Annotated in this window: 52 protein-coding genes and 1 pseudogene (2 of these 53 running past the window's edge); 24 read left to right on the top strand and 29 right to left on the bottom strand. The window is 60.9% G+C overall.

All coding sequences use genetic code 11. The features are described 5' to 3' along the window. From CWC48_RS11835 to CWC48_RS11820, 4 genes are all read left to right on the top strand, one after another. Positions 1-64: the 3' end of an EVE domain-containing protein gene (locus CWC48_RS11835; protein WP_100491908.1), read on the top strand. The gene continues 386 nt to the left of window position 1, outside the view; the window shows 64 of its 450 coding nt (coding positions 387-450); its start codon lies beyond the left edge, outside the window; it ends in the stop codon at positions 62-64. A 69-nt stretch (positions 65-133) separates the two neighbouring features. Next, positions 134-1,099 carry an HlyD family secretion protein gene (locus CWC48_RS11830; protein WP_078050649.1) on the top strand — a complete coding sequence of 322 codons (966 nt, stop codon included), beginning with the start codon at positions 134-136 and terminating at the stop codon, positions 1,097-1,099. After that, entirely contained in the window at positions 1,096-3,813 is a 2,718-nt protein-coding gene (gene rbbA, locus CWC48_RS11825) for a ribosome-associated ATPase/putative transporter RbbA (protein ID WP_100491907.1), read from the top strand. Before CWC48_RS11830 ends, rbbA begins: the two co-directional genes overlap by 4 nt. Next, positions 3,813-4,931, top strand: a complete 1,119-nt coding sequence (locus CWC48_RS11820; protein WP_078050651.1) for an ABC transporter permease — start codon at positions 3,813-3,815, stop codon at positions 4,929-4,931. The genes rbbA and CWC48_RS11820 overlap by 1 nt, the downstream gene beginning before the upstream one ends. 97 nt (positions 4,932-5,028) lie before the next feature. Here the strand turns inward: CWC48_RS11820 and CWC48_RS11815 are convergent, their stop codons facing one another. Next, positions 5,029-5,436: a flagellar basal body-associated protein FliL gene (locus tag CWC48_RS11815; RefSeq protein ID WP_015886451.1), complete on the bottom strand. Its 408-nt coding sequence runs from the start codon at positions 5,434-5,436 to the stop codon at positions 5,029-5,031. A 150-nt stretch (positions 5,437-5,586) separates the two neighbouring features. Here CWC48_RS11815 and CWC48_RS11810 point away from each other — a divergent pair, with 150 nt between their 5' ends. Both CWC48_RS11810 and glpT read left to right on the top strand, forming a co-directional pair. After that, positions 5,587-6,564 carry an NADPH:quinone oxidoreductase family protein gene (locus tag CWC48_RS11810; RefSeq protein WP_099493182.1) on the top strand — a complete coding sequence of 326 codons (978 nt, stop codon included), beginning with the start codon at positions 5,587-5,589 and terminating at the stop codon, positions 6,562-6,564. Between the two features lie 269 nt (positions 6,565-6,833). Next, entirely contained in the window at positions 6,834-8,171 is a 1,338-nt protein-coding gene (gene glpT, locus CWC48_RS11805) for a glycerol-3-phosphate transporter (protein WP_025857408.1), read from the top strand. Here glpT and CWC48_RS11800 read toward each other — a convergent pair. Further along, positions 8,168-8,821: a gamma-glutamylcyclotransferase gene (locus tag CWC48_RS11800; RefSeq protein ID WP_099493183.1), complete on the bottom strand. Its 654-nt coding sequence runs from the start codon at positions 8,819-8,821 to the stop codon at positions 8,168-8,170. The two genes, glpT and CWC48_RS11800, sit on opposite strands and share 4 nt — an antisense overlap. A gap of 26 nt (positions 8,822-8,847) precedes the next feature. Continuing rightward, on the bottom strand, positions 8,848-11,235 hold the full coding sequence (locus CWC48_RS11795; protein WP_100492517.1) for a TonB-dependent siderophore receptor: 2,388 nt from the start codon (positions 11,233-11,235) through the stop codon (positions 8,848-8,850). A 328-nt stretch (positions 11,236-11,563) separates the two neighbouring features. On the opposite strand from CWC48_RS11795, the gene CWC48_RS11790 reads away from it, so the two are divergent. Continuing rightward, a complete protein-coding gene (locus CWC48_RS11790; RefSeq protein ID WP_078050654.1) occupies positions 11,564-12,046 on the top strand; it encodes a sn-glycerol-3-phosphate transporter in 483 nt (160 codons plus the stop codon). 98 nt (positions 12,047-12,144) lie between these two features. Here the strand turns inward: CWC48_RS11790 and CWC48_RS11785 are convergent, their stop codons facing one another. The 5 genes from CWC48_RS11785 to CWC48_RS11765 form a co-directional block, all read right to left on the bottom strand. Continuing rightward, positions 12,145-13,113, bottom strand: coding sequence for a CDP-6-deoxy-delta-3,4-glucoseen reductase (locus CWC48_RS11785; protein ID WP_078050655.1), 969 nt, complete (start codon positions 13,111-13,113; stop codon positions 12,145-12,147). Further along, positions 13,113-14,579: a 4-hydroxy-3-polyprenylbenzoate decarboxylase gene (gene ubiD, locus CWC48_RS11780; RefSeq protein WP_003176824.1), complete on the bottom strand. Its 1,467-nt coding sequence runs from the start codon at positions 14,577-14,579 to the stop codon at positions 13,113-13,115. The genes CWC48_RS11785 and ubiD overlap by 1 nt, the downstream gene beginning before the upstream one ends. 156 nt (positions 14,580-14,735) lie before the next feature. After that, complete coding sequence (gene rho / locus CWC48_RS11775) at positions 14,736-15,995, bottom strand: transcription termination factor Rho (protein WP_016973082.1); 1,260 nt, start codon at positions 15,993-15,995, stop codon at positions 14,736-14,738. Between the two features lie 234 nt (positions 15,996-16,229). Continuing rightward, positions 16,230-16,559, bottom strand: coding sequence for a thioredoxin TrxA (gene trxA, locus CWC48_RS11770; protein ID WP_015886460.1), 330 nt, complete (start codon positions 16,557-16,559; stop codon positions 16,230-16,232). 121 nt (positions 16,560-16,680) lie between these two features. Then, positions 16,681-17,376, bottom strand: coding sequence for a FadR/GntR family transcriptional regulator (locus CWC48_RS11765; protein WP_100491906.1), 696 nt, complete (start codon positions 17,374-17,376; stop codon positions 16,681-16,683). A gap of 255 nt (positions 17,377-17,631) precedes the next feature. Between CWC48_RS11765 and CWC48_RS11760 the strand changes: the two genes are divergently transcribed. The 4 genes from CWC48_RS11760 to CWC48_RS11745 are packed head-to-tail and all read left to right on the top strand — an operon-like array spanning position 17,632 to position 20,474. Then, on the top strand, positions 17,632-18,417 hold the full coding sequence (locus CWC48_RS11760; protein ID WP_100491905.1) for a transporter substrate-binding domain-containing protein: 786 nt from the start codon (positions 17,632-17,634) through the stop codon (positions 18,415-18,417). Between the two features lie 17 nt (positions 18,418-18,434). Next, positions 18,435-19,103, top strand: a complete 669-nt coding sequence (locus tag CWC48_RS11755) for an amino acid ABC transporter permease (RefSeq protein ID WP_017736949.1) — start codon at positions 18,435-18,437, stop codon at positions 19,101-19,103. Continuing rightward, complete coding sequence (locus CWC48_RS11750; RefSeq protein ID WP_078050660.1) at positions 19,100-19,750, top strand: amino acid ABC transporter permease; 651 nt, start codon at positions 19,100-19,102, stop codon at positions 19,748-19,750. The genes CWC48_RS11755 and CWC48_RS11750 overlap by 4 nt, the downstream gene beginning before the upstream one ends. Continuing rightward, positions 19,737-20,474, top strand: a complete 738-nt coding sequence (locus tag CWC48_RS11745) for an amino acid ABC transporter ATP-binding protein (RefSeq protein WP_065938032.1) — start codon at positions 19,737-19,739, stop codon at positions 20,472-20,474. The genes CWC48_RS11750 and CWC48_RS11745 overlap by 14 nt, the downstream gene beginning before the upstream one ends. Here CWC48_RS11745 and CWC48_RS11740 read toward each other — a convergent pair. From CWC48_RS11740 to CWC48_RS11725, 4 genes are all read right to left on the bottom strand, one after another. After that, complete coding sequence (locus tag CWC48_RS11740) at positions 20,446-20,979, bottom strand: hypothetical protein (protein ID WP_078050661.1); 534 nt, start codon at positions 20,977-20,979, stop codon at positions 20,446-20,448. The genes CWC48_RS11745 and CWC48_RS11740 overlap by 29 nt on opposite strands. Then, complete coding sequence (locus CWC48_RS11735; protein WP_256581638.1) at positions 20,969-23,407, bottom strand: fimbria/pilus outer membrane usher protein; 2,439 nt, start codon at positions 23,405-23,407, stop codon at positions 20,969-20,971. The genes CWC48_RS11740 and CWC48_RS11735 overlap by 11 nt, the downstream gene beginning before the upstream one ends. A 70-nt stretch (positions 23,408-23,477) precedes the next feature. Further along, entirely contained in the window at positions 23,478-24,167 is a 690-nt protein-coding gene (locus CWC48_RS11730) for a fimbria/pilus chaperone family protein (RefSeq protein ID WP_078050663.1), read from the bottom strand. A gap of 132 nt (positions 24,168-24,299) precedes the next feature. Beyond that, the gene (locus CWC48_RS11725; RefSeq protein WP_100492516.1) at positions 24,300-24,959 is read right to left on the bottom strand and encodes a DUF1120 domain-containing protein; all 660 of its coding nucleotides are present in this window, start codon (positions 24,957-24,959) and stop codon (positions 24,300-24,302) included. A gap of 447 nt (positions 24,960-25,406) precedes the next feature. Between CWC48_RS11725 and ppx the strand changes: the two genes are divergently transcribed. Then, positions 25,407-26,909: an exopolyphosphatase gene (ppx, locus tag CWC48_RS11720; RefSeq protein WP_033897523.1), complete on the top strand. Its 1,503-nt coding sequence runs from the start codon at positions 25,407-25,409 to the stop codon at positions 26,907-26,909. Positions 26,910-27,045: 136 nt separating this feature from the next. Here the strand turns inward: ppx and ppk1 are convergent, their stop codons facing one another. After that, positions 27,046-29,268: a polyphosphate kinase 1 gene (ppk1, locus tag CWC48_RS11715; RefSeq protein WP_078050664.1), complete on the bottom strand. Its 2,223-nt coding sequence runs from the start codon at positions 29,266-29,268 to the stop codon at positions 27,046-27,048. Positions 29,269-29,286: 18 nt separating this feature from the next. After that, positions 29,287-30,300, bottom strand: coding sequence for a porphobilinogen synthase (hemB, locus tag CWC48_RS11710; RefSeq protein ID WP_078050665.1), 1,014 nt, complete (start codon positions 30,298-30,300; stop codon positions 29,287-29,289). A 207-nt stretch (positions 30,301-30,507) separates the two neighbouring features. Here hemB and CWC48_RS11705 point away from each other — a divergent pair, with 207 nt between their 5' ends. After that, positions 30,508-31,158: a DedA family protein gene (locus CWC48_RS11705; protein WP_078050666.1), complete on the top strand. Its 651-nt coding sequence runs from the start codon at positions 30,508-30,510 to the stop codon at positions 31,156-31,158. Here the strand turns inward: CWC48_RS11705 and CWC48_RS11700 are convergent. Further along, complete coding sequence (locus CWC48_RS11700) at positions 31,139-32,374, bottom strand: sterol desaturase family protein (RefSeq protein WP_100491903.1); 1,236 nt, start codon at positions 32,372-32,374, stop codon at positions 31,139-31,141. The two genes, CWC48_RS11705 and CWC48_RS11700, sit on opposite strands and share 20 nt — an antisense overlap. A gap of 117 nt (positions 32,375-32,491) precedes the next feature. On the opposite strand from CWC48_RS11700, the gene elbB reads away from it, so the two are divergent. After that, positions 32,492-33,157, top strand: coding sequence for an isoprenoid biosynthesis glyoxalase ElbB (gene elbB, locus CWC48_RS11695; protein ID WP_099493190.1), 666 nt, complete (start codon positions 32,492-32,494; stop codon positions 33,155-33,157). Positions 33,158-33,389: 232 nt separating this feature from the next. Here elbB and CWC48_RS11690 read toward each other — a convergent pair whose 3' ends face one another. Continuing rightward, positions 33,390-33,845 carry a YaiI/YqxD family protein gene (locus CWC48_RS11690; RefSeq protein ID WP_025857431.1) on the bottom strand — a complete coding sequence of 152 codons (456 nt, stop codon included), beginning with the start codon at positions 33,843-33,845 and terminating at the stop codon, positions 33,390-33,392. A gap of 2 nt (positions 33,846-33,847) precedes the next feature. After that, the gene (locus CWC48_RS11685) at positions 33,848-35,743 is read right to left on the bottom strand and encodes an FTR1 family protein (RefSeq protein ID WP_100491902.1); all 1,896 of its coding nucleotides are present in this window, start codon (positions 35,741-35,743) and stop codon (positions 33,848-33,850) included. A 265-nt stretch (positions 35,744-36,008) separates the two neighbouring features. Between CWC48_RS11685 and CWC48_RS11680 the strand changes: the two genes are divergently transcribed. From CWC48_RS11680 to CWC48_RS11665, 4 genes are read left to right on the top strand one after another with little or no spacing between them, the layout of a single operon-like run. Then, a complete protein-coding gene (locus tag CWC48_RS11680; RefSeq protein WP_100491901.1) occupies positions 36,009-37,403 on the top strand; it encodes a COG3014 family protein in 1,395 nt (464 codons plus the stop codon). Between the two features lie 10 nt (positions 37,404-37,413). Beyond that, on the top strand, positions 37,414-37,785 hold the full coding sequence (locus CWC48_RS11675) for a YcfL family protein (protein WP_078050672.1): 372 nt from the start codon (positions 37,414-37,416) through the stop codon (positions 37,783-37,785). A gap of 35 nt (positions 37,786-37,820) precedes the next feature. Further along, positions 37,821-38,408: a penicillin-binding protein activator LpoB gene (lpoB, locus tag CWC48_RS11670; protein ID WP_015886479.1), complete on the top strand. Its 588-nt coding sequence runs from the start codon at positions 37,821-37,823 to the stop codon at positions 38,406-38,408. Positions 38,409-38,411: 3 nt separating this feature from the next. After that, on the top strand, positions 38,412-39,152 hold the full coding sequence (locus CWC48_RS11665; protein WP_078050673.1) for a penicillin-binding protein activator LpoB: 741 nt from the start codon (positions 38,412-38,414) through the stop codon (positions 39,150-39,152). Positions 39,153-39,289: 137 nt separating this feature from the next. Here the strand turns inward: CWC48_RS11665 and CWC48_RS11660 are convergent, their stop codons facing one another. From CWC48_RS11660 to CWC48_RS11650, 3 genes are all read right to left on the bottom strand, one after another. Beyond that, positions 39,290-39,922: a LysE family transporter gene (locus CWC48_RS11660; RefSeq protein ID WP_100491900.1), complete on the bottom strand. Its 633-nt coding sequence runs from the start codon at positions 39,920-39,922 to the stop codon at positions 39,290-39,292. An 88-nt stretch (positions 39,923-40,010) separates the two neighbouring features. After that, on the bottom strand, positions 40,011-40,583 hold the full coding sequence (locus CWC48_RS11655) for a mechanosensitive ion channel family protein (RefSeq protein ID WP_025857438.1): 573 nt from the start codon (positions 40,581-40,583) through the stop codon (positions 40,011-40,013). After that, positions 40,583-42,493, bottom strand: coding sequence for an ATP-binding cassette domain-containing protein (locus tag CWC48_RS11650; protein WP_100491899.1), 1,911 nt, complete (start codon positions 42,491-42,493; stop codon positions 40,583-40,585). Before CWC48_RS11650 ends, CWC48_RS11655 begins: the two co-directional genes overlap by 1 nt. A 50-nt stretch (positions 42,494-42,543) precedes the next feature. On the opposite strand from CWC48_RS11650, the gene CWC48_RS11645 reads away from it, so the two are divergent. After that, positions 42,544-43,011 carry a TIGR02444 family protein gene (locus tag CWC48_RS11645; protein WP_100491898.1) on the top strand — a complete coding sequence of 156 codons (468 nt, stop codon included), beginning with the start codon at positions 42,544-42,546 and terminating at the stop codon, positions 43,009-43,011. Here the strand turns inward: CWC48_RS11645 and CWC48_RS11640 are convergent. After that, positions 43,008-44,245, bottom strand: a pseudogene (locus tag CWC48_RS11640) (AlgP family protein). The gene CWC48_RS11645 and the pseudogene CWC48_RS11640 overlap by 4 nt on opposite strands. Before the next feature lie 192 nt (positions 44,246-44,437). On the opposite strand from CWC48_RS11640, the gene CWC48_RS11635 reads away from it, so the two are divergent. Continuing rightward, a complete protein-coding gene (locus tag CWC48_RS11635) occupies positions 44,438-45,115 on the top strand; it encodes an FKBP-type peptidyl-prolyl cis-trans isomerase (protein WP_078050677.1) in 678 nt (225 codons plus the stop codon). A gap of 54 nt (positions 45,116-45,169) precedes the next feature. Here the strand turns inward: CWC48_RS11635 and CWC48_RS11630 are convergent, their stop codons facing one another. From CWC48_RS11630 to CWC48_RS11600, 7 genes are all read right to left on the bottom strand, one after another. Then, positions 45,170-45,628, bottom strand: coding sequence for an Rsd/AlgQ family anti-sigma factor (locus CWC48_RS11630; RefSeq protein ID WP_078050678.1), 459 nt, complete (start codon positions 45,626-45,628; stop codon positions 45,170-45,172). 209 nt (positions 45,629-45,837) lie between these two features. Continuing rightward, on the bottom strand, positions 45,838-46,359 hold the full coding sequence (locus CWC48_RS11625) for a disulfide bond formation protein B (protein WP_099493195.1): 522 nt from the start codon (positions 46,357-46,359) through the stop codon (positions 45,838-45,840). A gap of 236 nt (positions 46,360-46,595) precedes the next feature. After that, entirely contained in the window at positions 46,596-47,837 is a 1,242-nt protein-coding gene (locus CWC48_RS11620; protein ID WP_100491896.1) for a heme biosynthesis protein HemY, read from the bottom strand. A gap of 5 nt (positions 47,838-47,842) precedes the next feature. Further along, positions 47,843-48,955: a uroporphyrinogen-III C-methyltransferase gene (locus tag CWC48_RS11615; protein WP_100491895.1), complete on the bottom strand. Its 1,113-nt coding sequence runs from the start codon at positions 48,953-48,955 to the stop codon at positions 47,843-47,845. Positions 48,956-48,973: 18 nt separating this feature from the next. Beyond that, positions 48,974-49,732: a uroporphyrinogen-III synthase gene (locus tag CWC48_RS11610; RefSeq protein WP_100491894.1), complete on the bottom strand. Its 759-nt coding sequence runs from the start codon at positions 49,730-49,732 to the stop codon at positions 48,974-48,976. Next, entirely contained in the window at positions 49,729-50,670 is a 942-nt protein-coding gene (gene hemC, locus CWC48_RS11605) for a hydroxymethylbilane synthase (RefSeq protein ID WP_078050681.1), read from the bottom strand. Before hemC ends, CWC48_RS11610 begins: the two co-directional genes overlap by 4 nt. Before the next feature lie 137 nt (positions 50,671-50,807). Then, positions 50,808-51,554, bottom strand: coding sequence for a LytTR family DNA-binding domain-containing protein (locus CWC48_RS11600; RefSeq protein ID WP_078050682.1), 747 nt, complete (start codon positions 51,552-51,554; stop codon positions 50,808-50,810). Positions 51,555-52,059: 505 nt separating this feature from the next. Here CWC48_RS11600 and argH point away from each other — a divergent pair. After that, positions 52,060-53,454, top strand: a complete 1,395-nt coding sequence (gene argH, locus CWC48_RS11595; protein ID WP_078050683.1) for an argininosuccinate lyase — start codon at positions 52,060-52,062, stop codon at positions 53,452-53,454. Between the two features lie 93 nt (positions 53,455-53,547). On the opposite strand, the gene CWC48_RS11590 is transcribed toward argH, so the two are convergent. Beyond that, entirely contained in the window at positions 53,548-54,207 is a 660-nt protein-coding gene (locus CWC48_RS11590) for a glutathione S-transferase family protein (protein ID WP_099493198.1), read from the bottom strand. A gap of 125 nt (positions 54,208-54,332) precedes the next feature. Between CWC48_RS11590 and CWC48_RS11585 the strand changes: the two genes are divergently transcribed. The 3 genes from CWC48_RS11585 to CWC48_RS11575 form a co-directional block, all read left to right on the top strand. Next, a complete protein-coding gene (locus tag CWC48_RS11585; RefSeq protein WP_010207441.1) occupies positions 54,333-54,617 on the top strand; it encodes a hypothetical protein in 285 nt (94 codons plus the stop codon). A 96-nt stretch (positions 54,618-54,713) separates the two neighbouring features. Then, on the top strand, positions 54,714-54,968 hold the full coding sequence (locus CWC48_RS11580; RefSeq protein ID WP_010207442.1) for a TIGR02647 family protein: 255 nt from the start codon (positions 54,714-54,716) through the stop codon (positions 54,966-54,968). Positions 54,969-55,135: 167 nt separating this feature from the next. After that, positions 55,136-56,000 carry the beginning of a class I adenylate cyclase gene (locus tag CWC48_RS11575; RefSeq protein WP_100491893.1) on the top strand. It continues 1,976 nt past the right edge of the window, so 865 of the gene's 2,841 nt are visible here — the first part of the coding sequence; it begins with the start codon at positions 55,136-55,138; its stop codon lies off the right edge, out of view.

Genomic DNA, 56,000 nt, shown 5'->3' with positions numbered 1-56,000 from the left:
CAGCCGGCTATCGGTGATGGCCGTCACGCCAGAGCAATGGGCTGCCGTGCTCAATTTGCTTTAACTGACCGGTATCAAGGCCCCGCCGGGGCAAACCGTTCAAACTAGGACGCTAATGCCGCAGGAAGCAGCCATGTCAACGAATCACCACACCTCCCGCCTTTTCGCCATCGCACTCATTGCCCTGTTGCTGGGTGCCGGTGGCTTCGGTTACTGGCGTTCCACTCAGGACCGCCTGCCCGAAGGCCTGAGCATGGGTAATGGCCGCCTGGAATCCACCGAAGTGCAGATCGCCGCCAAGATCCCCGGGCGCCTGGCCGACGTGCGCGTGGACGAAGGCGACAAGGTGCTCAAGGGCCAACTGCTCGCACGCATGGACACCCGCACCCTCGAAGCCCAGCGCGCCCAGGCCGAAGCCGAAGTGCTGCGCGCCAAGGAAAACTTCGCCGCCGCCGAAGCCAACGTGCAACTGCGCCAGAGCGAACAACTGTTGGCCAACCAGGAACTCAAGCGCACCCAGGAGCTGTACAAGCGTGGCTTTGCCAGCAGCCAACTGATTGATCAGCAGCAGGCACGGCAAAATACCGGCAATGCCGCTGTGATTGCCGCGCAAGCCCAGGTCAACTCCGTGAAGGCCGCCATCGGCGCCGCCGAGGCCCAAGTGGCCCAGCTCACCAGCGAGATCGATGACAGCAGCCTGCGCGCGCCCATCGACGGCATTATCCAGCTACGCCTGGCCGAGCCGGGTGAAGTGCTGGGCGCGGGCGGCCGTGTACTGCTGTTGATCGATCCCAATGATCAATACATGAACCTCTACCTGCCGGCCTCCGTCACCGGCCGCCTGACCGTCGGCAGCGATGCGCGCATCCTGCTCGACGCCCTGCCCGACCAGCCACTGCCGGCCAAGATCAGCTTTGTCGCGGCCAAATCCCAGTTCACGCCCAAGGAAGTGGAAACCCGCGACGAACGCCAGAAACTGGTGTTCCGCGTCAAACTGCGCCTGACCCAACCCAGCGCCGTGCCCCAGGCCAAGCCCGGCATGCCCGGCGCGGGCTATGTGCGCACGGCTGACATTGACTGGCCGGCCAACCTGCAATGACCGCCCTGGCGCTGCAGGCCACGGGGATCAACCACCGCTACGGTAAGCAGCAGGCCCTGGTCGACATCGCCTTCAGCTTGCCGGCCGGTACACGCTGCGGCTTGATTGGCCCGGATGGCGCGGGCAAGTCGAGCCTGTTGGGTTTGATCGCCGGGGTCAAAAAGCTCCAGGACGGCCAGTTGCAGGTGCTCGGCGGCGCCATCGATGACCGCCGCCACCGCAACAGCCTGTACCCGCGCATTGCCTTTATGCCCCAGGGGTTGGGCGGCAACCTGTACCCCGAGCTGTCCATCAGCGAAAACATCCGTTTCTTTGCCACCCTGTTCGGCCTGTCAAAAGCCGATTGCGACCAGCGCATGCACAACCTGTTGCTGGCCACCGACCTCGCACGTTTTGCCGATCGCCCGGCCGGCAAGCTGTCCGGGGGGATGAAGCAGAAGCTTGGCCTGTGCTGTGCGCTGATCCACGACCCGGACCTGTTGATCCTCGACGAACCCACCACCGGCGTTGACCCGCTGTCACGCCGGCGTTTCTGGGAACTGGTCGACAGCGTACGCAGCGAGCGCCCGCAACTGACGCTGCTGGTGGCCACGGCCTACATGGAAGAAGCCGAGCAGTTCGAACACTGCCTGATGCTCGATCGCGGCAAGCTGATCGCGGACGGCTTGAGCAGTGACCTGGCGGGCGCGACCTCCAGCGGCAAATTAGACGAGGCGTTTACCCACTTCCAGGGCGACAGCGCCCACGACAACCAACCGCTGGTGATCCCGCCCCGAGAAAGCGCCACCACTGATATCGCCATCGAAGCCCATGACCTGACCCTGCGGTTTGGCGATTTCACGGCGGTGAACAAGGTCAGCTTCGCCATTGGCCGAGGCGAGATCTTCGGCTTCCTCGGCTCCAACGGCTGCGGCAAGACCACCACCATGAAGGTGCTCACCGGGCTGATGCCGGCCACGGAAGGCAGTGCGAAGCTGTTGGGCAACCCGGTGAATGCCAAGGACCTGGCCACCCGTAAGCGCGTGGGCTTCATGTCGCAAAGCTTCTCGTTGTATGGCGAACTCAGCGTGCGCCAGAACCTGGTGCTGCATGCGCAATTGTTCGACTTACCCAAGGCCGACAGCGGTCCGCGCATTGATGAGCTGATCCAGCGTTTCGACCTCGGTGACGTGGCCGAACAACCGTCCGGCGAGCTGCCGCTCGGCTTGCGTCAGCGTTTGTCATTGGCGGTGGCGGTGCTGCATCGCCCGGAAGTGCTGATCCTCGACGAACCTACGTCGGGCGTCGACCCGGCCGCGCGGGATGACTTCTGGCGATTGCTGATCGAGCTGTCCCGCGAACAAGGTGTGACAATTTTCCTGTCCACGCACTTTATGAACGAGGCCCAGCGCTGCGACCGCATTTCCCTGATGCACGCGGGCAAGGTGCTCGCCTGCGATACGCCGGACGCGCTGCAGCGGCAGTTCCACGGCGACACCCTGGAAGCGGCGTTCGTCACTTGCCTGGAGCAGGCCCAGGGCGAAGCCGAACCCACCGCACCCGCCAACACCGTCAGCGAAGCCAGCGCGGCGCCTGTGAGCAAACGCGGTTTCAGCCCCGCTCGCCTGTTGGCCGTGGCCAGCCGTGAAAGCAAGGAGTTGCTGCGCGACAAAGTCCGCATGGCCTTCGCGCTGCTGGGTGCGATGTTCATGATGGTGATTTTCGGCTACGGCATTTCCCTGGATGTGGAAAACCTCGCCTTCGCGGTCTACGACCAAGACCAGACACCCCAAAGCCGCGCCTACCTGGAGGCCTTTCGCAGCTCCCGCTATTTCGCCGAGCAGTCGCCCATCCAGGACTCGAATGAACTGCACCGGCGCCTGCAACGTTCGGAAATCAAATTGGCCCTGGAGATCCCGCCCGGTTTTGGCCGTGATCTGTACGCCGGGCGCCAACCCACAGTGGCTGCGTGGCTCGATGGCGGCATGCCATTTCGTGCGGAAACCAGCCGCAACTATGTCGAGGCCGTGCATCAGGGCAACCTGGCACAACTGGCCGAGCTGAGCAGCCTACCCCGCGGCAACCCGGCGGCCGCCAGACTGGAAACACGCTTTCGCTACAACCAAGACGTAGTCAGCGTGAACGCCATCGGCCCCGGGGTGATGGCGCTGATCCTGGCGTTTATCCCGGCGATGCTCACCGCCCTGGGCATCGTGCGCGAGAAGGAACTGGGCTCGATCACCAATTTCTACGCCACACCGCTGACCCGCCTGGAGTTCTTGCTCGGCAAACAGGCGCCCTACCTGGCCGTGAGCCTGGTCAACCTGGCAGTACTGGTGGCGATGAACCGCTGGCTATTCGGTGTGCCCTTCAAGGGCAGCATTCTCACGCTGGCGTTCGGCGGCCTGCTGTATGTGCTGGCGACCACCAGCATGGGCCTGCTGATTTCGGCGTTCACCCGTACGCAGATCGCGGCGATCCTCGGCACCATGATCATCACCAGCCTGCCGACCATTCAGTTCTCCGGACTGATCGTGCCGCGCTCGTCCCTTGAAGGCGCAGCGGCGTTGATGGGCATGCTGTTTCCGGCCGGTCACTTCCTGGATATTGCCGTGGGCACCTTCACCAAGGCCCTGGACCTGCGCCAGTTGTGGCCGCAATGCCTGGCGCTGTTCGGCTTCTTTGTCGGGTTTACCGGGCTGAGCCTGATCATGCTCAAGAAGCAGGAGGCCTGATGCATAAGTTCGCGCATATCCTGCGCCTGGGGATCAAGGAACTGACCAGTCTGCGCCATGACAGCGTGTTGCTGCTGTTTCTGTTCTACGCCTTCACCGTCGCCATCTATATGCCCGCCGCCGGCTCGGTGATCGGCGTGCACAACGCCAGCGTTGCGTTTGTCGATGAAGACCACAGTTCGCTGTCGCGCCAGATGGCAGAGGCGCTGCAGCCGCCGGAGTTCCAGCCCCCGGCACCGCTGGCGTACGACCAATTGGACAAGGTCATGGACAGCGGCAAATACACCTTCGTAATCAATGTGCCGGCGAATTTCCAGGCCGACCTGCTGGCAGGGCGCCAGCCGGGCGTGCAGGTGAATGTGGATGCCACGGCGATGAGCCAGGCGTTCATGGGCGCGGGCTACATCGGGCGGATTTTCCAGCGCGAACTGCTGACCTACAGCGGACAAGCCGATGTCGCCAGCCAGGCGCCCGCACTGCTCACCACTCGGGCGCTGTTCAACACCAACCTGGAAGGCGGCTGGTTTCTGGCGGTGATCCAGATCGTCAACAACATCACGATCCTCGCCATTATCCTCACCGGCACCGCACTGCTGCGTGAACGCGAGCACGGCACCCTCGACCACTTGCTGGTGCTGCCGCTGACTGCGCTGGAGATCATGCTGGCGAAAATCTGGAGCAACATGCTGGTGGTGGTGCTGTGCACTTGGCTGTCGCTGGAAGTGGTGGTCAAGGGTTTGCTCGGCGTGCCACTGGCCGGGTCGCTGAGTTTGTTTCTGTTGGTGACGGCGCTGTACCTGTTTGCCAGCACCGCGCTGGGCATCTTCCTCGCCACCCTCGCCCGCTCAACGCCGCAGTTCGGCCTGCTGGCGATCCCGGTGATCATCCCGATGCTGCTGCTCTCGGGCGGCAGTACGCCACTGGACAGCATGCCCGAGTGGTTGCAGTGGGTGATGCAGGGCTCGCCGTCGACGCACTTTGTGAGTTTGAGCGCGGCGATTCTGTTCCGCGATGCGGGCGTGAGCGTGGTGTGGCCGGACTTGCTGGCGCTGGCGGGGATTGGGTTGGTGTTCTTTGCAGTGGCACTGGCGCGGTTCAGGAAGAGCCTGGCGTCCTGAGGCGCCTGTACCGCCGTCATCGGGGGCAAGCCCCCTCCCACATTTGATCGCATTCCAACTGTGGGAGGGGGCTTGCCCCCGATAGTCGCGTAGCGACTTATTGGATGATCAGGTTATTGAACAACAGGTCTTCCACCACCGGCTTGCCGGTCTCATCGTTCATCACTTGCTGGGTTTGCTTCAACGCTTCCTGGCGCAGTTTTTCCTTGCCTTCAACGGTGCTCATGGCCTCGTTGGTCTGCTGGGTGAACAGTGCCACCAGCTGGTTGCGGATCAATGGATCGTTGGCTTTGACCAGTGCTGCCGCCTCGGTGCCGGTCACGCGCAGGGCGATGTCGGCCTTGAACACCTTGAGTTTCGCGGTGCCGTCCAGACCATAGTTGCCCACGAACGGCGGGCTCAGGCTGATGTAGCTGACCTTCGGCGCCTCGCCTTCTTTGGCTTCTTCGGCCTGGGCTGCCATCGGCAACGTCAGGGCCAGCATCAACAGGATCCACGCTTTCACAGTTCATTCCTCACATTCGGTTGCCGGGTAGCATAACGCTAGCAAGGCAGAGCACAAGCTTATGGCGGCTTATCAGGCCCGGGCATGCTCGTTGACCCACGGGCGTACCCTCCTACACTTATCGGCCACGACGCCAAAAGGAATAGTCCGATGAAAGCTGTGCTGTGCAAAGCCTTCGGCCCCGCCGAAACCCTGGTGCTGGAAGAGATCGCCAGCCCGGCGATCAAGAAGAACGAAATCCTGCTGGACGTGCATGCTGCCGGGGTCAACTTTCCGGACACGCTGATCATCGAGGGCAAGTACCAGTTCAAGCCGCCCTTCCCGTTCTCGCCGGGTGGCGAGGCGGCGGGCGTGGTCAGTGAAGTCGGGGAAAAGGTCAGCCATTTGAAAGTCGGTGACCGGGTCATGGCACTGACCGGCTGGGGCAGCTTTGCCGAGCAGGTCGCGGTGCCGGGCTATAACGTGCTGCCAATCCCACCGAGCATGGACTTCAACACCGCTGCCGCCTTCAGCATGACCTACGGCACCTCCATGCACGCGCTGAAACAACGCGCCCACCTGCAACCCGGCGAAACCCTGCTGGTCCTCGGCGCTTCCGGTGGCGTGGGCCTGGCCGCCGTGGAAATCGGCAAGGCCATGGGTGCGCGGGTGATCGCCGCCGCCAGCAGCGCCGACAAACTCGCGGTGGCCAAGGCCGCCGGCGCCGATGAGCTGATCAACTACAGCGAAGCCAGCCTGAAAGACGAGATCAAGCGCCTCACCGACGGCAACGGCGCCGATGTGATCTACGACCCGGTGGGTGGCGACCTGTTTGACCAGGCCATTCGCGCCATCGCCTGGAACGGCCGCCTGCTGGTGGTGGGGTTTGCCAGCGGGCGCATTCCTGAGCTGCCGGTAAACCTGGCGTTGCTCAAGGGCGCGGCAGTGGTCGGCGTGTTCTGGGGCTCGTTCGCCCAGCGCCAGCCGCAGGACAATGCGGCGAACTTCCAGCAATTGTTCACGTGGTACGGTGAAGGCAAGCTCAAGCCACTGGTGTCGCAGGTGTATCCGCTGGAACAAGCCGCCCAAGCGATCAACGACCTGGGGCAGCGTAAGGCGGTCGGTAAAGTGGTTGTCCAAACCCGATAACACACCTGAAATGCAATCCTTGTGGGAGCTGGCTTGCCTGCGATAGCGGTGGGCCAGCTGCTACAAATGAACCTGAGGACCGCCATCGCCTGCAAGCCGGCGCTTACAGGTTTATTCACGACCACCACTTATCTATTCGCGACATGTTCATAAGAGAACATGCAATAGCGCTCATTTCCTGTGTTTGCAGATAAGAGGCGATGCTATTTTCGGTAACGAAACTGTAACATTCGCATCCGCAGTCAAAACAAGAAATTTGGAGCTCTTGAATGTTTGCTTTCTTTCGACCTGCCGCACACCAGGCGCCCCTGCCTGAAGAAAAAATAGACAGCACCTATCGACGTCTGCGCTGGCAGATCTTCGCCGGTATTTTCTTCGGTTATGCCGGGTACTACCTGCTGCGCAAGAACTTCTCCCTGGCCATGCCCTACTTGATCGACGAGGGTTACACCCGTGGCGAACTGGGCCTGGCAATGTCGGCCATCGCGATTGCCTACGGCCTGTCCAAGTTCCTCATGGGCCTGGTGTCCGACCGCTCCAACCCCCGCTACTTCCTGCCCTTCGGCCTGCTGGTTTCGGCCGGTGTGATGTTCATTTTCGGTTTCGCACCTTGGGCGACGTCCAGCGTGACCATGATGTTCATTTTGCTGTTCATCAACGGCTGGGCCCAGGGCATGGGCTGGCCGCCGAGCGGACGCACCATGGTGCACTGGTGGTCGCAGAAGGAACGCGGCGGCGTGGTGTCGGTGTGGAACGTGGCCCACAACGTCGGCGGCGGCCTGATCGGCCCGCTGTTCCTGCTCGGCATGGCCTGGTTCAACGACTGGCATGCCGCGTTCTACGTACCGGCCACCGTGGCCTTGCTGGTGGCGGCGTTTGCCTTCATCACCATGCGCGACACCCCGCAATCGGTGGGCCTGCCCCCGATCGAGCAGTACAAGAACGACTACCCGGAAGGCTACGACGCCAGCCACGAAGACGAATTCAGCGCCAAGGAAATCTTCGTCAAGTACGTGCTGCGCAACAAAATGCTGTGGTACATCGCCTTCGCCAACGTGTTTGTCTACCTGCTGCGCTACGGCGTACTGGACTGGGCACCGACCTACCTGAAAGAAGCCAAGCACTTCACGGTGGATAAATCGTCGTGGGCGTACTTCTTCTATGAGTGGGCCGGTATCCCGGGCACGCTGCTGTGCGGCTGGATGTCGGACAAGATCTTCCGTGGCAACCGTGGCCTGACCGGCATCGTGTTCATGGCGTTGGTGACCGTGGCGACCCTGGTGTACTGGCTCAACCCGCCAGGCAACCCAATGATCGACATGATCGCGTTGTTCTCCATCGGCTTTCTGATCTACGGCCCGGTGATGCTGATCGGCCTGCAGGCGCTGGAGTTGGCACCGAAGAAAGCTGCGGGTACGGCTGCGGGCTTTACCGGCCTGTTCGGTTACCTGGGTGGTTCGGTGGCGGCCAGTGCGGCCATGGGCTACACCGTGGACCATTTCGGCTGGGACGGTGGTTTCGTGCTGCTGATCGGTGCGTGCCTGCTGGCGATCGCCTTCCTGATCCCAACGCTGTGGCACACCAACAGCGTCAGCTCGGCGCGTTAACCGCCTGGGCAATCCTTTGCACAGCGCTTGAGCCGCGCCTCCAGATTCTTGTCTGGCATGGCGTGGCTACGCAGGGCGTTGACGGTCTGCTCGACATAATCGCGAGTGGTGCCGTAACGCCCGCAAGCGCTTTGCAGCACATGGTTCAGCACAATGTCGGGCAAGTTACCGGCGTAGCTGGGCAAGTGCCGCTCCAAGACAAACCCCAACGCCTGCACGGTAGTGCCATCTTCCAGGCGGCAGCTGAGCCAGTGTGGCCGGTAGGAAGGGTAAGGCATCTCGCGTTGCCATAAAGCGTAAAGCGAGGCCTCCAGTTGATCCTCCGGCAAGCGGTAGGCGAACCCGCTGCAAGAGCCACCGCGATCCAGGCCAAAGACCAACCCTGGCAACTCCGGCGTACCCCGATGCTCGTGGGACCACAGGTACAGGCCCCGGTGATAACCGTGAACCCGTGCCCGCCGCCTCTCGGTCGACGAGCATTCAGGGCGCCAGATCAGCGAACCATAAGCGAAAAGCCAGACCGGCCCACCCTTATGCTGGGCCATGGTGGCCTGCATCGAGCTCATCAACTGTTCGTGAGTGAGTTGCGGCCCAAGATCGAGCCGCGGAGGGTAAGCCAATTGCAAAAGATCGGATTCAATAACGGTCATGGCGGATCGCTTAGGTCTCCTGTGCTTTACCAGTTATAGGCAACTTTACCGTAATAGAACGCGCCGCTGTAACCGTACGGCGAAAAAGTGCTATAGGCCAAATTGCCACCACTGCTGGCGAAGGCATTGACCTTCTCCGGGTATTTATCGGTGACGTTGTCGCCGCCGAGGGTGAAGGTCCAATTCTTCAACTTGTAGTCCGCCGACAAGTCCAACACCCACGCAGCCTTGAAGGTCTGGTCGTTGACCTTGGTTGCCTGGTAGCTGGTGAATTCACCATAGCGCACCAGGTTGCTGTGCAGCGCCCAATTGCCAAACGTGAAGTCGTTACCCAGGCTCAGCTTGTGCTCGGGCGTGGTATCGCCCAGCAAACCGCTTTTCTCGCGACGGTCCACCCGCAGCAGGTTCACACCCAGGCTGTCGAGGATCGCCGGGTTGGCTTTCACGTCGGTGACCTTGGTGTGGTTGTAGTTGTAGCCCACGGTACTGTTCCAGCGAATGCCGTTGTCGAACTGGTAGCGATAGTTGGCCACGAGGTCGACGCCATCGGTACTGGTATCGGTGGCATTGGTGAAGTAGCGGGCGCTGGTGTAGTTGATGTTGCCCACCCCGTTGGCTTGCAGGTAGGCAATCGCCGCCGGGTTGAGGTTGAGGTTTGACGACAGGCTGATGCGGTCACGGATGTCGATGCGGTACACGTCGACGGTCACGGTCAGGTCATCGGCAGGTTCCAGCACCAGGCCAAGGCTGTAGTTGCGTGACTTTTCCGCCTTGAGGTCTTCGGCGCCCAGCAAGCGAGCCACCTGACTGTTGGCCGGGAAGGTGCCCGCTTCCTGGATGGTGCTGCCGATCAACTGCGATGAGGTGTAGGCAAAATTCTGCTGGGCCAGGGACGGCGCGCGGAACCCATTGGAGATACTGCCGCGCAGGGCCACTTGTGGAGTGAAGTCGTAGCGCGCCGACAATGAGCCACTGACGTTGGAGCCAAAGTCACTGTAGTCCTCATGGCGCACGGCGGCCGAGGCACTGAGTTTCTCGGTGAAGTTGGTTTCCAGGTCCAGGTACTGAGCCCAGTTGTGCCGCGAGCTGGTGCCGGCATCGGCATCGCGGAAGCCGCCCAAGCCCGAGCTGCCGGTCTGGTAGTAGGACGCCGGCTCACCGGCTTCAATTTCATAGCCCTGGTGCAGGTATTCGCCGCCAAAGGCCACGGAAACCGGGTACGGCAGAAAGCCCACGTCGAACTCACGGGACAGGTCCAGGCTGACTTGCTTCTGGTCGTTGCTCAGGGTGCCGTTGTCGAACTTGCGCGGCGTGGCCAGACCCAGGGAGGTATTGATGGTTTCGGTGCTCAGCTCGTACTGATTCTTGCCGTAGTTGGCCGACAGGTCGTAATGCCAGTCGTAGGCCAGCAAGCCACGCAGGCCCACCACCAGCGAGGTGTCTTCCAGGTTGCCCTTGATCAGCGGCAGGTAGCCGTTGGGATTGAGCGCCGGGATGTTGTTGGAAGCGTTGCTCGCCCGGTAGAACGCCGCCGTCTCGCCGCGCCGCTTGCTGTAGCCACCGAAGGTGTAGAACTCGGCCGCATCGTTGAAGGCATATTCCGAGTTGAACTGGAACTTGCCTTCATTGGTGGCCGGCTCGCCCTGACGGAACACGCGCTGGCCGTAGGTAGTGGAGCCGATACTGGCCGGGCGGTAATCATCGCCGGCGCGGTTGGTGTAGTCATTGTCAGCGCCCTCGGCCGACAGGTTGATAAAGCCGTTGTCGCCCAACGCCAGGCCGGTATTGCCGCTGACATTACGCTGGATACCGTCGCCCTTCTTGTATTCGCCGAACTTGGAGGAGATCGAGCCGCCATGGTCGGCATGCTTGAGGATCACGTTGATCACCCCGGCAATCGCATCGGAGCCATAGCGGGCCGAGGCGCCGTCGCGCAGCACTTCGATATGGTCCACCGCCGACAGCGGAATCGCGTTCAAGTCCGCCGGGGCAGAGCCACGACCCACCGCCCCGCCAAGGTTGACGAATGCACTGGTGTGGCGACGCTTGCCATTGACCAGCACCAGCACCTGATCCGGCGACAGGCCGCGCAACTGCGCAGGGCGCACCAGTTCGGCACCATCCACCAGGCTTGGGCGTGGGAAGTTGATCGATGGAATCAGCCGCGCCAATACCGCGCCCAACTCGTCGGAGCCGGTACTGCGCAGGGTATCGCCAGAAATCACATCGATAGGCGACAGCGACGCACTGGCGGTGCGCTCTTGGGCGCGGGTGCCGGTGACGATCACGGTGTCGAGCTTGGGTGCATCGGTGGCGGTCGTTTCGGCCGCAAAGACTGGATTGAAACCCACGGCGGTCAGCAAATTGGCCGACAAAATCGCCGTGTACAGCGCGTGTTGCTTGTAGCTCCCCATACCGCTCCCCTTGGATTCAAAACCCAGAACCTCGTGCTCTGGGTTCATACGATCGATCCGGCTGGCGGGCGGTGGCGGTCAGTTGTTGGTGGTTGTGAATGAGTCGGTAGTCCGTTGCGATATAGCCTAATGATATTTATGTAACAAATTAAATACCTTTAAAGCATAAGCGAATGCATAAGCAAACCCGTCCATTCGTCAGGATTGCGTGAGGCAATTTCGCTACTTTCAGCCCCGGTTCAGCCTGGGAGCGCGCCAAGCCGTCAAAATGGCGCACCGGTCACGACCCACCTAGCCGCCTACCAAACCGACTATCGAGGTCGCACCCATGAAGAAATTCCGACTGCCTGGCCTGCTGTTCCTGGCCCAAGCCACCACTGCCCTGGCGGGCGAAGCGCCAGCGACTGAAGACGACAAAGGCTTCTGGTACGCGCAGACCAGCGTCTACACCCGGCACTTCGCGCCCGACCCGGAGCACAACAACAACCAGGACCTGATCGGCCTGGAGCGCAATGAAGCCTCAGGTTTTGTGTATGGCGGGGCGACGTTTCGCAACTCGTTCCGGCAGCGCTCGTACTATGCGTATGCGGGAAAACGCTACGACATGGCCGACTATCCGGTGTATTTGAAGCTGACGGGCGGGGCGATCCAGGGTTATCGCGGCAAGTACCGCGACAAGATACCGTTGAACCGTTTCGGCGTGGCGCCGGTGATCATTCCGTCGGTGGGCACGCATTACGGGCCGGTGGCGGCGGAGTTGGTGTTGCTGGGGTTCAATGCGGCAATGGTGACGACCGGCGTACGGTTCTGACACTGACACGGCACGGTCTACTGTGGGCGCTGGCTTGCCTGCGACAGCGGTGTTGGCTGACAGCGCCGGCAAGCCGGCGCCTACAAAGGGGCTCGGCCTTAGGGACGTGGGGCGTAGGCAAACACGTCGGCGCGCATCTGGTGTGCATCCATGCCGGCGTCGACCAGTGCGTCCAGGGTGCCGTAGATCATCGCCGGTGAGCCGCTGGCGTAGACGTGCACCGACTTGAGGTCGCTGATGTCTTCGCACACCGCTTCATGCAGCAACCCGCAGCGCCCTTCCCAGCCGCACAAGTCACTGACGACTTTATGCAGGAACAGGTTGGGCAGTTGCAGCCACTGGTCCCAGTGCTCGATCTCGTAGAAGTCTTCCGGGCGACGCACGCCCCAGTACAGGTGCACCGGGTGCTTGAAGCCGGACGCGCGGCAATGTTCGATCAGGCTGTGCATCTGCGCCATGCCGGTGCCAGCAGCGATCAACACCAGCGGCCCATCCGGCAGCTCGGCCAGGTGGGTGTCGCCAAATGGCAGCTCGACGCGGGCCATCTGGTTGCGCTGCAGTTGCTCCAGCAGGCTGCGCGCGCTGTCTTCACGCACCAGCACATGCAGCTCCAGCTCGCGCCCCGCATGGGGTGCCGAGGCCAGGGAGAATGCCGACTTCTCGCCGTTCTCGCGCTCGATCATCAGGTACTGACCGGCGTGGTAACGCACCGCCTTGCCGGCCGGCGCGCGCAGGCGCACACGCCACACATCGCCACCGACCTCTACGCATTCACTCAATTGGCACGACAATTTGCGCAACGGCAACTCTCCCGGCGCCAGCACGCCATCCCACAACACCACGCAATCTTCCAGCGGCTCGGCAATGCAGGTGTAGAACTCACCATGGTCACGCACTTCCCCGGCTTGCTGCACCCGGCCCTCCACCAGCAGCGCGGCGCACACATGGCAAACGCCATTGCGACAGGCCTGGGGGCATTCGTAGCCCAGGCGGCGCGCGCCTTCGAGGATTCGCTCGCCAGGGACCAGCTCCAGCACGGCGCCGGAAGGTTGCAGGGTTACACGCATCAATCTATTCCCAATTCTTTCCAGATCGCATCGACACGGGCGGTGACGGCTTCATCCTTGACGATCACCCGGCCCCACTCGCGGGTGGTTTCACCCGGCCATTTGTGGGTAGCGTCCAGGCCCATCTTCGAGCCCAGGCCCGACACCGGCGAGGCGAAGTCGAGGTAGTCGATCGGCGTGTTGTCGATCATCACCGTGTCACGCTTGGGGTCCATGCGCGTGGTGATGGCCCAGATCACGTCGTTCCAGTCGCGGGCGTTGATGTCGTCGTCGGTGACGATAACGAACTTGGTGTACATGAACTGTCGCAAAAACGACCACACACCGAGCATTACCCGCTTGGCATGGCCGGGGTACGACTTTTTCATGGTCACGATGGCCATGCGGTACGAGCAGCCTTCGGGCGGCAGGTAGAAGTCGGTGATCTCCGGGAACTGCTTCTGCAGGATCGGCACGAACACTTCATTGAGCGCCACGCCGAGAATCGCCGGCTCATCCGGTGGACGGCCAGTGTAGGTGCTGTGGTAGATCGGCTTGATCCGATGGGTGATGCGCTCGACGGTGAACACCGGGAAGCTGTCGACTTCGTTGTAGTAGCCGGTGTGGTCGCCGTAGGGGCCTTCATCGGCCATCTCGCCCGGATGAATCACACCCTCAAGGATGATCTCGGCGGTGGCCGGCACTTGCAGGTCGTTGCCACGGCATTTCACCAGTTCGGTGCGGTTACCGCGCAGCAGGCCGGCGAAGGCGTATTCGGACAGGCTGTCAGGCACCGGGGTCACGGCACCGAGGATGGTAGCCGGGTCGGCACCCAGGGCCACGGAGACCGGGAATGGTTTGCCAGGGTGTTTCTCGCACCACTCGCGAAAATCCAGCGCGCCGCCACGGTGGCTCAGCCAGCGCATGATCACCTTGTTGCGGCCGATCACTTGCTGGCGGTAGATACCGAGGTTCTGGCGGTCCTTGTTCGGGCCTTTGGTGACGGTCAGGCCCCACGTGATCAGCGGGCCGACATCGCCGGGCCAGCAGGTCTGCACGGGCAGCATGGCAAGGTCGACATCATCGCCCTCGATGACCACCTCTTGGCACACCGCGTCCTTGACCACCTTGGGGGCCATGGCAATGATCTTGCGAAAGATCGGCAGCTTCGACCAGGCATCCTTGAGCCCCTTGGGCGGCTCGGGTTCCTTGAGGAAGGCCAGCAGCTTGCCGATCTCGCGCAGTTCGCTGACCGACTCGGCGCCCATGCCAAAGGCCACGCGCTCGGGGGTACCGAACAGGTTGCCGAGCACCGGGATATCAAAGCCGGTCGGGTTCTCGAACAGCAGCGCCGGGCCCTTGTTACGCAGGGTACGGTCGCAAATCTCAGTCATTTCCAGCACCGGGGAAATCGGCATCTGGATACGTTTCAACTCTCCGCGCTGCTCAAGTTGCTGCACGAAATCCCGAAGATCCTTGAATTTCATTAACCATGCCACCCGTAAAATAGGCGTACATCCTACCTGCTATGACGGCGGCTGGCAGCTTATCGCGGTGCATTTGGGTGCCAACGGCGCTTAAAAAGCAGGCGAAAAAAAATGGCGCCCCTGAGGGCGCCATTCTTTCGGACCTGAAACGTCGTATTACTTACGCTTCATCGACAGGAAGAACTCGTCGTTGGTCTTGGTGGTTTTCAACTTGTCGACCAAGAACTCGATGGCAGCGACTTCATCCATCGGGTGCAGCAGCTTGCGCAGGATCCACATGCGCTGCAGTTCGTCGTCGGCGGTCAGCAACTCTTCGCGGCGGGTGCCGGAGCGGTTGATGTTGATGGCCGGGAATACGCGTTTTTCCGCGATGCGACGGTCCAGGGGCAGTTCCATGTTGCCAGTACCCTTGAACTCTTCGTAGATCACTTCGTCCATCTTCGAACCGGTTTCAACCAGTGCGGTGGCGATAATGGTCAGCGAGCCGCCTTCTTCGATGTTCCGCGCGGCGCCGAAGAAACGCTTCGGTTTCTCCAGGGCGTGGGCATCGACACCACCGGTCAGTACCTTGCCGGAGCTAGGGATCACGGTGTTGTAGGCACGGGCCAGACGGGTGATGGAGTCGAGCAGGATCACCACGTCTTTCTTGTGTTCGACCAGGCGCTTGGCCTTCTCGATCACCATTTCGGCAACCTGCACGTGGCGGGTTGGCGGCTCATCGAACGTCGAGGCAACCACTTCGCCGCGCACGGTGCGCTGCATTTCGGTCACTTCTTCCGGACGTTCATCGATCAGCAATACGATCAGGTGAACTTCAGGGTTGTTACGTGCGATGTTCGCTGCAATGTTCTGCAGCATGATGGTCTTACCGGCTTTCGGCGGTGCGACGATCAGGCCGCGCTGGCCTTTGCCGATCGGGGCGCACAGGTCGATCACACGACCGGTCAAGTCTTCGGTGGAACCGTTACCGGCTTCCATCTTCATGCGCACGGTCGGGAACAGCGGGGTCAGGTTCTCGAAGAGAATCTTGTTTTTCGCGTTCTCGGGACGATCGAAGTTGATCGTGTCGACCTTGAGCAGGGCGAAATAACGCTCGCCTTCCTTCGGAGGTCGGATTTTGCCAACGATGGTGTCACCGGTGCGCAAGTTGAAGCGACGGATCTGGCTCGGCGAGACATAGATATCGTCTGGGCCGGCAAGATAGGAGGCGTCTGCAGAGCGGAGGAAGCCGAAGCCGTCCTGGAGAATCTCCAGCACGCCATCACCGGAGATTTCCTCGCCGCTTTTCGCGTGCTTTTTCAGCAAGGAGAAAATCACGTCCTGCTTGCGCGAACGGGCCATATTTTCTATGCCCATTTCTTCGGCCAGTTGGAGCAGGTCGGTAATCGGCTTTTGCTTGAGTTCAGTCAGATTCATATAGGAATGACGTAATCATTTATGGAGGGGGGAAATTAAGCTTTTGGCTTAATGAGGCCGCGCCGCAGAGAAGGCGACAGGATCGCGTACTAATCGAAAAGGAATGCGTCGGCGACGGCTTGCAGGGGGCAGTGGAGAAACCAGTGCGGGGCCGAATGTACCACCTGAGTTTCGGAGCGTCTAGCCCTGTTTCACGAAAAAGCCCCGCTATTTGCGGGGCTTTTTTGACGACGCTTAGATGTTCGCGTCGAGGAAAGCTTGCAGCTGAGACTTCGACAGCGCGCCTACTTTGGTCGCTTCGACGTTGCCGTTCTTGAACAGCATCAGGGTCGGGATACCACGCACGCCGTGCTTGGCCGGGGTTTCCTGGTTGTCGTCGATGTTCAGCTTGGCAATGGTCAGCTTGCCTTCGTAGGTGGTCGCAATGTCGTCCAGGACTGGAGCGATCATTTTGCAAGGGCCACACCATTCAGCCCAGTAGTCAACCAGCACCGGGCCAGCAGCCTTGAGTACTTCGGCCTCAAAGGTCGCGTCGGTGACGTGCTTGATAAGATCGTTGCTCATGGATGTCTCCGGAATGTAAGCAAAAAAAACGTGGCCCATCATAGCCGCCCTTCCCCCGTTCAGGAAGCTGCCGCTGATTGAGTCTTGCTATGAAGGCGCATGAGTTTGGGTATAGCCCACCTCAGGGTGTTACGGGAGTCACAAAAGCGATGCCGGTGCGCAACGCCGCATTGCGCACGTGTTCCTGCATGGTTTTCTGCGCCGCCGCACTGGCACGCCGGGCCAGGGCGCGCAGGATCCTGCGGTGCTCCTGCCAGGTTTCCATGGCTCGCTCCGGCCGGATGAACGGTAGCTTCTGGCTCTCCAGGAACACCTCGGCACTCGCGCTGAGGATGCTCACCATCGCTTGATTACCGCTGGCGAGCAGGATGCGCTGGTGAAATTCGAAGTCCAGCCGGGCAGCGGCTTCAAAGTCGCCCGCCTTGAGCACCTTGCGCATGGCCTCGACGTTATCTTCCAGGCTGTCCAGCTCATCGATAGTCAATGTGACCGCCGCCAACCCCGCCGCGAACCCTTCCAAGGCATAACGCAGTTGGAAGATATCCAGTGGCGTGGCCTGGGCCGCAAAAGGCCAGGCAAACCCTGGCGATTCCTCCGCGGCCTGCACGAACACGCCCTTGCCGGGCTGCACACTGACCACTCCCAGCGCGCTGAGGGACGACAACGCCTCGCGCAACGACGCCCGGCTCACCCCCAACTGCACCGCCAGGTCGCGTTGCGACGGCAGTGCATCGCCCGGCCCGAAGCCTTGCTCCTTGATCAGTTTGCGGATGGCCTGCAGGGCCGCTTCCGGTACGGCTTGGGCGATGGAATTCATAAAAAACTCAAGGTTGCGGTCAACGGACCCGCTAGTTGTAAAGCTATTCGCAGCTGGCGGCAAGCCACGCCCCAAAGGGGCTCGCAGGGTTTTGTCGGCGCTCGAAAAGGGTGCGAAAAGTCCGCGAACTGTTCAGACCAGTCCGACCACAAAAACGCAATAGATCCCTGGCTTTCAGGCGTTATTGAGCGTGATGGCATGGGCTGTGCACTGAGCAAATCCAGAAAATTCCTTCGCCCTTCTCGGAGAGTTGCCATGACCAAGCGCTACAGCGCCCTGCTTACTGCCCTGTTTGCCAGCCTGATGCTGAGCCAGGCACCCGCCCAGGCCAATGGTCTGGACGACATCATTGCCCGTGGCACCCTCAAGGTCGCCGTGCCCCAGGACTTCCCGCCGTTCGGTTCGGTCGGCCCTGACATGAAGCCACGCGGCCTCGACATCGATACCGCCAAGCTGCTGGCCCACCAACTCAAGGTCAAGCTGGAACTCACCCCCGTCAACAGCACCAACCGTATTCCGTTCCTCACCACAGGCAAGGTCGACCTGGTGATCTCCAGCCTGGGCAAGAACGCCGAGCGCGAGAAAGTCATCGACTTCTCCAAGGCTTACGCGCCGTTCTACCTGGCCGTGTTCGGCCCGCCTGAAGCCGCCATCAGCAGCACCGACGACCTCAAGGGCAAGACGATCAGCGTGACCCGTGGCGCCATCGAAGACATCGAGCTGACCGCCGTTGCCCCCAAGGAAGCCACGATCAAGCGCTTTGAAGACAACAACTCGACCATCGCCGCCTACCTGGCCGGCCAGGTTGACCTGATCGCCAGCGGCAATGTGGTGATGGTCGCGATCAGCGAACGCAACCCGAAACGGGTGCCGGCGCTGAAAGTGAAGCTCAAGGACTCGCCGGTGTACGTGGGCGTGAACAAGAACGAGCCGGCGCTGCTGGAGAAGGTCAACCAGATCCTGGTCGCGGCCAAGGCCGATGGCAGCCTGGAAAAGAACGCTATGCAATGGCTGAAAGAGCCGCTGCCCGCCGATCTGTGAAGCGACGGAGCTGACTCATGGCGTATCAATTTGACTTTGTACCGGTCCTGGCCAACACCGACCTGCTGTTGCGCGGCGCGCTGTTCACCCTTGAGCTGACCGCCATCGGCGCCATCCTCGGCGTGGCCCTGGGCACCGTCGGCGCCGTGGTGCGGGCGTGGAAGATCCAGCCGTTCGCCTGGTTCTTTGGCGTGTATGTCGAGTTGATCCGCAACACGCCATTCCTGGTGCAGTTGTTCTTCATCTTCTTCGGCCTGCCGTCCCTGGGGCTGAAGATCACCGAGTGGCAAGCTGCCGTGCTGGCGATGGTGATCAACCTGGGCGCCTACTCCACGGAGATCATCCGCGCCGGCATCCAGGCCATTCCACGCGGGCAGCTGGAAGCCGCCGCCGCGCTGGCCATGACGCGCTTCGAAGCCTTTCGCCACGTGGTGCTGCTACCGGCGCTGGGTAAGGTGTGGCCGGCCCTGAGCAGCCAGATCATCATCGTGATGCTCGGTTCGGCGGTGTGCTCGCAGATCGCCACCGAAGAGTTGAGCTTTGCCGCCAACTTTATCCAGTCGCGCAATTTCCGTGCATTCGAAACCTATGCCCTGACCACCTTGGTGTACCTGTGCATGGCGTTGATGATTCGCCAGTTGCTCAACTGGATTGGCCGCCGCTTCGTGATGAGGAACAGCCGATGAGTGATTTCTCGTTCTGGGACATCGTGCGCAACCTGGCCACTGGCCTGCAATGGACGCTGTTGCTTTCACTGGTGGCGTTTATCGGTGGCGGCGTGATCGGCTTGCTGGTGATGACGATGCGCATCAGTCGCAAAGCCTTCCCGCGCAATGTCGCCCGCACCTACATTGAGCTGTTCCAGGGCACGCCGCTGTTGATGCAGCTGTTCCTGGTGTTTTTCGGCATTGCCCTGCTCGGTGTGGACATCTCGCCCTGGCTGGCAGCCGCCATTGCCCTGACCCTGTTTACCAGCGCCTACCTCGCCGAAATCTGGCGCGGCTGCGTCGACTCCATCGCCCACGGGCAATGGGAAGCCTCGGCCAGCCTGGCGCTCAACCCGCTGGAGCAGCTGCGCTACGTGATCTTGCCCCAGGCGCTGCGCATTGCCGTGGCGCCGACGGTGGGCTTCTCGGTGCAAGTGATCAAAGGCACCGCCGTAACCTCGATCATCGGTTTCACCGAGTTGACCAAGACCGGCGGCATGCTCGCCAACGCCACCTTCGAGCCCTTCATGGTCTACGGCCTGGTGGCCCTTGGTTACTTTTTGCTCTGCTACCCCCTGTCCCTCAGTGCTCGCTACCTGGAAAGGAGACTGCATGCCTCTGCTTAGAATTTCCGCCCTGCATAAGTATTACGGCGATCACCATGTACTCAAGGGCATCGACCTGACCGTTGAAGAAGGCCAGGTGGTGGCGATCATCGGCCGCAGCGGTTCGGGCAAGTCCACCTTGCTGCGCACCCTCAACGGCCTGGAGTCCATCAACGACGGCGTGATCGAAGTCGATGGCGAATACCTCGACGCCGCACGCGCCGACTTGCGTAGCCTGCGGCAGAAAGTCGGCATGGTGTTCCAGCAGTTCAACCTGTTCCCGCACCTGACCGTCGGTGAAAACGTGATGCTCGCGCCGCAAGTGGTGCAGAAAGTGCCCAAGGCCAAGGCCGCCCAATTGGCCAGGCAAATGCTTGAGCGTGTGGGGCTGGGCGAGAAGTTCGACGCCTTCCCTGATCGCCTGTCCGGCGGCCAGCAACAGCGTGTGGCCATCGCACGCGCCCTGGCGATGTCGCCCAAGGTGTTGCTGTGCGATGAAATCACCTCGGCCCTCGACCCGGAGCTGGTCAATGAAGTGCTCAGCGTGGTGCGCCAACTGGCCAAGGACGGCATGACCCTGATCATGGTGACCCACGAAATGCGCTTCGCCCGGGAAGTCGGCGACAAGCTGGTGTTCATGCACCAGGGCAAGGTGCATGAAGTGGGCGACCCCAAGGTGCTGTTCGCCAACCCGCAAACCCCCGAGTTCGCCAATTTCATCGGCTCCGTGGAGCAGCCGGACTGACCAGCTCGAAACTGCCCTGCCCCTCCAGCACCGCTTGATTGCGAACATGCAGCGCGTCAGCGGGCAGGTTGGTATCGATTTCTACCTGGGCGCTCAACCGCTGGCCAGCCCCTCGTGCCACCAGGACCTGGCCTGGCAATAACTGCCCGCTGGCGGTCTCACCGGGCAAGTGTGCCTGCGTCCACTCGACCGCACGCCCATCCATCAGGGCATGCTTGAGGGTCAGGTTGAAGCGCCCCTGACGGCCGAACCGAAAACCTTGTCCATTGGCTGCGCCGGTAAATCGCAACGCGATGACCGAAGGCTCCTCGCACAGTACGTTCAGTTGCACCCTGCGTGTGCTGAGCGCTATTGAGGGAGTCTCAACCAGTGCCTCCCTGCGAATAACGCCATAATCGACGCGCGACTGGCTTACGGACACCCGGCAGTTTTGCGCCTGTGCTCCCTCGGCCATCCACACGATGCAGAGCAATGCGAAGCCCACGCTTTTCAACTTAACGGCCATGGCACACCGCCGAACTTGTCTCATAGAACCTGTCATTGTCGGCCTTCGACTCGGGGGTAAGGTTGAGCAGGCAAGAGGAAGAGTCCGGCATTAGGACCCGCAATATTTGGGCGTCATTGGCGTCGTTGAGGAAAATCATGCCATCACCCACCACACTGGTCAGGAACCGATTGTTCTTGTCCAAAACCGAAGCGCCCTGAGGCAGCGGCCGCCCTTGTTGATCGCTGGCGTTCAGCAGCACACGGCGCACCGTCACGACCTCAAAAGCCACGTTATTGACGGAGCCCCGACCTGCCGCAAGCACTTGGGTGCCGTTCTTCAGGTCGACCCGTTTTGGCAATGACTGGGTCTGCACCTCAATGCGGCTGTTGGTGTAGGCGGGCAGATTGGCGAGCACCGCCTGCCCGGTGAAGTCGGTCCACACCGGACCTTGCGGGGTATCGACTTTTGCAGCGCCAATGTCACCCACCGAGACGATGCCAAACGTGTCCTGCACAGCATAAGGCGAGAAGGTCAAGCCACCCTGGTGCGCCACCATTCCACCCTGCACCTGCCCTGAATAGGTGGTGCCCTGCGGATCACGACTGACACCCAGCCCGGCTCGGGCATACCTTGGCAGCACGTCCACATTGGCTCGGATCGATTGCTCCCGATGGCTTCGATCGCGTTCGACACCCACCTCATAATTCACGTACTCATTGACCCGCTCACTGAATGCGCTACCTGCTCGTGACTGGCCCCCTTGGCGACTGATATAGCTGCTCACGCGCCGATCAGACCCCAAGGGCACACGGACTTGCAGCCGCACGGACAGCTTATCTTCCTGAGCCGAATCGCGGCGCCGGTCTTCAAGCCGGGCATCACGGCGAGCCTTGGAGCCGCCCACCTGCGAGTCGCCGATCAGCGCAATGTCGGCATAGCGATATGACTTGTTCCACGCCGCAAACACATGCTCGGTCGTGTGCCCGTCGAATTGGGCGCTACGGGTGTAACCCACCGAAAAGCCCCCAAGTGTGGGGTCGACCCAGCTCATGCCCGCCGTATATTGGTTCTTGAAGCGAGAGTCCAGACCATCGGCGCTGGATGAGCGCCCGACTTCAAGCACCTCACGATAACCGCGGGTCTGAGTGGTTGCGCTCAGGCTGACCTCGATATCGGCAATCACCGGGCTGCTCATGGACACGCTGCTGCGTGAGCCGTAGCGCGCATCTCGACTGTCACGGGACAGGTTGTGACGCGCACCTACGGAGACGCGCTGGAAAAACACGCTGCTCAGCGTGCCGCCAGACGACCAGTATTCATCCGTGCTCAACAGACCAAAGCCCGCAGAGGAGTCACGTCCCAGTCCCCATGTGCCACTGCCCATGGCGACCACGGGCGACGGCCCGCTCTCGGATACGTTGCCCCGCACCTTGCCAAGGGAAAAGTAGTAACCGGGAGCCGCTGGAGCGGCGCCCGCGAATGATGCCGCCGGGACCACGAAACTGCGCTTGGCACCCCGCACATCGATGACGCTGACTTCCAGGTCGCTGGTGCCATTGAGCAAAGGCAGCCCCGTCAGCCGGAAGGGGCCTTCAGGCACCAGCGTGCTGTGAATCAACACGCCGGACTGGCGCACTTCAATCCGCGATTGGCTCCGGGCCAAGCCCTCTACCACCGCATTGTTACTGCCCGCCGGCACCCGCGACTGGCCGTCCGGAGAAAACTGCACGCCCGACAGTTGGAGACCACCGAACAACGGGTTGTTAGTGGAGATCTGCCCTACCTGGAAAGTGGACTGCAGCGCAGCAATGTCGCGCTGGGCGTAGGCGTAGAGGTGCTCAGTACGGGTGTCACCCTTGTCAGCGACATAGAACTGGTGACTGCGCACAATCCAGTCGCCCAAGTTGAAGCCTGCCTCGGTATAAGCCGACACGAACCGACTGGACCCACTGCGCGAATGGCTGTCAAAGCCCAGCACGTCATAGTTGAACAGGGCCGCCGTGCCGCCATGGGCGAAATGCCCAGCCTCCCATTGCGGCTCGCGAAACGACTGGGTCGGCACTACCAATGCCACCTCATCGACACCGGGCCGCAGTCGCACCATCGTCGTCGGGAACGCACCGAGGAAGTCGTGGCAGGCGTCATCGACGGTGGTGCCTTCACGGACGACTTCACGCGGCTGCACCAACCCGGCTTTTTCCAACAACCCTGGGGTGAAACACAACTGGCCTTCCGCGTCGAACCGCGCATCCACCAACCCGTGCGGATTGCCATTGACCCGTAGCCCCACCACCTGGGTGCCCTCGCGAAAACGCGCCGCAGTGCGAAAATAGTCCGAGACCTTGGGGTCGATACCGTAGGTGGTCAGTGCCGCGACGTCGAAACCCTCCCCCAACTCCAGCGCAGAGACCAGGCCCGGCAAACTCCACAGCGTCGCAAACCCCATGAGCAACGAGGGTCGGCGCGACCAGCAAGAAGCTGAAAGGCTTCTATTCGACAAGTTAGCCATGCGCCGATCAACTCCCTTCGGTAGTGATCGGGGCTCGGTAGCGGTCTACCGAAAAACCGTAGACCGTGGCCGGCTGTATCTCGACCTCGGCCAAGCCGCCCAGGCTGCCCTCAACCTGTGCCGTCAGCACCTCCCCCGGCAAAATGTAGGTACGCGGCAAAGTGGCCAAGGCTTTTTGGGGAAGTAGCTGCACATCCGGCGCCAGGCGCACCACATAAGCGCTGTCGTTATGAACGGTCAGACGTTCTCCCGACCGGCTCCACGTCAACAATTCCCAAGGCGAATCATGCCGAGGCAAGCCTTTGGGATGCAGGATCAGCGGCAGGTTCTGTCGAACAGTGATACCAATGGTCGCACCCGTTCCGGCCCGCGCCTGCGGAATACCCTCAAAGGACACACGCTTCAAGCGCTGGGTCTTCAACGGTTCCTTCAAGGTGGCAATGAAGCGCACTAATTGGGTTTCACCCGCATCCACCCGCGTAATGGGGGGTGTCACTATCAATAAGGGCTCCACGTCCTCGGGCACGTTCTCCACGACCGAGTGAAGAAGCGCTGGCCTCGCCTCGGTATTCCTGATGTTTATCGTGGCCTCGCCTTGCTCTTCATAAAGAATAACCACCGAAGTCTCCGGCAGCATCCCATCGGCCGTGGCCACACCGACAAAACATAGACACAGGCTTACACCGAACAACCGCACTTTATTTATTACTGAAAGACTACACACTCAGTGTTCCCCGCAGAACATGAGGTTAGCTATTACAGCCAAGCACTCATATGAAAACAGCCAATCAAAAAGCATCCGCTTTTTGATCGGCTATAGTTGAATCGCTTAGAGGTAAACCAATGTAAGCGTGGCGCGCCCATCAAGAGTAACATCGCGATTTAGCGTCAAGTCTTGAGCCTTATTGATAACCGCTCTAACAGCGATAGTCCCGCTCATCTCGGAGAGTGACGCCGGAACAAGGACTACACCGCTGCGCCAGGAATATTGACTTGACTGCCATGCGACTTTGCCATCACTGTTCTGCCAGGCACCGGCGCTGGTACCACGCGTAATAAGAGAAAGCGTTTTACCTGTCGACTGCAGGTTTTTAAGCGTGATCGCATAACCACCCGTGTTTTTTTGTGCGACCGTACCCAAGCCAAAGTTGTGAATGTCCCTATGACCTTGGTTAAGCGCGCTCAGAATGTCTCTCACCCTGCTGTTCGGCTGCAGGTCGTCAAATGTCAGCCCGAACTGGGTGTAGCCTGCGCCGCAATTGATCGTCACGGGCGTGGTCATCTCCCGCAGCGGTGTATAGGCCGTCTGGGATAACGAGCTCGAGGGAATATCCCCATAATTGATATTGCCCCCTCCGGTCATGCTGAGGTTGCAAGAAGCGGGTTTGATCGTGCCCCTGATACTTAACTGGGCACTCGTTGTTGCCTGTGCACCAAAAGCCGCAGCCAGGCAAGCGATACCGAGAGTCAATCCAACAATCTTTTTCATGTTCGACCTATCACTTAAAATTAGCAGGCGCATTTATTTCTGTTTTGGATAACCGACGACAAATAAATAACGCCACGGCACAATTGCCGAGTGACAGTCTGTCTTGTCGATGCCCAATTAAAGAATAAGACAACACCTCAATTACTGTCGGAGGCATATAAACAAGCTGTCGGCAGTGCGTTTTTCGGCAGTAGTACTGAGTCAGGCACCAAAAAGAAAACCGGCACTGAATTTGTAGGCGACATCATAATCACCCCTCCAACAGTGCAAAGTTACATATTCCTACATACCTCGAATACATCGCTAACAGAAGCGCGAAAGCGCAACCTACATATCCCACAGGAATTACCTACAGACCACCTCGGGGAAATTCCCCAAGCACTACGCGTTGGCGTCAGCGGTCGATCGTGGCACGATGGTCAGGTTATCGACCGAGACCCCCAAACCATGCCGCAATCCCAAGCCAAGAATCTGTCCCTGATCGCCGCCATCGACCTGGGCTCCAACAGCTTTCACATGGTCGTGGCCAAGGCCCAGAACGGTGAAATCCGCATCCTTGAGCGACTTGGCGAGAAGGTGCAACTGGCTGCCGGGATCGACGACGAGCGCCAGCTCAATGAAGAATCCATGCAGCGCGGGCTCGATTGCCTGAAGCGTTTTGCCCAACTGATCAACGGCATGCCCCTCGGTGCCGTTCGAATCGTCGGCACCAACGCGTTGCGCGAAGCCCGCAACCGTGGCGAATTCATCCGCCGCGCCGAGGAGATCCTTGGGCACCCGGTGGAAGTCATCTCCGGTCGTGAGGAGGCACGTCTTATCTATCTGGGCGTGTCCCACACCCTGGCCGACACCCCCGGCAAACGCCTGGTCGCCGACATCGGCGGCGGCAGTACCGAATTCATCATCGGCCAGCGCTTTGAACCGCTGCTGCGCGAAAGCCTGCAGATGGGCTGCGTCAGCTACACCCAGCGCTATTTCAAGGACGGCAAGATCACCCCGGCGCGCTACGCCCAGGCCTACACGGCGGCGCGCCTGGAGATCATGAGCATCGAGCACGCCCTGCACCGCCTGACCTGGGATGAAGCCATCGGCTCGTCCGGCACCATTCGCGCCATCGGCCTGGCCCTCAAGGCTGGCGGCCATGGCACCGGCGAAGTCAACGCCGAAGGCCTGGCCTGGCTCAAGCGCAAACTGTTCAAGCTGGGGGACGCCGAGAAAATCGACTTCGACGGCATCAAGCCGGACCGTCGCACGATCTTCCCGGCGGGCCTGGCAATTCTCGAAGCGATCTTCGACGCCCTCGAACTGCAACGCATGGACCACTGCGACGGCGCCCTGCGCGAAGGCGTGCTCTACGACCTGCTGGGTCGCCATCACCACGAAGACGTGCGTGAGCGCACGCTCACCTCGTTGATGGAGCGCTACCACGTCGACCTGGAACAAGCCGCCCGTGTCGAGCGCAAAGCCCTGCACGCCTTCGACCAGGTGGCCGAGGACTGGGACCTGGAAGACGGCGTCTGGCGCGAACTGCTGGGCTGGGCCGCCAAGGTGCACGAAGTGGGCCTGGATATCGCCCACTATCATTACCACAAGCACGGCGCCTACCTGATCGAGCACTCGGACTTGGCCGGTTTCTCCCGCGAGGACCAGCAAATGCTCGCCCTGTTGGTGCGCGGCCATCGCCGTAACATCCCCAAGGACAAGTTCGCTGAATTCGGCGACGAAGGCATCAAGCTGATTCGCCTGTGCGTGTTGCTGCGCTTTGCGATCCTGTTCCACCACATCCGTGGCACCCAGGAAATGCCCCAGGTGACCCTGCGCGCCAACGGCGACAGCCTGGACGTGGTGTTTCCGAAAGGCTGGCTGGATGAGAACCAGCTGACCCAGGCGGACTTCGCCCAGGAAGCGGAGTGGCTGACGCGGGTGGGGTTCAGCCTGAACCTGCGCTGACCTGACCTGAAGAACTCTGCAAAACAAATGTGGGAGGGGGCTTGCCCCCGATGGCGGTGGACCAGTCAATGAATCTGTTGACTGACACCGTCATCGGGGGCAAGCCCCCTCCCACATTTTCAGACCGCGTCGGTTTTTAATTCACCGTCAGAATCGGGCTACCCAACTTCTCCAACAACGTCGCCTGCGCACTGCGCGGGTTCTGGTTGCCGGTCGGCGTGTTGCGCACGTAGCGGCCGTCCGACTGCAGGCTCCAGCTGTGGGTGTTGTCGGTCAGGTAGCTTTCCAGCTCCTTCTTGACCCGCATGATCAGCTTCTTGCCTTCCACCGGGAAGCAGGTCTCTACACGCTTATCGAGGTTGCGCTCCATCCAGTCGGCGCTGGAGAGGAACATCTGCTCTTCGCCACCGTTAAGGAAGTAAAACACCCGCGTGTGTTCCAGGAAGCGGCCGATGATCGAACGCACATGAATGTTGTGCGACACCCCGACAATGCCAGGGCGCAGGCAGCACATGCCGCGCACCACCAGGTCGATACGCACGCCGGACTGGCTGGCCTTGTACAGCGCGCGGATGATCTTCGGATCGGTCAGCGAGTTGAACTTGGCGATGATGTGCGCCGGCTTGCCGTCCAGGGCGAACTGGGTCTCGCGGGCAATCATGTCGAGCATGCCCTTCTTTAGGGTGAACGGCGCGTGCAGCAGCTTCTTCATGCGCAGGGTCTTGCCCATGCCGATCAACTGGCTGAACAGCTTCCCGACGTCTTCACACAAGGCATCGTCGGAGGTCAGCAGACTGTAGTCGGTATAGAGCTTGGCGTTGCCGGCGTGGTAGTTGCCGGTGCCCAAGTGGGCGTAACGCACGATCTCACCGGCTTCGCGGCGCAGGATCAGCATCATCTTGGCGTGGGTCTTGAAGCCGACCACACCGTAGATCACCACCGCGCCCGCCGCCTGCAAACGGCTGGCCAGTTGCAGGTTGGACTCTTCATCGAAGCGTGCACGTAACTCGATCACCGCGGTGACTTCCTTGCCGTTACGCGCGGCGTCGACCAAGGCGTCGACGATTTCCGAGTTGGCACCGGAACGGTACAGGGTCTGGCGTACAGCGAGTACGTGCGGGTCCTTGGCGGCCTGGCGCAGCAGGTCGACCACCGGGGTGAAGGACTCGAAGGGGTGCAGCAGCAGGATGTCCTGCTTGCTCACCACACTGAAAATGTTCTCGCTGTTCTGCAGCAGTTTGGGGATCTGCGGGGTGAACGGCGTGTATTGCAACTCCGGATGGCTGTCCAGGCCGGTGATGCTGAACAGACGCGTCAGGTTCACCGGACCATTGACCTGGTACAACTCGGTCTCGCCCAGGTTGAATTGCTTGAGCAGGTAGTCCGACAGGTGTTTCGGGCAGGTATCGGCCACTTCCAGGCGCACCGCATCACCGTAACGCCGCGAGAACAGCTCACCGCGCAGGGCACGTGCCAAGTCTTCGACGTCTTCGGAGTCCAGCGCCAGGTCGGCGTTACGGGTCAGGCGGAATTGGTAGCAGCCTTTTACCTTCATGCCCTGGAACAAGTCATCGGCGTGCGCATGGATCATCGACGACAGGAATACATAGTTATCGCCAGGCCCCCCCACCTCTTCCGGTACCTTGATGATCCGTGGCAGCAGGCGCGGCGCCGGGATGATCGCCAGGCCCGAATCGCGTCCGAAGGCGTCGATCCCTTCCAGTTCGACGATGAAGTTGAGGCTCTTGTTCACCAGCAGCGGGAACGGGTGAGTCGGGTCGAGGCCGATCGGCGTGATGATCGGCGCGATCTCGTCGCGAAAGTAGCGACGCACCCAAGTTTTGATCTTGGTGGTCCAGTGACGGCGACGGATGAAGCGGACCTGATGTTTTTCCAGTTCCGGCAGCAGGATGTCGTTAAGAATCGCGTACTGGCGGTCCACATGGCCGTGTACCAGCTCGCTGATGCGCGCCAGCGCCTGGTGCGGCTGCAGGCCATCGGCGCCGGCTTGCTCGCGGGCAAAGGTGATCTGCTTCTTGAGACCGGCGACGCGGATTTCGAAGAACTCATCCAGGTTGCTGGAGAAGATCAGCAGGAATTTGAGCCGCTCCAGCAGCGGATAGGACTCATCCAGCGCCTGCTCCAGCACGCGGATGTTGAATTGCAGTTGTGACAGCTCGCGATGGATGTACAGGCTGCTGTCATCCAGGTTGGTCACCGCGACCACCGGGGCCGCCACGGGCGGCTCGACCACCACCGCAGGTGCGGCGGGCTCGTGCTCCGGCGGGGTCTCGGTGACTTGTTCAACCACCGGGTGAGCGTCTTTTACGGCAACTTCTGTGAGTCCTTCGGTATTCATCGAATGTTCCTGTGAGGGCTATTGTTGCTCTCTAAGCAATTGGGCGGCGCGGGCGGCGAAGTAGGTCAGGATGCCATCGGCCCCGGCGCGTTTAAAGGCTGTCAGGGATTCAAGGATCACCCCTTCACTCAGCCATCCATTCTGTATTGCAGCCATGTGCATCGCGTATTCGCCGCTGACCTGGTAGACGAAAGTCGGCACCTTGAATTCTTCTTTGACCCGATAAAGGATGTCCAGGTACGGCATCCCCGGCTTGACCATCACCATGTCAGCGCCTTCGGCCAGGTCGGCCGCCACTTCGTGCAGGGCTTCATGGCTGTTGGCCGGGTCCATCTGGTACGAGGCCTTGTTGGCCTTGCCCAGGTTCAGCGCCGAGCCCACCGCATCGCGGAACGGGCCGTAATAGGCGCTGGCGTACTTGGCCGAGTAGGCCATGATCCGCACATTGACGTGCCCGGCCAGTTCCAGGGCCTCGCGGATCGCCTGGATGCGGCCGTCCATCATGTCCGACGGCGCAACCACCTGGGCGCCTGCCGCTGCGTGGGACAAGGCCTGCTTGACCAGCGCGTCGACAGTGATGTCGTTCTGAACATAGCCTTCTTCGTCAAGAATGCCATCCTGGCCGTGGGTGGTGAACGGGTCCAACGCCACGTCGGTGATCACCCCAAGCTCCGGGAAACGCTCGCGCAGGGCACGCGTGGCGCGCTGGGCGATCCCTTCCGGGTTCCAGGCTTCGGCAGCATCCAGGGACTTGAGTTCAGACGGCGTGACCGGAAACAGCGCCAATGCCGGAATCCCCAACTCGACCCAACCGGCGGCTTCTTCTAGCAGCAGATCAATGGTCAAGCGCTCTACACCTGGCATCGAGGCCACCGTTTCGCGACGATTTTCACCGTCCAGCACAAACACCGGCAGAATCAGATCGTTGGTCGTCAGCACGTTTTCGCGAACCAGGCGGCGAGAAAAATCATCACGACGATTGCGACGCAGACGGGTGGCGGGGAACAGGCGATTGGCAGGGGTAAAGCTCACGACAGACTCCTGAGCCCGGGTTCACGGGCGAGCGTTGCAGTTATAAGCGGCCATTATGACGAAGGTATGACAGTTGTGCTTAACGATGCGACCTGTAGTCGCATTCGTCGTTTATGTAGGAATTGTTCACTTCGTGACACATCTCGATACTTTCATGAATGTTCACGAAGGCGTAGGCTGCGCGTTCATTTCGCCAGCACCCAGACCATGCTTCAACAATTTCTGCATGACTTCGGCTACTTTGCCCTCTTCCTTGGGACCTTCTTCGAAGGCGAGACCATCTTGGTGCTCGCAGGCTTCCTGGCGTTCCGTGGATACATGGATATCAACCTGGTGGTCGTGGTTGCGTTTTTCGGCAGCTACGCGGGCGACCAACTCTGGTACTACATGGGCCGCAAGCATGGCCGCAAGCTGTTGGCGCGCAAACCACGCTGGCAATTGATGGGCGACAAGGCCCTGGAGCACATCCGCAAGCACCCGGATATCTGGGTGCTGAGCTTCCGCTTTGTGTATGGGTTGCGCACCGTCATGCCGGTGGCGATTGGCCTTTCCGGTTACCCACCGATGCGCTACCTGATCCTCAATGGCATTGGTGCAGCGATATGGGCCGCCGCCCTGGGCGCGGCGGCTTATCACTTCGGCGCCGTGCTCGAAGGTATGCTTGGCAGCGTGAAGAAATACGAACTGTGGGTATTGGGCGCATTGCTGGTACTGGGCTTCGGCCTGTGGCTGCGCCGTCGCTTCAAGAATGCGCGTATCGCCCGTGAAGCCTGTGCCGAGGCCAAGGCCCGGCTTGCCGCCGAGCCCGTGCCGCTCGAAGCCCCTAAGACAGAAGCTCCTAAGACACCAGTCGAGTAAACCGGCTTCTGCAGCAGTAGAGGCCGATCACGCTGAGCAAGCTGTAGCTCAGCAGGCCCAGCCAGCCCAGGTTGCTGGCTGGCCATAGCCCGATCAACGGTGCCAGCCCTACCAGCGGCACGTTCAGCGCCAGCCGCAAAAGCTCGGCCTTCCACGCCCACGGCCGGTTCTCCAGGGCCACGCCCAACGTGAACAACCCCAGCGCCATCGCACTCCAGCCCAGGATCAGCGCCGCCACGGACAAGCCTTCGCCGACATTCATCAAATAGCTGCCAAAACCCACATACGCCGCGAACTGCAGGGCGATGTAGACCTGTTGGCGCACATCCAACGGTACTTCGAATTTGCGAAACTGGCTCAAGTCATGTTTGGCCAACGGGTACTTGGCCTTCACGTCTGCCGGGCGCCAGCCGGTGCGCATGAACCAGATGCGCAGCTTGTCCCATCCACTCTCGGTGCGCCGCGCGTCACTCCACAACTGTGCATAGAACTGCAGGTTCGCCCATAGCGGATTCCAGCTGGCCAAGGGCGTGGTCACGCCGAAAATCACCGGTTCGTTGTCGTCTTCCTCCTGGAAGGTGCCAAACAGCCGGTCCCAAATAATGAACACCCCGCCATAGTTGCGATCCATGTAGAGAGCGTTCTGTGCATGGTGGGCCCGATGATTGGACGGCGTGACGAAAAACCACTCATACCAGCCGAGCTTCGGCACATGCCGGGTGTGCACCCAGAATTGATACAGCAAGTTAAGGGACGCCACGCTGATAAACACCACCAATGGCACACCCAGTACGGCCAGGGGCAGGTAGAAGATCCAACTGAGCAGGAAGCCCGTGCTGGTCTGGCGCAGTGCGGTGCTGAGGTTGTAGTCCTCGCTCTGATGGTGCACCGAGTGCGCGGCCCACAGGATGTTGCGTTCGTGGCCCATGCGGTGCAGCCAGTAGTAGCAGAAGTCGTAGAACACAAACGCGAACACCCAGGTCCAGACGCTTTGGGCAGACAGTTCGATGACGGCAAGATGCTTGAGGGCGAATGCGTAGGTCAACAGCCCTACGCCCTTGGTCAGCAACCCCGTGGTCGTCGACAGCACACCGGTGCTGAGGCTGTTGATGGCATCCGCCACCCGGTAGTTGCGTTCACCGCGCCAACGGTCGGCAAGCAGCTCCACGACAATCAACGCAATGAAAAACGGTACCGCGTAAGGCACGAAGTCCATGGTCTGGTCCGGTCTATTTTTGTTACATCAAGATTAGGTGCAGCGGCGCGAGATCCCATTGGCAACAGATGACAAATTAGTAGACATTTAACGCCAAGAATCCCAGGAGAAATGCCCATGAGCAAAAAGATTGCAGTGATCCTTTCCGGCTGTGGCGTGTACGACGGCGCAGAGATCCACGAAAGCGTGATCACCTTGCTGCGCCTGGACCAGCGCGGCGCTCAGGTCCAATGTTTCGCACCGGACATCGCGCAATTGCATGTGATCAACCACCTCACCGGCGAAGAAATGCCCGAATCACGCAATGTGCTGGTGGAGTCGGCGCGGATCGCCCGAGGTGACGTGAAAGACATCCGCGAGGCCAACGTCGAAGACTTCGATGCACTGATCGTACCCGGCGGGTTTGGCGCGGCGAAAAACCTCTCGAACTTTGCCGTGGAAGGCGCCGGCTGCAGCGTCAACCCGCAAGTGCTGGAATTGGCCGAGGCGTTTGCCGAAGCGGGCAAGCCTGTGGGGCTGATCTGTATCTCCCCTGCCCTGGCGGCGAAGATCTACGGCCCGGGGGTGACCTGCACCATCGGCAACTGCGCCGACACCGCCGCCGCGCTGGACAAGATGGGCGCCACTCACCAGGAATGCGGGGTGGAAGATATCGTCGAAGACAAGGCACGCAAACTGGTGAGCACGCCGGCCTATATGCTCGGCAAGAACATCAGCGAGGTCGCTTCAGGGATCAACAAGCTGGTGGACCGGGTGCTGGAACTGACCCACGAGAACGACTGATAGCCCCCTCACTGTGGCAAGTCGCTAGTTGTGGTGAGCGGGCTTGCGTGGTGAGCGAGCTTGCCCCGCGCTGGGTGGCGACGCCGCCCCAATTCAGACGACGCGGTGCGTCAATTAGAACATGATTGCAGGGTTTGGGGCTGCTGCGCAGCCCAACGCGGGTAAGCCCGCTCACCACTACAAGCCTGCTCAAAACAATAAGCCCGCTCAACACAACTCACCCACCACAGGCTCAGGCCTGGCGCATTAACCGCGTCAGGATCCGGTCCAGCGCATTGGCAAACGCCTGCTTCTCCTTCTCCCCATGAGGCGGTGGCCCACCCCCCATCTGGCCTTGCTCACGCAGATCAGTGAACAGGTTGCGCACCGCCAGGCGCTCGCTCATGTTCGCCGGGCTGAATTCCTTGCCGCGTGGATCGAGGGCCGTGACGCCGTTTTTCACCAAGCGGTCGGCCAGCGGCACATCGCTGCAGATCACCAGTTCGCCGGGCACCGCGTGCTCCACCAGGTAGTCATCCGCCGCATCCGGGCCGCTGGGCACCACGATCAGTTTCACACAGGCAAAGCTCGGCTTGATCTGACTCTGCCCGGCCACAAGCACCACCTCGAACTGCCGCTTGAGGGCAAACTTCACCACCTGGTCCTTGGCTGCCCGAGGGCAGGCGTCGGCATCGATCCAGACCCGCATACTCAAGCCACCACCCGGCGCTTCTCAGCCAAGCGACTGCGGCCGTACAGCACCACAATCGCCAGGATTGCCACCGCCTGTGCACTCAACGAGTACGCATCGGCGTGGATGCCCAGCCAATCGAAATCAAAGAACGCCACCGGCCGCGTGCCGAAGATGCCGGCTTCCTGCAGCGCCTTCACGCCATGCCCGGCAAACACCACCGACAGCGCACACAGCAACGCCGCGTTGATCCCGAAGAACAACGCCAGCGGCAGCTTCGCCGAACCACGCAGGATCACCCACGCCAGGCCCACCAACAGCACCAGCGCCGTGGCGCCACCGGCCAGCACCGCGTTGTGCCCGGCCGGGCCGGCTTGCAGCCACAGGGTTTCGTAGAACAGGATCACTTCGAACAGCTCGCGGTACACCGAGAAGAACGCCAGCATCGCAAAGCCGAACCGCCCGCCGCCGCCCACCAGGCTGCTCTTGATGTAGTCCTGCCAGGCTGCTGCGTGGCGGCGGTCGTGCATCCACACGCCGAGCCACAGCACCATCACGCTGGCGAACAGGGCCGTGCAGCCTTCCAGCAGTTCGCGCTGGGCGCCGCTTACGTCAATCACATACGCGGCCAACGCCCAGGTCGCCAGACCGGCCAGCAACGCCAGGCCCCAACCCACGTTGACGCTGCGCACCGCCGACTGCTGGCCGGTGTTGCGCAGGAACGCGAGGATCGCAGCCAGCACCAGGATCGCTTCGAGGCCTTCACGCAGCAGGATCAGCAAGCCGGAGATGTAACTCAACGACCAACTCAGGCCATCACTGCCCAGCAAGCCGGCGGATTCAGTGAGCTTGCCCTTGGCCACGTCCAGGCGTTGTTGCACCTGCTCGACCGGCAAACCGTCCTGCAACGACTGCCGGTAGGCCATCAGCGCCTTCTCAGTGTCCTTGCGCACGTTGGCGTCGACGTTATCCAGGGAGCTTTCAACCAGCTCGAAACCTTCCAGGTACGCGGCCACCGACAGGTCGTAGGCCTGCTCATGATCACCCTTTTGGAATGCCGCCAGGCTCTTGTCCAGGGTGGTGGCGGTGTAGTCGAGCAACTGCGCCGGGCCACGCTTGACCTGCGGCGGTTGCGCACGCTGGGCACGGAACGTCGCAGCGGCCGCCGGACCGCTTGCGGCCAGCACTTCATTGGGAGTCTGGCGAGCCAGGTCGGCGAGGTTGAACGGTTGCTCACTTTTCGCGGCGGCCGGGTCGGCGGTAAAGCTGGCAATGTAGGTGGCCAGGTCCCAGCGCTGACGGTCGTCCAGTTGGTCGGCGAAGGACGGCATGTCGGTGCCTTCGACACCCAGGCCGAGGGTGTTATAGATCGCGTAGAGGCTCAGGCGATCCAGGCGCACGGCATCCCGCAGGTTGGCGGGCGGCGGCGTCATGCCCACGCTGGCCGGGCCATCACCGGCACCGGCTGTGCCATGGCACACCGAGCAATGCTGGGCGTAAAGCGGCGCACCGCGCGTGGGATCAGGGGTGATCGCCGGGGCCTGGCTGACTTCATAGGCCACGGCCAACTGAGCGCCCAATTGACGGGCCTGGCGAGCGACTGTGGCGCCGTCCTGATGGGCAGTTACAGCCGCTAACAGTTCGTCGACGCCTTTGACCAACGCCGCGCGCTCCGGGCGTTGCGGCAGTTCTGCCACCAAGCCCTGTAACACGCCGAGAAACTCCAATTGTTCGCGGTATTCGGATTCATCGATAACCTTGCCCGCCTCCACCGTCGGAGGATAGTCAGCGCCAATGTAGTCCAGCAAATGCAGGGCTTGTGGGGCGCCCTCGGCAGTCGCGGCCAACAGGTTGAAGCTGCACGACATCAACGCCGGCAGCATCAGCCAGGCGAGAAAACGGAAGGGGGCAGTCATGAACGAATCTCAAAGGGAAATACGAAGTAACACATTGTTGAGGTTTAAGAGGTTTGACTCAAGGCGTAAGTGATTTGTCGAGGGTGAGTTCGGGGAAATCAGGCGCAGGTAGTGGCTTTTTGGTCGAATTGATCGAGGCAAAAAGCCATTGTTTCGCCAGTAATGACGCTTATAATGCCGCGCCCTGTTAGTGCGAAAGGGAATTTCGTTCCTCGTTTTTATGAGGAAAATCACATTGGTTGATACGTTCAGGGAAGAAGTCTGCATGGCATTTCGCGCCTTACCTTCGCTCGCGCTCGCAGCGGTAACCTTGTTGTCCGGCTGTTCGATGTTCCGCAGCTATGACACCGAGCTGCAAGCCACCAATCAGCAATTGGCCACCGGCAATGTCGATGCCGCCCTGACCCTGCTGGAAAAGAACAACACCGGCGATGACAAGGACTTGCTCTATTTCTTCGAAAAGGGCGAATTGCTGCGTGCCAAGGGCGACTTGACCGGCAGCCAGACCGCCTGGCGCAGTGCCGACCTGCAAGTCTACAAGTGGGAAGAGTCGGTCAAGTTTGACAGCGCCAAGTACCTGGCCCAGTTCGGCAGCTTCCTGGCCAACGACAAGGTGCGCCGCTACGAAGGCTATGACTACGAAAAGGTCATGCTGACCACGCAGATGGCCCTGAACCTGCTGGCCCTGAACGACTTCGACGGCGCGCGCACCGAAATCAAGAAGACCCACGAGCGCGAAGCGGTGATCGCCGACCTGCGCGACAAGGAATACCTCAAGCGCGAGGACGAAGCCCAGCGTGAAGGCGTGACCACCCAGATGAAAGACCTGCGCGGCTACCCGGTGGAAGCCCTGGACGCGCCGGAAGTGGTCGGCCTCAAAAACAGCTACCAGAGTGCGTTCAGCCACTACCTGGCCGGCTTCGTCTACGAAGCCCTGGGTGAAAAAGACCTGGCAGCCCCCGGCTACCGCAAGGCCGCCGAACTGCGCCCCAACACGCCCTTACTGGAAAAGGCGCTGCTGGACCTGGACAAATCCAAGGTCGGCGCCGATGAAACCGACGTACTGATCGTGGTGCAGAGCGGCCTGGCACCGGCCCGCGACTCCATTCGCCTGCCGCTGCCGATCCCGATCAACGGCAATCTGGTGATCACGCCACTGTCGTTCCCGGTGATCAAGGCTGATACCTCAACCGCGCCCTTCACGCAGATTGGCGTCGACGGCCAGCAACAGAACCTCACCGCACTCAACAGCACCACCGCCATGTCCCGCCGCGCTCTGCGCGACGACATGCCAGGCATCATCTTGCGCACCACCGTGCGCGCAGTCACCCGTGGCGTAGCGCAGAACAACCTGAACAAGACCAACCCCATGGCGGGCTTGGTATTGGGGATCGCCTCGGCCGTCACCGAAGGCGCCGACACCCGCACCTGGCGCACCCTGCCGGACATGACCCAGGTGACTCGCCTGCGCCTCAAGCACGGTGAGCATCAGGTCAGCCTGCCCAACGCTCTGGGCGGCACGCTGGTGACGGTCAAGGCCGATCAGCGTTACCAGGTCATCACGCTGCGCGTGGTCGGCAACCAGGTATTCGCCGGCGGCCTGGCCGCCCATGTGGTGCCAAGCACCGCCAACCAGGCTATCGCCCTCAAACAACCTTAAGGAGCACGCTATGCGTCATTTCATCTTCGGCGCCCTCGCGCTGGTCCTGCTCGCCGGCTGCGCCACCCCGCCGCCACCGGAACCCGGCAGCGCTGCAAGCAAAATCGTGGTGATGGGCAAGTTCAAGGGCATTGCCGTCGGTGCCATCCGTGTGGCCCGCGAAAACGGCTTCCTCACCGCCAAGGTGCAGTTGAGCAACATCACCAGCAGTAACCAAATGATGTACTACCGCTTTGCCTGGCTGGGTGCCGACGGCTTCCCGGTGGGCGACGAAGAAACCTGGAAAGTGCTGAACCTGTACGCCAACCAGGCGACCTTCCTGCCTGCGATTGCCAATTTGCCGCAGGCGGCGGACTTCCGTCTTGAAGTGAAAACCCCTTGAGCCGTCCATCCTTTTTGCTGCTGAGAGATTTCCCAATGTTTGCACGCTTCTCGATCCTTGCCGTCGTCGCCGTCCTGGCCAGCGGCTGCGCCAACACCTCCCCGGTCCTGGGCGGTAAGAACATCAGCTACGGCGACACCAAGGCCGTGGAACTGGTGACCAACGAGTTCGGCTCCACCGACCTGCAGATGATCGCCGAAAGCATGACCCGCTCCCTCGCCCAGTCCGGCATCCTGCAAGGCCGCCCGGTGGTGCAGGTGTACGACGTGAAGAACAAGACAAGCGAGTACATCGATACCCGCGAAATCACCACGTCGATCAAGACCCAGCTGATGAAGACTGGCACCGCACGCTTTGCCAGCGACAACACCGACATGCAGAGCCAGGTTGACCAGCTCAAGCTGCAGAACCAAAGCGGCCTGTACAAGAAGTCCACCGTCAGCAAGACCGGCAACATGGTCGCCGCCAAGTACCGCCTGGAAGGCTCCATCAGCTCCATAGTCAAGCGCAGCTCGGACTACAAGGACGTGTTCTACAAATTCAGCCTGCAGCTGATCGACGTCGAGAGCGGCCTGGCCGAATGGATGGACGAAAAAGAAATCCGCAAAACCACGGAGCGCTAAGCAATGCGTGCATGGATCGGCATGATCGGCCTACTGTGCGCCTTTGGCGCCTCGGCCGCCCCGAAGATCGCGGTAACCGACCTGGCCTACGAGGCGCGGGTCGAGGAATACATCCACCAGGTTTCGGCGAGCAACAACTTCCAGGCAAGCGCCTACCACGCCAGCGGTGCGTCGAACTACAGCGAGTACGAAAGCCGTACCAGCTACATCGAACAGACCGAGCTGCGTAAATTCAGCGGCGATATCAAGGGCGAGATTCTCAAGTCCCGGCAGTTCCAGCTGGTGCAAGGCACGCCTTACACCGCCGATGCCAAGGGTGACGTCTACGACGTGATCAAGCGCATCAAGGCCGGTAACTTCAAGGGTGCGGACTACGTGCTGTTCGGCACGCTGTCAGACATCGACTTTACCCAGGACATCAACGCCCTGGACCACACCAACAGTTACTCAGCCGTGCTGGGCCTCACGTTGGTGGCGGATTTCAGCCTGATCAATACCCGCACCTACGAAATCACCTCGGCGTTTACCGCCATGGGTGAAGGCCAGGACACCAAGCTGGTGAACAGCCGTGACGTACGCGTAAGCCTGAACCGGCCGCGCGTGGTCAAGGAAGTGTCGAAAGCCTTGGGTGAGGATGTGGCCAGGCAATTGGCGGAACAGTTGGGTGGCGGGTATCAAGAACCTGGCCAACCACCGCTGCGCAACAACCTGCCAAGGGATGAAGCGCCGAAGATCCTGCGCTGAAACCCGATTTCACAAGCAACACAAACCAATGTGGGAGCTGGCTTGCCTGCGATAGCATCACCGCGGCGTATCAGTTAAACCGCGGCGCTTGCATCGCAGGCAAGCCAGCTCCCACATTTTTGATCCGGTTTTGGCAGTTAAGCTGTTGCGCGATGCAAGCTGGCCAGGAAGCCCGCAGCGCCGACAAACAACCCGGCAAACGTGCGGTTCATACGCTTCTGCTGCTTAGGCGTACGCAACAGTCGCAACACCTTCGACGCCAGCCCTGTATACCCCGCCATCACGACCATATCGACGCAGATCATCGTTGCACCCAGGATCAGGTACTGGATCAGCAGCGGCGCCTGCGGGTTCACGAACTGCGGCAACACCGCCAGCATGAACACCAGTGCCTTGGGGTTACTGGCATTGACCAGAAAACCACGGAACATCATCGCCATCGGCTTGCCGATCAGGCGCACCGCCGCGTCATCGGTCATGTCCATGGGCAGGGCGCGCCATTGCTTGATGGCCAGGTACACCAGGTACGCCACGCCAAACCATTTGATCGCATAAAAGGCGGTAGAGGACGTCGCCAGAATGGCACCCAGGCCGCAAGCAACGACGGCAATCTGCATCGCCAGGCCCAATTGCAGGCCGATGGCATTCCAGTAACCGCGCAGGAAACCGTATTGCAGGCCGCTGGACATCGAGGCGATGGCGCCAGCACCAGGAGAAAGGGAGATGATCCAACTGGCCAGGAAAAAGGCCAGCCACGTATCGAGTGCCATTACACACCTCAGGAGGGAGTTTGCTGTTGTGCCTTAAGCTAACTCCGCCGACCAAAGGATGGCTATAGATTTTTACAAGATGTGAATGCTAGCGGTCGCCCGGAAACACGTGGGTACCTGGCCAACGCCGCACCGAGCGCTGGAAGAACAAGCTGTTGGGCACTTGCACCATCGCGCTGTCGGTGCCGGCCTCTGCCACTTCAACCAGCGTGGTGTAGAGCAGGTTGATCGCCACGACTCGGCCCTTCACGCCCGGTTTGTCGACGGTATCTACCAGTTCGACGATATCGCCGAGGCGAAACGGCCCGACGGTGAAGATCAGAATGGCGCACAGCAGGTTGGACAGTACCGACCACATGGCGAAGAACGCCACTGCGGCGACCGCAACAAACCCCGACAGCGCCGTCCACAACACCGTGGCAGACACCCCCAGGCGGCCCAGCACAAAGATCAGCGCACTGCCCATGATCAACCAGCGCAGACCACCGCGTAGCGGCATCAGCAGTTGTGGCGGGAAGGGGTAACGCTCACCCAGGCGCGTCAGGCCCTTGGCGACAAAGCGCTGGGCGAGGTAGCCGGCCAGCAGGATCAGCAGGATTTGCACGCCAATCCACACGGGTTCGACCCACTGCGTCGGTATAGGCAGCTGCAACGCTTCCATCAGGACAGCGCCTCCAGCTCCGCTTGCAGGGTTTCGAGCAGCTCGAGGGCTTCCATCCAGGTTTCCTCCAATTGCCCTTCACGCACCTTGAGCTTGGCCTGTTCGGCCAGCAGATCGCGCAATTCATCCTTGCGGGCAGCTTCGTAGACGGCGCTGTCGCCCAGGCTGGTCTCGATCTTGGCCAGGCGCTCGTGCACCTTGCCCAACTCGGCTTCCAACTTTTCGGCTTCACGCTTGTGCGGCGCCAATTGTTGGCGCAACGCAGCGGCAGCCTGACGCTGGGCTTTCTTGTCGGTCTTGTCGGGGTTGACCGGGGTGTTGCTGACCGGCGCGTTGCGTAGGCGGTAATCCGTCAGCCAGCGCGCGTAGTCATCCAGGTCACCGTCGAATTCTTCGACTTTACCGTCGGCCACCAACAGGAAGTTATCCGTGGTGCTCTTGAGCAAGTGGCGGTCGTGAGACACCACCAGCACCGCACCGCTGAACTCCTGCAAGGCCATGGTCAGCGCCAGGCGCATTTCCAGGTCCAGGTGGTTGGTCGGTTCATCAAGCAGCAGCAGGTTCGGGCGGTCCCAGGCGATCAGCGCCAGGGCCAGGCGGGCTTTTTCGCCGCCAGAGAAGTTCAGCACCGGCTCATCGATGCGCGCGCCACGGAAGTCGAAGCCACCCAGGAAGTCGCGCAGGGTCTGCTCGCGCTCGGTCGGCGCCAGGCGCTGCAAGTGCAGCAATGGGCTGGCCTTGGAGTCCAGGGAGTCCAGCTGGTGTTGGGCGAAGTAGCCCACCACGGTGTTCTCGCCACGGGTCAGGCGGCCGGACAGGGGCGAAAGCTCGCCGGACAGGTTCTTGATCAGCGTCGACTTGCCCGCACCGTTAGGCCCGAGCAATCCAATGCGTGCACCTGGCGTGAGTTGCAGCTTCACTTTTTCCAGGATGGTTTTTTCGCCATACCCCAGGCGCGCATCGGAAAGGTCCAGCAAGGGGCTGGAGATCTTCACCGACTCGCGGAACACGAAGTCGAACGGCGAATCAACGTGAGCCGCCGACAGTTCCTCCATGCGCTCCAGGGCCTTGATCCGGCTCTGGGCCTGACGGGCCTTGGTGGCCTGGGCCTTGAAGCGGGCGATGTAGCTTTCCATGTGCGCGCGCTGCGCCTGCTGCTTCTCGTAGGCCTGTTGTTGCTGGGCCAGGCGTTCGGCACGGGCGCGTTCGAATGCGGTGTAGCCGCCACGGTAGAGCGTGATTTTCTTCTGTTCGACGTGGGCGATGTTGTCGACCACGGCGTCGAGGAAATCCCGGTCGTGGGAGATCAGCAGCAAAGTGCCCTGATAATTCTTGAGGAAGTCTTCCAGCCACAGGATCGCATCGAGGTCCAAGTGGTTGGTCGGTTCGTCGAGCAGCAACAAGTCCGACGGGCACATCAGCGCCTGCGCAAGGTTCAAGCGCATGCGCCAGCCGCCGGAGAAGTCGGCGACCGGGCGGTCCATTTGTTCGTTGGTAAAGCCAAGGCCGGCGAGCATCTTGCGGGCGCGGGCGTCGGCGGTGTAGCCGTCGGCGCTGTCCAACTCGGAATGCAGGCGGGCCTGGGCGGCGCCGTCCTGGGCTTTCTCGGCCTCGGCCAGGTCGTGTTGCACCTGGCGCAGGCGCAGGTCGCCATCGAGCACATAATCGATCGCGATGCGGTCCAGGGTGTCGATCTCCTGGCGCATATGGGCAATGCGCCAGTCGGCCGGCAGCAAGCAATCCCCGGAGTCCGGAGTCAGCTCTCCCAGCAACAAGGCGAACAACGTTGATTTGCCGGCGCCGTTGGCACCGATCAGGCCGGCTTTGTGACCGGCGTGCAGGGTCAGCTCGGCGTCTTCGAGAAGACGTTGCGGGCCACGCTGTAATGTTAGGCTTTGAAGTCGGATCATAATGGCGGCGGAGTCTACCAGCTTCGTTGGCCGCTGGCTTGGGTGTGAATATGTACGCTGACCTGTGGAGCTTTGCCCTCACGACTTATGCCCGCCCGGGCGTCGAATCCGCTTGCCTGCGCTTGCAGGAAGACGGCGCGGACGTGTGCCTGTTGCTGTGTGGTGCCTGGTTGGAGCAGCGCGCTGTGGCAGCAACCTCCGAGCGCCTGCAAGCGCTGAAACAGATTGCCCGGCCTTGGCAGACACAGGTGATCGAACCGTTACGTCAAATACGCACGCACTGGCGCGCCATGGCGCAGCAGGATGAAGCTCTGGCGGGGTTACGCGAGCGGGTCAAGGCCCTGGAGTTGGACGCCGAACGACAGTTGCTGACGCGACTGGAAGCACTGGCGCAAACTTGGCCGACTGGCGATGCGATGGATCAGCGGCGGTGGCTGGAAGGACTGACGGCTGAGGATGCCGCCAACCTTGACCCCGGCGCGCTGCAGCAGCTGCGCGCCGGGGTCACCAGCACTTAGGAAGCGCTGGCTGGGGTGGTGCTTGGCGCTACCGGAGCAGGCGTGCTGCTGGCCGGCGCAGTGGGTGCGGTGGACGCTGCCGGGGCGGCAGCAGGTGTTGCTGGCTTGGCCGGTGCTGGTTTTACGGCAGCCGGCTTTGCAGCAGCAGGTTTAGCAGCTGGTTTGGCGGCCGGCTTTGCAGCGGCAGGTTTGGCAGCTGGCTTAACGGCTGGTTTGGCAGCAGCAGGTTTAGCGGCTGGCTTGGCGGCTGGTTTGGCAGCAGCAGGTTTAGCAGCTGGTTTGGCGGCTGGTTTGGCAGCAGCGGTTTTAGCAGCTGGCTTGGCGGCTGGTTTCGCAGCAGCAGGTTTAGCAGCTGGCTTGGCGGCTGGTTTGGCAGCAGCGGTTTAGCAGCTGGCTTGGCGGCTGGTTTGGCAGCAGCAGGTTTAGCAGCTGGCTTGGCGGCTGGTTTTGCAGCAGCGGTTTTAGCCGCTGGCTTGGCGGCTGGTTTCGCAGCAGCGGTTTTAGCAGCTGGCTTGGCGGCTGGTTTTGCAGCAGCAGTTTTAGCAGCTGGCTTGGCGGCTGGTTTTGCGGCAGCAGTTTTGGCAGCTGGCTTGGCGGCTGGTTTTGCAGCAGCAGTTTTGGCCGCTGGCTTGGCGGCTGGTTTTGCAGCAGCAGTTTTGGCCGCTGGCTTGGCGGCTGGTTTCGCAGCAGCAGTTTTGGCCGCTGGCTTGGCGGCTGGTTTTGCAGCAGCAGTTTTGGCAGCAGGTTTTGCTGCGGCTTTAGCCGGTGACTTGGCAGCAACCGCTTTGCTCGCGGGCTTCTTCGCCGCGCTCGCTGCAACAGCTTTCGCAGGGGTACGAGCGCCCAGCACTTTAGCCACGGCTTCTTTCACACGACCAACGCCCTGGGCCAGTTTCAGGCTTTCCTGAGCATCTTTTTTGAGTTGGGAAATATAGGCGCGGGTTTCAGCTTGGCGATCCTTGAGGGCGTCCAGCAGGTCCTCAAGCTCTTTGACAGCATCTTTGGCTTTGGCTTGTGCCTTGGCCTTGCCGGCAGTAGCGGCGTCTTGCAGTTTGGTGCGGGATTTGTGCAGCTTTTCTTGCGCTTTACCGCGTTGTTTTTCCAGCTTGGCGAGCAGTTTTTCTGCATCGGCCAACGCTTGGGAACAGGCGCTTTCCAGATGTTCGAGCAAGCTGCCCGAAAGTTGTTGGAGTAAATGCAACGGGGTATTAACAGGCTTCTGTTTGGCCGACATGGTTTACCTCCTGGCTGACGTGGGTGCGGCTCATACTAGCCCTCTGCTCTTACCGCCGCTAGGGCATGTTGACAGTATCGTTTGCCTTGCGTTGCACCGCGCGAAAATTCTTATCGATATAACGAAAACACGCGGCACTTTTTACCCGTTCACACTGGCATAATCCGTCGCACTTTCGGCGGGAGAATACCCATGTCGCGTTACCTTTTTCTTGTGCTTGGTCTAGCAATATCAGTGACCAATGCGAGCGAGCAATCGCCGGCAAAAATCACTGAACAAAACCAACATGACCTCGCCTACAGCCTGGGCGCGAGCCTTGGTGAACGCTTGCGCCAGGAGGTTCCGGACCTGCAGCTACAAGCGTTGATCGACGGCCTCAAGCAAGCGTATCAAGGCAAGCCGTTGGCATTGGACAACGCACGCATCGAGCAGATTCTTGCCCAGCACGAAGCACAGAACGAAGCCGATGCGCAGGCACCGCAAAGCGAAAAAGCACTCGCGGCCGAACAACAATTCCTGAGCAAGGAAAAAGCCGTAAAAGGCGTGCGCGAATTGGCGGATGGAATCCTGCTTACCGAACTCACACCCGGCAATGGCGAGAAGCCAACGGCCAGCGATCAAGTCCAAGTGAAGTACGTGGGACGATTGCCCGATGGGACGGTGTTCGACCAAAGCACGCAACCCCAGTGGTTCCGTCTGGACAGCGTGATCAGCGGCTGGAGCAGTGCACTGCAGCAAATGCCAGTGGGCGCGAAATGGCGCCTGGTGATCCCCTCAGCCCAGGCCTATGGTGCCGACGGTGCCGGCGAATTGATCCCGCCCTATACCCCTTTGGTGTTCGAGATCGAGTTGCTCGGAACCCGACACTGAGGCCATAAAAAACGGTGCGTCATGCGCACCGTTTTTTTGTATCGCGATCAAGCTTCAAGCCTGAGTAGCAGACTCTTCCTTGTGAGCGTTATGCAGCACTTCGATCAAGCAATCTTCCAGCTCGAATCGCTCATGCAGCAGCGCACCCAATTCTTTGAATTTTGCTGCAACACAGTTTCCGGCATCACACAGGTCGGTGAAGGCCAGCAGCTTCTCGGTGATGACATCGATGCGTGGGTAAATGGTCTCAGCCAAGTCCAGGCCACGCTGATCGTCGAAGGCTTCGGCCTCCTTGGTCAGCTGTTCGTAGACGCCAAAATGCCCGGCTGACACGTAGTCCACCAACACACCGCAGAAATCCTGCAACGGTTCACGGTTCTCCGCCAGTGCCTCGGGCTTGGCGCCGAGAGCATCAAAGGCCCGAACCAGTTCGTGACGTGCCTTCAGCCAGCTGTCGATCAGCTTGTGCACCCCACCCCAGCGTTCCTGAGCATTCTGACAACTTTCCAGCATGATGATCTCTCTTCCCTATAGGGGCGCTGCCGCCTGGTGCCCGCGCAACACTTCAAGGATAAAGCAGCAACCGGACAAGGCCGCATCTGATAAACGGTTTCAATAACACGTGCGGGCCAGATTATGCCCGCATGACTATGGCTTCAAGGTACGCAGGAGAGAAAGTTCATACAAGTGTTTAATCCCGTCCTACAAACTGCAACCGGCGTTCAGTGCCTCGCCGGGCGCAAACGTTGGCTCAACAACAGCCGTGAAAACTGCATGGCGCCCAGGATCAACATCGCGACGAAGAACAGCAGGCTCCACTCCGGCAGGCTCAAGTCAAACAGCGTCCAGTTGATCTCCACGCAATCAACGGTGCCTTTGACCGTCAATTGCAGGGCCTGCCAAAACGACAGGTTTTCGATCATGAAGTGCAGGCTCGGCCAGCAATCCGCTGCCTGGTCCGGTGCGGCGTTTTGTAGCAATACCTGGCGCACGGCAGTCATCGCACCGAGCAACGCAAAGCCCATGCTTGCCAGCCCGTACAGGCAAAGAATAGAGCGCTTGGGGTTATGCAGGGCAGCGACCAGGTTGATCAAGGTGAAAGCGGCGAGGAATACCCGTTGCATTTGGCACAGGAAGCAAGGACGCAGCGAGGCGCCAAATTCCAGGTAGAAGGACGCGCCCAACGTCAGCGCACCTGCCAGGAACGCAAGGAAAAACAAGGAGCGTGAGGGGGCCAAAGACATGCTTTATCCGCATCGCGAAAGATAGGTCGCTACGGTAGAGGAAAGGCCTGACCGCTTTCAATACATGCTGGAGCAGACGATTCCGCGAGAGGGTAAGGACTTCCCACCAGAAGATGGAGGACTTTGGGCTATCTAGCGTCGGACTTTGCCCACAAACCCTCTAACGCAACGTTTTTAGAGCTCATGAAGGTTGGCGGTCGGATATATCCGCGCCAACCCTCGTCCGCCTTCCTACATCAAGCGCGAGCCGGGACAGGCAGCGGTGATGCCAGCAAACGGTTATCCAGCAGCCCAAGGCCCTCTTGGAACAGCTGATTACTGCGCTCGGTATCGCCAAGCTGAGCCAACAAACGTGCGAGCTCGGCGCAGGCTTCAGGATTGCGTTGCACCTGCAAACTGCTTTCCAGGTAATCCCGCGCCTTGCCCCACAAGCTGTTTTGCAGGCACAGGCGACCCAGTGTCAGCAGCAGGCTGGCATCGCCTGGATGGTCCTTGAGCCAACCCTCGGCAAACTTCAATTGCCGGGCCGGGTCACTGCCACGCAACAGGCCATATAGCCGGATCAGGTGGCTGTCGTAGCCGCGCTTGAGCGCGACACGCAACGCTTCTTCAGCCTTGGCATCGGCGCCCAGTTGGCGCAATTGCTCGGCGTAGGCCAGCACCAATTGCGGCTCCTGGCGCTGGGCAGACGTGAGCTGCTGCCAGGCCCGCTCAAGCGACTGCAAGCCGGCTTCGCCCTGCTCTTCGCGTTGGGCAGCGAGGCTCAGGTTCTCACCCCAGGCGCGGCGCTCAAGCTCGGCCAGTTCACTGGCGGGCAGCACCTTGTCCTTGCGCAGTTCCGGCAGCAGGCGAATCACTGACGACCAATCACCGCGCTGCTGATGCAGGCGCTGCAATTGGCGCAATACTTGCGCGTTATGGGGATGACGTTCGTGCATTGCCTGCAAGGTGATCAGTGCACCGTCGCTGTCGCCACGGTCCAATTGCAGTTGCGCATGGCTCAAGGCAACCGCCAGCTCGGCCTGGGGTTGACGCTCCAGGGCGCGCTCCAGCAAGCCGTCGGACTCTTCATACCGCCCCTGCTCATTCGCGGCACGGGCCGCGCCGAGGTAGTACAGCAGTGGCTGGCGCTCGGCTTCGGCGGCTCGGTGCAGGTGGCGCTCGGCGCTGGCCCAGCGGCCTTCAGCGAGGTCCATCTGGCCTTGCTCGATGGCGATCTGCACGCGGCGACTGCGATTACGTCGCGACCACGGGTTGACCACACCACCGGACGTGGTAACCAGGCTCACCAGTACGCGGATCAGGTAGATGGCCAAACCGAAGGCAAATACCGCCACCACGGTTGCCCAAAGGCTCGACTCGTAATGCAGCACATGCGGGTAGGTAATCAGCACGTAGCCGGTGTGTTTCGAAATGCCTACAGCCAGCGCCAGCGCGATTGCAATCGCCAGCACCAGGATCACATAGAAACGTTTCATCGGCTCTACTCCTGCTTCGCCGACGTCGCCGCCGCCTTGGCTTCGTCGGCAGACAGATGACGACGCTCAAGGTACGCCTGCACGGCAGCCAGGCTTGCGGCCAGGTCCGGTGTCACCACCGACACGGCCTTGGGCTCAAGCTCGGCGATACGCGCCAGCATCGCCTTGCTCTGCGGGTTGTCCTGGTTGAAGTTGTCCTGCAACACGCTGCGCGCTTCGCCCAGCGAGCGGCTGTAGACGGCCGATTCACCATTGAGCGCCGCCCATTGCGCTTGCTCCAGGGCCAGGCTCAGGGCCAGGCGCACCTGGTTCAGACCTTGGCCGGCCAGCAGTGGACGGATGTTGTCGTCGGGGTTGAAGTCGATGCGGAAGTAACGGGAAATCTGCTCCCACCACTGGCTCCAGCGGCTTTGCGTATCGGTGGTCGGACGCCCTTCGGAAGCGGGGTCGGTCAGTTGATACTCAGGGGCAATGGCCGCCAATTGCACGACTTGGTCACGCAGGGCCGCCAGTTGCAGGTATAGCCCGGTACGGTCCGGCTGCTCGGTGCTGCGCAGCGCGGCAAGGCTCTTGGCCAATTGTTCGCGGGCAGCGTAAGAGCCTGGATCGCTTTGCTCGCGTAGGATCTCGTCGGCACCCTGCACCAGCGCCTGGGCGCTGTTGATATCTTGAAGGGCGGACAAGCGCAGGCTCGCCAGGCGGATCAAGTGTTCGGCCTCGGCCAGTCGCCAATCCTTGCGGCTGGAGCCCAGTACGGTTTCCAGGCGCTGGCTCAGCTTCTGCTGGTCACCCTGCAACTGGGCCACCAAGCGACGGCGTTCCTCCAGCTCATCCGCACCCGGCAATTGCGCCAGGCGCGCGGCCAGTTGTTGCTGGCTTTGCTTGAGGGACTGGGACTGGTCATCGAGGGTCTGCACCTGGCCCAACTGTTGTTGGCTGCTGGCCTGCAGGGCGCGGACCTGCCAGATACCCCAGCCGCCGGCGGCAACACCGGCTACGCCGAGCAGCAGGGCGACGATTGCCAGGCCATTGCCACGGCGCGGCACGGTGACCGGTGACTCAACCGGCGCATCAAGTGCGGGTTGGGTTTCATCTTTAGGCAAGGCTGTTTCGCTCACGTATCCGTCCTTTGCGTTTCAGAGAGTGGGAACGGGATAGCTCCGTATCGCCACTAACAAAGCCGCGGCACTCGCACCGCGACAATCCACAACTTTTTCTGCGCCAGCGGCCCGCGCCATTTCCTGGACTCGCGGGCTCGGCACGAACAACGGCAGCTGTGCCACCTGTGGCCAATCGGCTCCGGCCAGGGCTTGCAGGTGCAAAAAACCCTGCCCACTGCTGACCACCAGGCCGTTCAAGCGTTCCAACTGGATGCGTTGCATCAGCACACCGGCGTCGTAGGTCGGCAGGAAACGGCGATACAACTCCAGATAGTCGACACTAGCACCTTGCTCGCGCAAACGCTCCGCCAGCAGTTCGCGACCTCCCTCGCCCCGCAGGATCAATACCTGAGCATCGGGGCGTGCGATAGCCTCGCGCAACGCAGGCAATTGAAGCAAGGCCTCGCTGTCATCGCCAGTCGGTGGGTAGTGAACATTGAGGCCGTGATCAGCCAGGACCTGCGCGGTGGCGGCGCCGACACTGAACCACGGCAGTTGCTTCCCCGCCCGCCCCAGCTGCTGCACGGCCAGGCGCGCGGCAGGTTTGCTGACGACGATCACCGCACAGTAGCGATCCAGATCACAGAAGACGGCCTGCTGTTCAGGGGTGACAGGCAGCGGCTCAATGTCCAGCAACGGCAAGCTGCTGCTGAAGATACCCGCTTCGGACAACGTGGCCGCCAGGGCCATCGAGTCCTCGGCAGGCCGCGTCAGCAGCACGCGCCATTCGGTCACTGCGGACCGGCCTCGCCATAGACTTTTTGCAGAATGGCGCCGGCGCCCTTTTCCAGCAGCTCTTCAGCCACCTGGATACCCAGGGCTGTGGCGTCACGCTGCGGACCACGCACTTCAGCAGTCAGCAGGGTGCCGCCTTCCGGGTCGCCGACCAAGCCACGCAACCACAGGTTTTCACCTTCAAGCACGGCGTAGCAGGCGATCGGCACCTGGCAGCCACCGTTGAGGTGCTTGTTCAGGGCGCGCTCGGCCGTGACGCGCACTTCGGTGTCCTGGTGATCCAGGGGTTTGAGCAGGGCGTGGATTTCTGTGTCGGCGGTACGGCATTCAATGCCAACCGCGCCTTGCCCACCGGCCGGCAGGCTGTCCTCGACGCTGATGGCTGAGGTGATACGGTCTTCGAAGCCCAGGCGGATCAGGCCCGCCGCCGCGAGGATGATCGCGTCATATTCGCCGGCATCCAGCTTCGCCAGACGGGTGTTGACGTTGCCGCGCAGGAAGCGGATCTGCAGGTCCGGGCGGCGGGTGAGCAGTTGTGCCTGGCGGCGCAAGCTTGACGTACCGACGATGCTGCCCAGGGGCAGCTCATCCAAAGAGGCGTACGTGTTGGAAACGAAGGCATCACGCGGGTCTTCGCGCTCGCAGATGCAAAACAGACCCAGGCCTTCCGGGAAGTCCATGGGCACGTCTTTCATCGAATGCACGGCGATGTCAGCTTCGTTTTCGAGCAGTGCGGTTTCCAGTTCCTTGACGAACAAACCCTTGCCGCCGATTTTCGACAGTGGCGAGTCGAGCAGCTTGTCGCCGCGACTGACCATGGGCACCAGGGTCACCGTGAGACCTGGATGGGCCTGCTCCAGACGTGCTTTGACGTATTCGGCCTGCCACAAGGCCAGGGCACTTTTACGGGTGGCGATGCGGATTTCGCGAGAGGACATGGATCAATCCGTACTGAATAGATACGGCAGATAATAACAGCTCAGGCAAATACGCTTTGATTTGAATCAGCAAGTGCGGGGCCTCCCTGGCCTCGTCGCACCGGGATATGGAATGCAAGCCTCGCCACAGCCCTGGTCTAAAGCTGCTGCATCATCTTGCGCACACCGGCGACGTGCCGCCGGCTGACGATCAACGCGTCACCGTTAAGGCCTTTCAGGAATAGCTGAAAGTGCCCCAGGGGCGTGCGTTGCAGGCGTTCGATTCGCTCGCGGGCTACCAGCGCGTTGCGGTGGATACGCACGAAGCGGTCGCCGAACTCGTCTTCAAGTGCCTTGAGCGGCTCATCGAGCAGTACTTCGCCACCCTGATGACGCAGGGTCACGTACTTGTGATCGGCAATAAAATAGACCACTTCACCCAACGGGATTAGCTCTATGCCTTTGCGGGTTCGGGCGCTGATATGGCTGCGCGGCCCGTTACCACTTTGGGCGGCAGGCTGAGTCAGGGCGGCAAGCTGGACGCGGGTTGGGCGCTCAGCCTTTTTCAGGGCCTTGAGCAATGCGTCGCCGGCCACCGGTTTGGTGAGGAAGCTGACACCGCTGGCTTCCAGCGTTTCCGCAGAAAACTCTTCGCCGGTTGCGCAAAACACCACGGCGGGTGGTGACTCTCGCTCGCTCAGTCGGGCGGCAACTTGCAGGCCATCGAGACCTGGCATACGGATATCGAGCAACACCACATCCGGCTTCAGGCTGTCGATCAGCGTCAACGCCTCTTCGCCCGTGGTGGCGCTCGGTTCTAATACTGCGTAACCCTCGAGTTCACTGATCAAACGGCTCAGTCGCTCGCGGGCTTGGGGTTCGTCATCAACGATCAGGACATTCATATTGCGCTGGATTCCTGCGTGAGTCTCGCACAAGGATAGCGTAGACAGGTGCGGTGACTTGCGTCACAGCGATCCACGCTAAGACTAGCGCGAGCGGCAAAAAGTGCCCTGAGAGTGGCACCCATATTTACCCGGACCTGTTCAATTACGCCCAAGACCTGCTGCCTTCGGGCATCGTCATAGGGTTTGCTGATACACAATCCGAATACCCCCCTTTTTTAATGGATAGTCTGGGCTCTGACCGCATCACCCGACTTTGGTGCATTCACACACTATCAGTCCAACTGTAGACGCTCACTGAGACGACATTGCTCAATCGTCAAATATCGTTTCAATAAGCCTCTGTACTCAGTCTCGTCCTGGACGCGGTCGGCGGCAAGGCACTTAGCCATCCTTTGCACAAATAAAAATGCCGACGACCCACAGCACCGCCTCCACGGGCAACCCTGTTATTATCGCCGGCACACTTCCATGCCTCTTTATTAAGCAGATCACGAGCGAATCCATGAGCACCGACAAGACCAACCAGTCCTGGGGCGGCCGCTTCAGTGAACCCGTCGACGCCTTCGTCGCCCGCTTCACCGCCTCCGTCACCTTCGACCAGCGCCTGTACCGCCACGACATCATGGGCTCCATCGCCCACGCGACGATGCTGGCCAAGGTCGGCGTGCTGACCGATGCCGAGCGCGACAGCATCATCGACGGCCTGACCACCATCCGTGGCGAGATCGAAGCCGGCACGTTCGACTGGCGCGTCGACCTGGAAGACGTGCACATGAACATCGAAGCCCGCCTCACCGACCGCATCGGTGTGACCGGCAAGAAGCTGCACACCGGCCGTAGCCGCAACGACCAGGTGGCCACCGATATCCGCTTGTGGCTGCGTGATGAAATCGACCTGATCCTGGCAGAAATCACCCGCCTGCAGAAAGGCCTGCTGGAACAGGCCGAGCGTGAGTCGGACACCATCATGCCGGGTTTCACTCACCTGCAAACCGCGCAACCGGTGACGTTCGGCCACCACCTGCTGGCCTGGTTCGAAATGCTCAGCCGCGACTACGAGCGCCTGGTGGACTGCCGCAAGCGCGCCAACCGCATGCCACTGGGCAGCGCTGCACTGGCCGGCACCACTTACCCGATCGACCGCGAGTACACCGCGCAATTGCTGGGCTTCGACGCTGTCGGCGGCAACTCGCTGGATGGCGTGTCGGACCGTGATTTCGCCATCGAATTCTGCGCCGCCGCCAGCATCGCGATGATGCACCTGTCGCGCTTCTCGGAAGAGCTGGTGCTGTGGACCAGCGCGCAATTCCAATTCATCGACCTGCCGGACCGCTTCTGCACCGGCAGCTCGATCATGCCGCAAAAGAAAAACCCGGACGTGCCCGAGCTGGTGCGTGGCAAGAGCGGCCGCGTGTTCGGCGCCTTGATGGGCCTGCTGACCTTGATGAAAGGCCAACCCCTGGCCTACAACAAGGACAACCAGGAAGACAAGGAACCGCTGTTCGACGCTGCCGACACCCTGCGCGACTCACTGCGCGCGTTTGCCGACATGATCCCGGCGATCAAGCCCAAGCACGCGATCATGCGTGAAGCGGCGCTGCGCGGATTCTCTACCGCGACTGATCTGGCGGACTACCTGGTACGCCGTGGCCTGCCGTTCCGCGACTGCCACGAAATCGTCGGCCACGCAGTTAAGTACGGCGTGGACACCGGCAAGGACTTGGCGGAAATGAGCCTGGAAGAACTGCGTCAGTTCAGTGACCAGATCGAGCAGGACGTGTTTGCCGTGCTGACCCTGGAAGGCTCGGTAAATGCCCGTAATCACATCGGCGGTACTGCGCCGGCGCAGGTGAAAGCAGCTGTGTTGCGCGGCCAGGAATTGCTCGCCAGCCGCTAAAAGCATCGCAGGCAAGCCAGCTCCCACAGGAAATCGCATTCCAATGTGGGAGCCGGGCTTGCCCGCGATAGCGTCCTGCCAGACGCCAAAAATCTATTTCTTGGCCGCGATCATCGCCATAAACGCCGGCATCGCCGCCTCTCTGTCCGCCGCCACTTTCTGAGCGTTGGGCATGGCGTGCAACCTTTCCAGCAACGCCTTGGCTGCCGGCATTTCAGCCAGCAGATCCAGGCCAAACAGCTTCTCGCCCACCGCGCAGGCGAGGTTCACGCTGTACATGAAATACAGATCGGCAATGGTGAAACTCTCCCCCGCCACATAGGGTGCGAACTTGCCGTGCCTTCCCAACGACCCGAAACCCAACAGCAACTCGGCCTTGGACTTCTCCTTGATTGCCTCCGGTACCGGCATGCCAAAAAACGCCTCGGCAAAACACGCACGGGCAGGCAACTCGATGTACAGCTCGATTTCCCGGCACAGCGCCAGCACCTGTGCACGCTGGAACGGCTCGGCCGGGAGCAGTGCCGGCCCTTCCTGGGTGTGTTCGATGTATTCGAGGATCACGCTGGTTTCGTTGATAAAACCTTGCTTGACACCCAGCACCGGTACCTTGCCTCGCGGGCTCACGGCCAGGGCTTCAGGGGTTTGCCCGGCATAAAAGGGCACCTCTTCGAATGGCAGCCCTTTCTCCAGCAGCGCCAGCTTGACCATGTTGTAGTAGTTGCTGACCGAAAATCCGTAAAGCTTGAGCATCGCAAAGCCTCCAGGCCGTGTGCGGGGTTGGCTGCAAGCGTTATAGCGCCCCCGGCCTGGCCGTGCCAGCAGCATCACCCGCCTGAATGGGGGTAGACTGGCGCCCTTTCCTTGAGGAGCCTGCCATGAGCGAGCCGACCGATATCGACAACGACGAAGAAGAATTCGCCGAAACCACCCTGATCGAGGCGATCGAGAACCAGATCGAAAGCGAAAACCCACCGGCTGCCAAGGCCACTTTCAACAAGCTGACCCTGGTCGGTTACGAGCGTGAAGAGATCCTCCAACTGATGGCCCACGTGCTGGCTGTCGAGATCGATGCGTTGCTGGAAGAAGACCGCGCTTTCAATACCGAATGGTATGAAACTGCACTGCGTGCCCTGCCGGAATTGCCTCCGGAAAAGCAATAATCCCAGGGTGCAGCAACACGCTGGACAGTTCGGCAAAGTGCGTTCACCTTATGGCCTGCTAGCCTCTAATAAATTCTTAGAAAGTCTGGAGTCCTTATGTCGTATACCCCTGAGTTGGTTGCCGAACTGGAAATCCTTGTACTCTTCCCATTGGACAGCACTAAAGAAGGCCTGAAAGTCCATCAGACCGCCGCTCCTACTGCCATCGCTGCTGCTAAACGCCTCCACGCGAAAGGACTTATCGACCAACCGGACGGGGGCTACCTGACCAGCCTTGGCCGGGACGCCGCAGAGCAGGCCCAGACCCTGCTGACTATCTTGACCACTGCCACGACCAAAGAAGCCGCCTGATATCGGAAACGCCCATGGAGTCCGCCTCTTGCGGATTCCGAGGGCGTTGCTGTGGAAGTGCGAAAATTCTGACGTCAAAATCCATTTCCCTCTAAACCTCCTACGCTACTGGCTGTAAACTCCTACACGGCCGCCCACGTCGGGCCCTGCGAGCCACCGAGTTCGACATGACCCGCACCCATGAAATCCGCCCCGACCTGGACGAAGGCATCGACCGCAAGGTGCTGGCCCAATTGCGCGCGCGTTTCATGGCCCTCAATGACGGCCGCATGGCCCGTGCCGTCGAGGGGCTGACGCCGCGCCAGCAAAGCGTGCTGAACCTGTTGCCGCTGTTCTTCCACGTCAACCACCCGCTGCTGCCCGGCTATGTGTCGGGCAGTACGCCAGCCGGCTTGTCGAATTTCGAACCGGATGTCCAGGCCCTGGCAGAAGCCCAGCGCCTGACCCGCTCTTTCTCCTACAAGCCGCGCCACGGCAACCCGCCGCGGCCTATCCACGGCCTGTACCTGATGGGCAGCCTCGGCACCCTGGCCCAGGCCGACCAGAGCGATATGGACGTGTGGGTCTGCCACGCCGCCGACCTGAGTGAGAGCGAACTGGCCGAACTGCGCAAAAAATGCCAGTTGCTGGAAGCCTGGGCCCTGACCATGGGCGCCGAGGCGCACTTCTTCCTGATCGAACCGACACGCTTTGTGCTCGGTGAGCGCGACACGCAACTGAGTTCCGATGATTGCGGCACGACCCAGCATTACCTGCTGCTCGATGAGTTCTACCGCACCGCCATCTGGCTGGCCGGGCGCACGCCGATCTGGTGGCTGGTGCCGGTGTATGAAGAGACGCGCTATGCCGAGTTCACCCACACGCTGATTTCCAAGCGTTTTATCCGCGCCGATGAAACCCTGGACCTCGGCCACCTGGCGCGCATCCCGCCGGGCGAATTCATCGGCGCCGGGCTGTGGCAGCTATTCAAGGGCATCGAGTCGCCCTACAAATCCGTGCTCAAGCTGCTGCTGACCGAGGTCTACGCCAGCG

Origin of the sequence: Pseudomonas sp. S10E 269, from assembly GCF_002798465.1 — a bacterium.
Lineage (GTDB): Bacteria > Pseudomonadota > Gammaproteobacteria > Pseudomonadales > Pseudomonadaceae > Aquipseudomonas > Aquipseudomonas pergaminensis.
This window is presented reverse-complemented; position numbering and strand designations above follow the sequence as displayed.

Coding starts and splice junctions, on each gene's coding strand:
- CWC48_RS11830 (WP_078050649.1), top strand. CDS start 134: ATGTCAACGAATCACCACACCTCCCGCCTTTTCGCCATCGCACTCATT.
- rbbA (WP_100491907.1), top strand. CDS start 1,096: ATGACCGCCCTGGCGCTGCAGGCCACGGGGATCAACCACCGCTACGGT.
- CWC48_RS11820 (WP_078050651.1), top strand. CDS start 3,813: ATGCATAAGTTCGCGCATATCCTGCGCCTGGGGATCAAGGAACTGACC.
- CWC48_RS11810 (WP_099493182.1), top strand. CDS start 5,587: ATGAAAGCTGTGCTGTGCAAAGCCTTCGGCCCCGCCGAAACCCTGGTG.
- glpT (WP_025857408.1), top strand. CDS start 6,834: ATGTTTGCTTTCTTTCGACCTGCCGCACACCAGGCGCCCCTGCCTGAA.
- CWC48_RS11800 (WP_099493183.1), bottom strand. CDS start 8,821: ATGACCGTTATTGAATCCGATCTTTTGCAATTGGCTTACCCTCCGCGG.
- CWC48_RS11795 (WP_100492517.1), bottom strand. CDS start 11,235: ATGGGGAGCTACAAGCAACACGCGCTGTACACGGCGATTTTGTCGGCC.
- CWC48_RS11790 (WP_078050654.1), top strand. CDS start 11,564: ATGAAGAAATTCCGACTGCCTGGCCTGCTGTTCCTGGCCCAAGCCACC.
- CWC48_RS11785 (WP_078050655.1), bottom strand. CDS start 13,113: ATGCGTGTAACCCTGCAACCTTCCGGCGCCGTGCTGGAGCTGGTCCCT.
- ubiD (WP_003176824.1), bottom strand. CDS start 14,579: ATGAAATTCAAGGATCTTCGGGATTTCGTGCAGCAACTTGAGCAGCGC.
- rho (WP_016973082.1), bottom strand. CDS start 15,995: ATGAATCTGACTGAACTCAAGCAAAAGCCGATTACCGACCTGCTCCAA.
- trxA (WP_015886460.1), bottom strand. CDS start 16,559: ATGAGCAACGATCTTATCAAGCACGTCACCGACGCGACCTTTGAGGCC.
- CWC48_RS11765 (WP_100491906.1), bottom strand. CDS start 17,376: ATGAATTCCATCGCCCAAGCCGTACCGGAAGCGGCCCTGCAGGCCATC.
- CWC48_RS11760 (WP_100491905.1), top strand. CDS start 17,632: ATGACCAAGCGCTACAGCGCCCTGCTTACTGCCCTGTTTGCCAGCCTG.
- CWC48_RS11755 (WP_017736949.1), top strand. CDS start 18,435: ATGGCGTATCAATTTGACTTTGTACCGGTCCTGGCCAACACCGACCTG.
- CWC48_RS11750 (WP_078050660.1), top strand. CDS start 19,100: ATGAGTGATTTCTCGTTCTGGGACATCGTGCGCAACCTGGCCACTGGC.
- CWC48_RS11745 (WP_065938032.1), top strand. CDS start 19,737: ATGCCTCTGCTTAGAATTTCCGCCCTGCATAAGTATTACGGCGATCAC.
- CWC48_RS11740 (WP_078050661.1), bottom strand. CDS start 20,979: ATGGCCGTTAAGTTGAAAAGCGTGGGCTTCGCATTGCTCTGCATCGTG.
- CWC48_RS11735 (WP_256581638.1), bottom strand. CDS start 23,407: ATGGGGTTTGCGACGCTGTGGAGTTTGCCGGGCCTGGTCTCTGCGCTG.
- CWC48_RS11725 (WP_100492516.1), bottom strand. CDS start 24,959: ATGAAAAAGATTGTTGGATTGACTCTCGGTATCGCTTGCCTGGCTGCG.
- ppx (WP_033897523.1), top strand. CDS start 25,407: ATGCCGCAATCCCAAGCCAAGAATCTGTCCCTGATCGCCGCCATCGAC.
- ppk1 (WP_078050664.1), bottom strand. CDS start 29,268: ATGAATACCGAAGGACTCACAGAAGTTGCCGTAAAAGACGCTCACCCG.
- CWC48_RS11705 (WP_078050666.1), top strand. CDS start 30,508: ATGCTTCAACAATTTCTGCATGACTTCGGCTACTTTGCCCTCTTCCTT.
- CWC48_RS11700 (WP_100491903.1), bottom strand. CDS start 32,374: ATGGACTTCGTGCCTTACGCGGTACCGTTTTTCATTGCGTTGATTGTC.
- elbB (WP_099493190.1), top strand. CDS start 32,492: ATGAGCAAAAAGATTGCAGTGATCCTTTCCGGCTGTGGCGTGTACGAC.
- CWC48_RS11690 (WP_025857431.1), bottom strand. CDS start 33,845: ATGCGGGTCTGGATCGATGCCGACGCCTGCCCTCGGGCAGCCAAGGAC.
- CWC48_RS11685 (WP_100491902.1), bottom strand. CDS start 35,743: ATGACTGCCCCCTTCCGTTTTCTCGCCTGGCTGATGCTGCCGGCGTTG.
- CWC48_RS11680 (WP_100491901.1), top strand. CDS start 36,009: ATGGCATTTCGCGCCTTACCTTCGCTCGCGCTCGCAGCGGTAACCTTG.
- CWC48_RS11675 (WP_078050672.1), top strand. CDS start 37,414: ATGCGTCATTTCATCTTCGGCGCCCTCGCGCTGGTCCTGCTCGCCGGC.
- lpoB (WP_015886479.1), top strand. CDS start 37,821: ATGTTTGCACGCTTCTCGATCCTTGCCGTCGTCGCCGTCCTGGCCAGC.
- CWC48_RS11665 (WP_078050673.1), top strand. CDS start 38,412: ATGCGTGCATGGATCGGCATGATCGGCCTACTGTGCGCCTTTGGCGCC.
- CWC48_RS11660 (WP_100491900.1), bottom strand. CDS start 39,922: ATGGCACTCGATACGTGGCTGGCCTTTTTCCTGGCCAGTTGGATCATC.
- CWC48_RS11655 (WP_025857438.1), bottom strand. CDS start 40,583: ATGGAAGCGTTGCAGCTGCCTATACCGACGCAGTGGGTCGAACCCGTG.
- CWC48_RS11650 (WP_100491899.1), bottom strand. CDS start 42,493: ATGATCCGACTTCAAAGCCTAACATTACAGCGTGGCCCGCAACGTCTT.
- CWC48_RS11645 (WP_100491898.1), top strand. CDS start 42,544: ATGTACGCTGACCTGTGGAGCTTTGCCCTCACGACTTATGCCCGCCCG.
- CWC48_RS11635 (WP_078050677.1), top strand. CDS start 44,438: ATGTCGCGTTACCTTTTTCTTGTGCTTGGTCTAGCAATATCAGTGACC.
- CWC48_RS11630 (WP_078050678.1), bottom strand. CDS start 45,628: ATGCTGGAAAGTTGTCAGAATGCTCAGGAACGCTGGGGTGGGGTGCAC.
- CWC48_RS11625 (WP_099493195.1), bottom strand. CDS start 46,359: ATGTCTTTGGCCCCCTCACGCTCCTTGTTTTTCCTTGCGTTCCTGGCA.
- CWC48_RS11620 (WP_100491896.1), bottom strand. CDS start 47,837: ATGAAACGTTTCTATGTGATCCTGGTGCTGGCGATTGCAATCGCGCTG.
- hemC (WP_078050681.1), bottom strand. CDS start 50,670: ATGTCCTCTCGCGAAATCCGCATCGCCACCCGTAAAAGTGCCCTGGCC.
- CWC48_RS11600 (WP_078050682.1), bottom strand. CDS start 51,554: ATGAATGTCCTGATCGTTGATGACGAACCCCAAGCCCGCGAGCGACTG.
- argH (WP_078050683.1), top strand. CDS start 52,060: ATGAGCACCGACAAGACCAACCAGTCCTGGGGCGGCCGCTTCAGTGAA.
- CWC48_RS11590 (WP_099493198.1), bottom strand. CDS start 54,207: ATGCTCAAGCTTTACGGATTTTCGGTCAGCAACTACTACAACATGGTC.
- CWC48_RS11585 (WP_010207441.1), top strand. CDS start 54,333: ATGAGCGAGCCGACCGATATCGACAACGACGAAGAAGAATTCGCCGAA.
- CWC48_RS11580 (WP_010207442.1), top strand. CDS start 54,714: ATGTCGTATACCCCTGAGTTGGTTGCCGAACTGGAAATCCTTGTACTC.